Origin of the sequence: Oceanobacillus sp. HCA-5259 (genome assembly GCF_037892815.1) — a bacterium.
GTDB lineage: Bacteria > Bacillota > Bacilli > Bacillales > Amphibacillaceae > Oceanobacillus > Oceanobacillus indicireducens.
Map to the genome: position 1 here is coordinate 1 of NZ_JBBKBV010000022.1, position 57,671 is coordinate 57,671.

52 protein-coding genes and 3 pseudogenes (1 of these 55 running past the window's edge) are annotated in these 57,671 nt (G+C 39.5%); 12 read left to right on the top strand and 43 right to left on the bottom strand.

All coding sequences use genetic code 11. The features are described from left to right. Positions 1-50: 50 nt before the first annotated feature. The 10 genes from WKU33_RS12330 to WKU33_RS12375 form a co-directional block, all read right to left on the bottom strand. Positions 51-854 (bottom strand): formate/nitrite transporter family protein, encoded by an 804-nt coding sequence (locus WKU33_RS12330; protein ID WP_340454867.1) that lies wholly within the window; start codon positions 852-854, stop codon positions 51-53. A 395-nt stretch (positions 855-1,249) separates the two neighbouring features. After that, positions 1,250-2,497, bottom strand: a complete 1,248-nt coding sequence (fdhA, locus tag WKU33_RS12335; RefSeq protein ID WP_156857544.1) for a formaldehyde dehydrogenase, glutathione-independent — start codon at positions 2,495-2,497, stop codon at positions 1,250-1,252. Positions 2,498-2,760: 263 nt separating this feature from the next. Next, positions 2,761-3,243 carry a ribonuclease E activity regulator RraA gene (gene rraA / locus WKU33_RS12340; protein WP_340454869.1) on the bottom strand — a complete coding sequence of 161 codons (483 nt, stop codon included), beginning with the start codon at positions 3,241-3,243 and terminating at the stop codon, positions 2,761-2,763. 32 nt (positions 3,244-3,275) lie between these two features. Then, positions 3,276-3,509, bottom strand: a complete 234-nt coding sequence (locus WKU33_RS12345) for a TM2 domain-containing protein (RefSeq protein WP_340454871.1) — start codon at positions 3,507-3,509, stop codon at positions 3,276-3,278. 290 nt (positions 3,510-3,799) lie between these two features. After that, positions 3,800-4,345, bottom strand: a complete 546-nt coding sequence (ssuE, locus tag WKU33_RS12350; protein ID WP_340454872.1) for an NADPH-dependent FMN reductase — start codon at positions 4,343-4,345, stop codon at positions 3,800-3,802. A 142-nt stretch (positions 4,346-4,487) separates the two neighbouring features. Continuing rightward, positions 4,488-5,819, bottom strand: coding sequence for an LLM class flavin-dependent oxidoreductase (locus tag WKU33_RS12355; protein WP_340454874.1), 1,332 nt, complete (start codon positions 5,817-5,819; stop codon positions 4,488-4,490). An 18-nt stretch (positions 5,820-5,837) separates the two neighbouring features. Beyond that, positions 5,838-6,632, bottom strand: coding sequence for a transporter substrate-binding domain-containing protein (locus WKU33_RS12360; protein ID WP_156856425.1), 795 nt, complete (start codon positions 6,630-6,632; stop codon positions 5,838-5,840). Between the two features lie 29 nt (positions 6,633-6,661). Beyond that, the gene (locus tag WKU33_RS12365; protein ID WP_156856424.1) at positions 6,662-7,333 is read right to left on the bottom strand and encodes an amino acid ABC transporter permease; all 672 of its coding nucleotides are present in this window, start codon (positions 7,331-7,333) and stop codon (positions 6,662-6,664) included. A 31-nt stretch (positions 7,334-7,364) separates the two neighbouring features. Further along, complete coding sequence (locus WKU33_RS12370; protein WP_340454877.1) at positions 7,365-8,369, bottom strand: LLM class flavin-dependent oxidoreductase; 1,005 nt, start codon at positions 8,367-8,369, stop codon at positions 7,365-7,367. A gap of 28 nt (positions 8,370-8,397) precedes the next feature. Next, a complete protein-coding gene (locus WKU33_RS12375; RefSeq protein ID WP_156856422.1) occupies positions 8,398-9,192 on the bottom strand; it encodes an amino acid ABC transporter ATP-binding protein in 795 nt (264 codons plus the stop codon). A gap of 246 nt (positions 9,193-9,438) precedes the next feature. On the opposite strand from WKU33_RS12375, the gene WKU33_RS12380 reads away from it, so the two are divergent. After that, positions 9,439-10,236 carry an arginase family protein gene (locus WKU33_RS12380; protein WP_340454881.1) on the top strand — a complete coding sequence of 266 codons (798 nt, stop codon included), beginning with the start codon at positions 9,439-9,441 and terminating at the stop codon, positions 10,234-10,236. Positions 10,237-10,380: 144 nt separating this feature from the next. Here WKU33_RS12380 and WKU33_RS12385 read toward each other — a convergent pair whose 3' ends face one another. The 5 genes from WKU33_RS12385 to mmgD all read right to left on the bottom strand — a co-directional run bounded on the left by WKU33_RS12385 (position 10,381) and on the right by mmgD (position 16,762). Then, positions 10,381-11,040, bottom strand: coding sequence for a 4Fe-4S cluster-binding domain-containing protein (locus WKU33_RS12385; protein ID WP_340454883.1), 660 nt, complete (start codon positions 11,038-11,040; stop codon positions 10,381-10,383). A 20-nt stretch (positions 11,041-11,060) separates the two neighbouring features. Continuing rightward, the gene (gene nrdD, locus WKU33_RS12390) at positions 11,061-12,989 is read right to left on the bottom strand and encodes an anaerobic ribonucleoside-triphosphate reductase (RefSeq protein WP_340454885.1); all 1,929 of its coding nucleotides are present in this window, start codon (positions 12,987-12,989) and stop codon (positions 11,061-11,063) included. A 248-nt stretch (positions 12,990-13,237) separates the two neighbouring features. Continuing rightward, complete coding sequence (gene prpB, locus WKU33_RS12395; protein ID WP_336252798.1) at positions 13,238-14,140, bottom strand: methylisocitrate lyase; 903 nt, start codon at positions 14,138-14,140, stop codon at positions 13,238-13,240. A 33-nt stretch (positions 14,141-14,173) separates the two neighbouring features. Beyond that, positions 14,174-15,613: a bifunctional 2-methylcitrate dehydratase/aconitate hydratase gene (locus WKU33_RS12400; protein ID WP_156856433.1), complete on the bottom strand. Its 1,440-nt coding sequence runs from the start codon at positions 15,611-15,613 to the stop codon at positions 14,174-14,176. Positions 15,614-15,652: 39 nt separating this feature from the next. Further along, a complete protein-coding gene (gene mmgD, locus WKU33_RS12405) occupies positions 15,653-16,762 on the bottom strand; it encodes a citrate synthase (protein ID WP_336252799.1) in 1,110 nt (369 codons plus the stop codon). 166 nt (positions 16,763-16,928) lie between these two features. Between mmgD and WKU33_RS12410 the strand changes: the two genes are divergently transcribed. The 4 genes from WKU33_RS12410 (at position 16,929) to WKU33_RS12425 (ending at position 20,313) form a co-directional block, all read left to right on the top strand. Next, the gene (locus WKU33_RS12410; RefSeq protein ID WP_336252800.1) at positions 16,929-17,807 is read left to right on the top strand and encodes a LysR family transcriptional regulator; all 879 of its coding nucleotides are present in this window, start codon (positions 16,929-16,931) and stop codon (positions 17,805-17,807) included. Between the two features lie 601 nt (positions 17,808-18,408). Further along, positions 18,409-18,714 (top strand): MGMT family protein, encoded by a 306-nt coding sequence (locus WKU33_RS12415; RefSeq protein WP_156856415.1) that lies wholly within the window; start codon positions 18,409-18,411, stop codon positions 18,712-18,714. A 93-nt stretch (positions 18,715-18,807) separates the two neighbouring features. Continuing rightward, positions 18,808-19,761 carry a bile acid:sodium symporter family protein gene (locus tag WKU33_RS12420; RefSeq protein ID WP_156856414.1) on the top strand — a complete coding sequence of 318 codons (954 nt, stop codon included), beginning with the start codon at positions 18,808-18,810 and terminating at the stop codon, positions 19,759-19,761. A 201-nt stretch (positions 19,762-19,962) separates the two neighbouring features. Beyond that, positions 19,963-20,313 carry a hypothetical protein gene (locus WKU33_RS12425; RefSeq protein WP_156856413.1) on the top strand — a complete coding sequence of 117 codons (351 nt, stop codon included), beginning with the start codon at positions 19,963-19,965 and terminating at the stop codon, positions 20,311-20,313. 353 nt (positions 20,314-20,666) lie between these two features. Here the strand turns inward: WKU33_RS12425 and WKU33_RS12430 are convergent, their stop codons facing one another. From WKU33_RS12430 to WKU33_RS12540, 23 genes and pseudogenes are all read right to left on the bottom strand, one after another. Continuing rightward, entirely contained in the window at positions 20,667-21,473 is an 807-nt protein-coding gene (locus WKU33_RS12430) for an enoyl-CoA hydratase/isomerase family protein (RefSeq protein ID WP_188856207.1), read from the bottom strand. A gap of 55 nt (positions 21,474-21,528) precedes the next feature. Next, on the bottom strand, positions 21,529-21,951 hold the full coding sequence (locus WKU33_RS12435; protein WP_188856097.1) for an acyl-CoA thioesterase: 423 nt from the start codon (positions 21,949-21,951) through the stop codon (positions 21,529-21,531). Positions 21,952-22,005: 54 nt separating this feature from the next. Continuing rightward, entirely contained in the window at positions 22,006-23,175 is a 1,170-nt protein-coding gene (locus WKU33_RS12440) for a thiolase family protein (protein WP_340454892.1), read from the bottom strand. Between the two features lie 88 nt (positions 23,176-23,263). Next, the gene (locus tag WKU33_RS12445; RefSeq protein ID WP_188856099.1) at positions 23,264-23,668 is read right to left on the bottom strand and encodes a MaoC/PaaZ C-terminal domain-containing protein; all 405 of its coding nucleotides are present in this window, start codon (positions 23,666-23,668) and stop codon (positions 23,264-23,266) included. After that, positions 23,665-24,114 carry a MaoC family dehydratase N-terminal domain-containing protein gene (locus WKU33_RS12450; RefSeq protein WP_336252802.1) on the bottom strand — a complete coding sequence of 150 codons (450 nt, stop codon included), beginning with the start codon at positions 24,112-24,114 and terminating at the stop codon, positions 23,665-23,667. The genes WKU33_RS12445 and WKU33_RS12450 overlap by 4 nt, the downstream gene beginning before the upstream one ends. A 32-nt stretch (positions 24,115-24,146) precedes the next feature. Further along, a complete protein-coding gene (gene fabG, locus WKU33_RS12455; RefSeq protein WP_188856101.1) occupies positions 24,147-24,911 on the bottom strand; it encodes a 3-oxoacyl-ACP reductase FabG in 765 nt (254 codons plus the stop codon). Between the two features lie 20 nt (positions 24,912-24,931). Continuing rightward, the gene (locus WKU33_RS12460; RefSeq protein WP_188856102.1) at positions 24,932-26,107 is read right to left on the bottom strand and encodes an acyl-CoA dehydrogenase family protein; all 1,176 of its coding nucleotides are present in this window, start codon (positions 26,105-26,107) and stop codon (positions 24,932-24,934) included. Between the two features lie 149 nt (positions 26,108-26,256). After that, positions 26,257-27,213 carry an ABC transporter substrate-binding protein gene (locus WKU33_RS12465; RefSeq protein WP_229782549.1) on the bottom strand — a complete coding sequence of 319 codons (957 nt, stop codon included), beginning with the start codon at positions 27,211-27,213 and terminating at the stop codon, positions 26,257-26,259. Beyond that, a complete protein-coding gene (locus tag WKU33_RS12470; RefSeq protein WP_340454895.1) occupies positions 27,141-27,491 on the bottom strand; it encodes a hypothetical protein in 351 nt (116 codons plus the stop codon). Before WKU33_RS12470 ends, WKU33_RS12465 begins: the two co-directional genes overlap by 73 nt. Before the next feature lie 33 nt (positions 27,492-27,524). After that, positions 27,525-27,647: pseudogene (locus WKU33_RS12475) on the bottom strand (ABC transporter permease subunit); the annotation flags it as partial. Between the two features lie 113 nt (positions 27,648-27,760). Continuing rightward, positions 27,761-28,504, bottom strand: coding sequence for an SDR family NAD(P)-dependent oxidoreductase (locus WKU33_RS12480; RefSeq protein ID WP_336252804.1), 744 nt, complete (start codon positions 28,502-28,504; stop codon positions 27,761-27,763). Positions 28,505-28,558: 54 nt separating this feature from the next. After that, complete coding sequence (locus WKU33_RS12485; RefSeq protein WP_188856104.1) at positions 28,559-29,539, bottom strand: NADPH:quinone oxidoreductase family protein; 981 nt, start codon at positions 29,537-29,539, stop codon at positions 28,559-28,561. 151 nt (positions 29,540-29,690) lie between these two features. Next, a complete protein-coding gene (locus tag WKU33_RS12490; protein WP_336252805.1) occupies positions 29,691-31,229 on the bottom strand; it encodes an acyl-CoA carboxylase subunit beta in 1,539 nt (512 codons plus the stop codon). 33 nt (positions 31,230-31,262) lie between these two features. Further along, a complete protein-coding gene (locus tag WKU33_RS12495; RefSeq protein WP_340454898.1) occupies positions 31,263-32,921 on the bottom strand; it encodes an AMP-binding protein in 1,659 nt (552 codons plus the stop codon). Between the two features lie 196 nt (positions 32,922-33,117). Then, positions 33,118-34,719: a long-chain-fatty-acid--CoA ligase gene (locus WKU33_RS12500; RefSeq protein ID WP_308425574.1), complete on the bottom strand. Its 1,602-nt coding sequence runs from the start codon at positions 34,717-34,719 to the stop codon at positions 33,118-33,120. A 78-nt stretch (positions 34,720-34,797) separates the two neighbouring features. Then, a pseudogene (locus WKU33_RS12505) lies at positions 34,798-35,760 on the bottom strand (phosphotriesterase family protein). A 40-nt stretch (positions 35,761-35,800) separates the two neighbouring features. Next, positions 35,801-37,450, bottom strand: a complete 1,650-nt coding sequence (locus tag WKU33_RS12510; RefSeq protein WP_340454901.1) for a long-chain-fatty-acid--CoA ligase — start codon at positions 37,448-37,450, stop codon at positions 35,801-35,803. A 43-nt stretch (positions 37,451-37,493) separates the two neighbouring features. Then, a complete protein-coding gene (locus WKU33_RS12515) occupies positions 37,494-38,468 on the bottom strand; it encodes a quinone oxidoreductase family protein (protein ID WP_188856208.1) in 975 nt (324 codons plus the stop codon). Positions 38,469-38,494: 26 nt separating this feature from the next. Then, complete coding sequence (locus tag WKU33_RS12520) at positions 38,495-39,253, bottom strand: 2-phosphosulfolactate phosphatase (protein ID WP_340454903.1); 759 nt, start codon at positions 39,251-39,253, stop codon at positions 38,495-38,497. A gap of 4 nt (positions 39,254-39,257) precedes the next feature. Continuing rightward, on the bottom strand, positions 39,258-40,301 hold the full coding sequence (locus WKU33_RS12525) for a phosphotransferase family protein (RefSeq protein ID WP_340454925.1): 1,044 nt from the start codon (positions 40,299-40,301) through the stop codon (positions 39,258-39,260). A gap of 171 nt (positions 40,302-40,472) precedes the next feature. Then, entirely contained in the window at positions 40,473-41,036 is a 564-nt protein-coding gene (locus WKU33_RS12530) for a TetR/AcrR family transcriptional regulator (RefSeq protein WP_188856111.1), read from the bottom strand. Positions 41,037-41,101: 65 nt separating this feature from the next. Further along, positions 41,102-41,878: an SDR family oxidoreductase gene (locus tag WKU33_RS12535; protein ID WP_188856112.1), complete on the bottom strand. Its 777-nt coding sequence runs from the start codon at positions 41,876-41,878 to the stop codon at positions 41,102-41,104. Position 41,879: 1 nt separating this feature from the next. Next, on the bottom strand, positions 41,880-43,106 hold the full coding sequence (locus WKU33_RS12540; RefSeq protein WP_188856113.1) for an acyl-CoA dehydrogenase: 1,227 nt from the start codon (positions 43,104-43,106) through the stop codon (positions 41,880-41,882). A 355-nt stretch (positions 43,107-43,461) separates the two neighbouring features. Here WKU33_RS12540 and WKU33_RS12545 point away from each other — a divergent pair, with 355 nt between their 5' ends. The 7 genes and pseudogenes from WKU33_RS12545 to WKU33_RS12575 form a co-directional block, all read left to right on the top strand. Beyond that, a complete protein-coding gene (locus WKU33_RS12545; protein WP_340454908.1) occupies positions 43,462-44,814 on the top strand; it encodes an aminotransferase family protein in 1,353 nt (450 codons plus the stop codon). A 38-nt stretch (positions 44,815-44,852) separates the two neighbouring features. Then, complete coding sequence (locus WKU33_RS12550) at positions 44,853-46,895, top strand: hydantoinase/oxoprolinase family protein (RefSeq protein ID WP_340454910.1); 2,043 nt, start codon at positions 44,853-44,855, stop codon at positions 46,893-46,895. Beyond that, positions 46,896-48,857 carry a hydantoinase B/oxoprolinase family protein gene (locus WKU33_RS12555; protein ID WP_340454912.1) on the top strand — a complete coding sequence of 654 codons (1,962 nt, stop codon included), beginning with the start codon at positions 46,896-46,898 and terminating at the stop codon, positions 48,855-48,857. It begins immediately after the preceding gene. Positions 48,858-48,943: 86 nt separating this feature from the next. Then, positions 48,944-50,350, top strand: a complete 1,407-nt coding sequence (locus WKU33_RS12560; protein WP_340454913.1) for an APC family permease — start codon at positions 48,944-48,946, stop codon at positions 50,348-50,350. A gap of 235 nt (positions 50,351-50,585) precedes the next feature. Next, positions 50,586-51,728: a CaiB/BaiF CoA transferase family protein gene (locus tag WKU33_RS12565; RefSeq protein WP_340454915.1), complete on the top strand. Its 1,143-nt coding sequence runs from the start codon at positions 50,586-50,588 to the stop codon at positions 51,726-51,728. A 17-nt stretch (positions 51,729-51,745) separates the two neighbouring features. Next, complete coding sequence (locus WKU33_RS12570; protein ID WP_156856407.1) at positions 51,746-52,957, top strand: acyl-CoA dehydrogenase family protein; 1,212 nt, start codon at positions 51,746-51,748, stop codon at positions 52,955-52,957. A gap of 107 nt (positions 52,958-53,064) precedes the next feature. Beyond that, positions 53,065-54,039: pseudogene (locus WKU33_RS12575) on the top strand (NAD-dependent succinate-semialdehyde dehydrogenase); the annotation flags it as partial. A gap of 58 nt (positions 54,040-54,097) precedes the next feature. On the opposite strand, the gene WKU33_RS12580 reads toward WKU33_RS12575, so the two are convergent. The 5 genes from WKU33_RS12580 to WKU33_RS12600 form a co-directional block, all read right to left on the bottom strand. Further along, positions 54,098-54,415 (bottom strand): DUF3870 domain-containing protein, encoded by a 318-nt coding sequence (locus tag WKU33_RS12580; RefSeq protein ID WP_156856405.1) that lies wholly within the window; start codon positions 54,413-54,415, stop codon positions 54,098-54,100. A gap of 261 nt (positions 54,416-54,676) precedes the next feature. Then, entirely contained in the window at positions 54,677-55,408 is a 732-nt protein-coding gene (gene nagB, locus WKU33_RS12585; RefSeq protein WP_340454919.1) for a glucosamine-6-phosphate deaminase, read from the bottom strand. 87 nt (positions 55,409-55,495) lie between these two features. Then, the gene (gene nagA / locus WKU33_RS12590) at positions 55,496-56,677 is read right to left on the bottom strand and encodes an N-acetylglucosamine-6-phosphate deacetylase (RefSeq protein ID WP_340454921.1); all 1,182 of its coding nucleotides are present in this window, start codon (positions 56,675-56,677) and stop codon (positions 55,496-55,498) included. Positions 56,678-56,710: 33 nt separating this feature from the next. Further along, on the bottom strand, positions 56,711-57,232 hold the full coding sequence (locus WKU33_RS12595) for a PTS sugar transporter subunit IIA (RefSeq protein ID WP_340454922.1): 522 nt from the start codon (positions 57,230-57,232) through the stop codon (positions 56,711-56,713). Positions 57,233-57,244: 12 nt separating this feature from the next. Then, positions 57,245-57,671, bottom strand: the 3' portion of a protein-coding gene (locus WKU33_RS12600) for an N-acetylmannosamine-6-phosphate 2-epimerase (protein WP_340454924.1). Its footprint extends 251 nt past the window's final position; the window shows 427 of its 678 coding nt (coding positions 252-678); the start codon falls outside the window, past its right edge; it ends in the stop codon at positions 57,245-57,247.

Genomic DNA, 57,671 nt, shown 5'->3' on the forward strand with positions numbered 1-57,671 from the left:
AAAAAAGAGGTGCCATGCACCCCCAAACTACACCACTTCTTCCTAGCATTCTACAATTTTTCCCTTTGCTCTTTCGTCACAATATGAAAAGCTAGACCAACAAATAAAAATCCACTAACAAAGTTCCCAATCGTCACAGGTATTTGATTCCATATCCACCAGTCCGCCATACTGATATCCGCTCCGACCATCATGGCTGCAGGTATTACAAACATATTCACGACAGCGTGCTCAAACCCTTGAGCGAAGAAAATGAAAATTGGTATCCACATGGCAGTAATCTTTCCGATTGTGGAGGTGGATGTAGCATTCATCAGGACTCCTAACGTAACCATAAAGTTGCATAGCATCGCCTTTACAAATACAACAACCATTCCATCCCAGCCGTATGCTTTATAATCTAATGTTTTACTTTCTGCTACAGCAATTAATTTTTGTATCATGATTGAGTCCTCAATATTTCCAAAATGTGTAATATAGATTGTGTATAATACCGCATAGATAACACTACCAGCCAAGTTTCCAATAAAAGCCCATGTGAAGTTACGAGCAATATTGGGCACGGTTATTTTATTGCGAAATCGTGCGATCGGCATCGCAACAAAAGATCCCGTTACAAGTTCAAGATTCAATAATAGAGTTATAACAAATCCAGTTGGAAAAATAAGCGCCCCAACAATATCTAGCCCTGTTTGAGTTGCACCAGTAAATGCCAATGTTGTCGCATATCCTAATAATACACCAGCTAGCATCGCTTTAATCAAAATGTGACTAATTGGCAATTGTGCTTTATTCTTTCCAGCCACTGCAACAGACTCAATTACTTGAGGTGGTTTCACATAGTCCATATCCATCTACCCTTTTCATTATAATAATCATTTGTTCACTTTTTCACATTATTTAAGTGTTACGTCCATTATAATCTATTTTCGGGAGATTGAGTCTGACAGTTTTGTGTACATATAGTTATCGACTCGGATGATAGGCTCCAATCTAAATTATGGCAACATAAAAGCCAGAACCGATTGCAGCTCAGCTATCAGTTCCGGCTAAAATAGATTTATGAATAACAGTTCACCTAGCTCTTTTTCTTCACTTTGGCTTTCTCCATTTACATGGATTTCGGACAAAAACACCCTCACTCTAAAATAACACTCGGAATGTACGTTAGAATGTGGGTTCTCTATCCATCTAGTGACTTTTAATCATACATGAAATCATCCAATAAAATTCATATCGTAGCCGAAGCCTAATTAATTACTTCAGCAGTATCAAGACTCAAGTGTTTTCGAACCGTTCCATGTGGGTCAATGACATATTTTCTTGCTGCCCCGCCGTCAAACTTTTTATATCCATCTGGTGAGTCACCAATAGATATAACCGTAGCGTTCACCACTTTTGCAATTTGTGCACGATCACTTAAAATCGCCTGCATTAAATTACGGTTATATTTCATTACAGGCGTTTGTCCCGTAACAAAATGGTGTGCTTTTGCAAAGCCTAATCCAAACCGGATTTTAAGGGTTCCCTCTTTTGCCTCCGCGTCAACTGCACCCGGGTCCCCCGTAACATATAATCCAGGAATACCGAGACGTCCTCCCGCTCGCGTTATATCCATAATCGAGTTCAGTACCGTCGCTGGTGCTTCCCCGGCATCTCTTCCATGTCCGCTCGCCTCAAAACCTACCGCATCTACTGCACAATCCACTTCCGGTACACCTAAGATTTGCTCGATTTGCTCACCAAGATCATCATGCTCTCTCAAGTTTACCGTTTCACAGCCAAAGCTTCTCGCCTGAGCCAACCGTTCTTCATTTAAGTCCCCTACAATGACAACCGATGCACCAAGCAATTGTGCAGAGTGAGCAGCCGCAAGTCCAACCGGGCCGGCTCCTGCTACATATACCGTCGATCCCATCTTAACTCCTGCACTATAAGCACCGTGATATCCAGTCGGGAAAATATCCGAAAGCATCGTTAAATCAAGAATCTTATCCAGCGCCTGGTCTCTATCAGGGAATTTTAACAACTGGAAATCAGCATACGGAACCATCACATATTCGGACTGACCACCGACCCAGCCTCCCATATCTACATAACCATATGCAGAACCTGGACGATCTGGATTTACATTTAGACAAATATGTGTGTCTTGCTGGCGACAATTGACACAACGCCCACAAGCGATGTTGAACGGGACAGAAACAATGTCACCTTTTTCAATGAACTCTACGTCACTGCCGACTTCTATTACTTCTCCCGTAATCTCGTGCCCCAATACCAAACCACTTGGAGCAGTTGTTCTTCCGCGAACCATATGCTGGTCACTTCCGCAAATATTTGTTGCAATCACTTTTAATATTACCCCGTGATTACATTTCCTTCCGACGTTCAGCGGGTTAACTCCTGGTCCATCGCGAAGAACAAGATCTGGATAGCCAATATCCTTCACTTCAACCTCTCCTGGTTTGGAATACACTACTGCTTTGTTTGACAAACGAATCACTCCTTAAAAATAATTTAAAAAGGGTGTCCATCATGTAGGCGTTGCTCTCTAAATCCGATTATATCATGGTTTAACAATAATTCAAATAATTTTGATTTACACGAATTTACAAACCACGACACAATAATGTCTGTTACGATTTGAATTTTGAGAATTACACCAAGTATAAGTCGATTTCTAGTTAAAAATGTCAAACAAAAACTAGAACTGCAATTTATTCCTACAGTTCTAGCTTGATGAAAAGTCTTCATTACTTATTCGATTTCTTTCTCAGAAACAATCACACCATCTTCATCTGCATAGACGAAACTCCCCGGTTTCCAGTTCACACCACCAAATGTGAAACTTACGTCCCGCTTACCAATTCCATTCTTTTTACTCTTTAGTGGATTCGTTCCGAGCGCTAAAATCCCAACATCCATTGTAGCAAGATCCGCTGAATCACGAACACAACCATTTATGATTATCCCCGCAAGGCCACGAGAGACAGCAATCCCTGCCAATCGGTCACCCATGAGTGCACAGTTTCTTGACCCACCGCCATTTACGACAATGACAGAACCTATAGGCACCGATTCAAGAGCCTCCTCAACCAAAACATTATCCTCGTAAACGTGAACCGTCTCAATTTTTCCCGCAAAACGCCGCCGCTTCCCGAAAGAACGTAAATCCAATCTACATACTTGTACCTCGCTTGCATGGTCATCACATATGTCTGCTGTTTTAATATTATCCATTATCGTTTCCCCCTTTACTGATCTCTTCTTAACTAGCGCGGATTTCTGCACATTCCTGGAATTAGAAAGATGTCGACCAACATCCATAACCAAAGAATGCCGAGCGGAATGTAACCGATTAAGATCCATTTCGTTGCCCAACCAGTTACCCCTAGCAGTAATTGCATAATTCCAGTTCCAATTCTTCCCGTATAAAAACGGTGGATACCAAACTGACCAAAGATGAGCCAGAGGATATATGCTAGTGCAATACTTTTTTGATACATGATGCGCCCTCCTGTTTGACTACCTAATCATGAAATAATAACACAACTATATTATCTATTATCCCACTCGCACATTTCCTCAAACACCCAGTTGAATCGATTCACCTTTTTTCGTTTAACATTAAGCATTTTAATTGAAGCTCTTGAGCTCTTGATAATTTCTTGTTCCCTAAAAAAGGTAGCAATATTCTTAAACTTCATTATAAGCGACGGATAGCGTCCTGTCACGCCTTGAAAGACTAGATAAAATTAAAAAGAGATACCCCTAAAAAAGAGTATCCCTTCTTTAATTAATAGGCTTTCACGCCTACATCACCTTTAATTTTTTCAATAAAATAGTGAAGTTGTTTCTTTGTCCGGTTCAACATGTCCTCATCTACAATAACGTTATCACTTGTTTTATCAATGTCGCTGTCCTGGAAATAAAGCCCTTTTAAATTCTGCGCTTTCATCGTTGCCAGTAGCGGTTTCAATGCATATTCCAGCGCTAATAAATGGGAGGAACTGCCACCTGTCATGACAGGGAGCACATATTTATTTTGTAAAATATCTTGTGGCAAAATATCGAATAATGCCTTGAGTACGCCAGAATAGGAAGCCTTATATACAGGGGAACCGACAATTACCCCATTCGCTGTTTCTAATGTCTTGGTGATTTCCTTCAGTTTAGGGCTAGTGAAATTTGCAAAAAGCAAATCATCTGCATCCATATCTTTTACTGAAATATGCTTAACAGTATATCCTTCCGTCTCCGCAAGGTCACCTAAATAGTAAAGGATGCGTTCTAACCGTGATAAAGCGGACGGACTGCCCGAAACAATTACAATTTGCCCCATCATTATCCCCCTTTCCCGATTTTAAACATGACCTATTATCAAACTAATTTTGTTCATCCACTCCGCTAACGCTTTTTTCTAAATGTTCAATTCCTACTTTCGTAACCTGTGCGTCGAAACTTCCACTGAATGATGTTTCATTTTATGATGATACTTTATTTTTGTTGTTATAACGATTTTCGATAAAAGGCAATCCTAAATTTCCTCGTAATGTATCACTTTCATAGTTGCGGCTGAAATACCCTTTTTCTTCTAAAATCGGAACGACGAACTGGAGAAAGTCATCATATTGTTTCCCCATGACATACATGCTGATAACGAATCCGTCAGCAGCTTCGTTATCTACCCATTCGATCATTTTACCTGCCACTTGTTCATACGTACCGAAAAATTCACTTTTCGGGGTCGCTACACGTAATGCCACTTCTCTTAATGTTAAATTTTCGTCCTGCGCCATCGCTTTAATTTCATCTGTCGTTGACTGGAAACTATTTTTCCCCACATCGCCAATGTCTGGGAAAGCTTCATCCAGCGGAAACTGACTGAAATCAAAATGATCGAAGTAACGTCCAAGGTAATTTAATGCTTCCTCAATGCTGATTAAGTTTTTTATTTCCTCATATTTCGCATTTGCTTCTTCCTCGGTTGCACCAATGATTGGAGAAAGTGACGGTAAAATAGCAACCTCATCGCGTTTCCTGCCATTTTGGGCTGCTTGATCCTTTAAATCGCGATAATATTCTTGGGCGCTTTCCAATGTCGCCTTATTCGTGAAAATAGCCTCTCCATGTTTCGCTGCAAAAGCGATTCCTGTTTTCGATGCTCCTGCCTGGAATATAACCGGCTGCCCTTGTTTCGAACGTTCAATATTTAACGGACCATGTGCTTTAAAAAATTCACCTTCATGGTTTAAGCGATGCATCTTATCCGCATCGAAAAATTGTCCTGTTTCACGGTTTCTGACAAAGGCATTATCTTCCCAAGAATCCCATAATCCTTTCGCAACTTCCAAATATTCATCTGCCATCTTATAACGTAAAGAGTGGTCTGGATGATTTCCTTTATTGAAATTCGACGCTGTACCTTCAAGGGGGGTCGTTACAACGTTCCAGCCGGCCCGGCCACCGGAAATCTTATCCAATGATGCAAATTGCCGCGCAATATTAAATGGTTCACTGTACGTTGTTGATACCGTTCCAACTAAGCCAATTTGTTTTGTTACAGCAGCAAGTGTAGCTAATAAAGTGATCGGCTCAAAGCGATTCAAAAAATGAGGAATCGATTTTTCATGAATGTGTAATCCATCTGCAATAAATATAAAGTCCATCCCCGATTTTTCAGCCTTCTGTGTCACATTAATGTAATGTTCTAAATTGATACTTCCATCTGCAGGAACATCTTCTGATTTCCAGGAGTTCATATGACCGCCCGGCCCCTGGATAATAACACCAAGTTTCATATTTTTCTTAGACATTTCAGCCACTTCCTTTTCTTATTGCTCATCTTCCAGTAAATCCACACCAAAGTATTCCAAAGATATTTCCGTGAACTTCCCGTCTTCTTTCAATGTTTCTATTGCTTTATTTAAATCTGCGATAATTGCATCATTTTCTTCCGTTTTTTTAAATGGCAATGCTACTGGCTGGTTTCCAAACGGGTCTCCTACAATTCGTAACGGCAGATCCCTTTTACTGATTTGTGCCATTAAATGTTCTCTGCCATGTATGATACCTTCCACCTTGCCTGCTCCCACATCCGTGTAGATAACATCCGTAGATTCATACGTTACAGGTTCATAATCTAAATCTGGGTATTGCTCCTTTAATACATTTTCAAAATTCGTGCCCATGATATTGCCGATCTGCTTACCGGTCAGATCTTCTACTTTCTGTAGTGTATCGTCATCTGCCGCTGTCGCAATCGCTGCTTTGGAACTATAATAAGGATCTGTAAAATTATAATCTTGCCCTCTTTCTTCTGTTGCGGCAAAGTTAGATGCTGTATCCACCTTCCCTGATTGTAAATTGGCAAGGACCCCATTCCAATCTGTAAGGACAAATTCGATTTCATAACCCGCTTCTTCCACAATTGCTTTAATAATATCGACACTGAAACCTTTCAATTCATCATTTTCTTTAAAAGATGTCGGAAAGCCATCCGGTACTGCGCCTACCGTAATGACGTTATCCCCCTTAGTACCTTCTGAAGCTTCACTCTCTCCGCTTCCCCCACAGCCCGCAACAACTAACAATAAACCTGCTGCGAGAAACAATATGAATCTATTCATCTATTTTTCTCCCCTTTTTGTTTTGACGATTAAGCGATATATGGTTTACTTATCCGCTGTTCATACCAGCCTTGTAATTGGCTATATAAGAAAGTAATCGCCCAATAAATCAGGCCAACCGCTAGATAAGCTTCAAAAAATCGTAAATTTGCCGATGCCAGTAATTTCCCTTGCGCTAATAACTCCGTAACCCCAATTGTGAATGCAAGAGATGAGTTTTTGATTAACCCGATGAACATATTCCCTGTCGCCGGCAGCGCATTCCTTACTGCTTGCGGTAAAACAATCCCCCGCATCGCTTGAGCATAACTCATGCCAACCGATGTAGCTGCTTCCGCCTGCCCCCTATCTACAGACTCTAAGCCTGCACGGAAAATCTCTGCTAGATAGGATGACGTATTTAAGCTGAAAGCGACGATTGCTGCCGCTCCTGCTCCCAGGTCATTGAAAACCGGGAACAATTGCGGGAGCCCGAAATAGATCATTAATAGTTGAACAAGCACAGGCGTCCCTCGGAAAAAAGAAATATATACTTTGGCCACTTGTAATAGAACTGGCACTTTATTGACGAGAATGATTGCAAGAACGACACCAATAGTAATCGCAATCACCATCGATACGATCGTTAAATATAATGTAATCGGCAAATAGGTGAGTAATTCCGGAATAATTTGCACAACATATCCGAAATCAATATTCAAAAAAACCACCTCCTCTTTTTAACTGCCCCTCTTATTTACCTAAAACAGGTACTGCTAACTGACTCAATAGCTCATATGATTTCAACCGCTTTTCTTCATCTAATATTGGAGTGTGGATAATGAATTCCTCGACCCCAAAGGCAGATGCAAGCTTATCAAATTCATTTTTCACAAAATCCGGACTGCCCGCAATCATCTCCACTTCCTGTTCCTTAATTTCTGTGATGGTTTCATCCGTCTGTTCGCGGAAGGCTTCAACTTGATCAAGAGTCCTTACAGACATCGACCGGCCACTTTCGGTGAAGATTTTATAAATTTTATAATCACTTGCTTCTTGCTCTGCCGCTGTTTGCGTTTCTGCAGCAAAGGAAGCAACCGCAACGATAAATTTCCCTTCTGGGTAGATCTCTCGATATTGCTGAATAGCTTCTTTGAGAAAATCATTATTACTGTTTAAAAAGTGAGCATATACGAAGTTCGCGCCCTGCTCTGCCGCAAGCTTCGCACTGTTTGCACTTGCTCCAAGCAGAAATACAGGTACTTTTTCGTCTGGTTTCGGAAGAGCCTCCGCGCCATACAATTCATGGTCTTCCGGCATTGTGTCATGAATAAAATGATGAAGCGTCCTAAATCGTTCATCAAACTTAACATCACTGCCAGCGCCACCGTAACGCAAGGCTTGCGTAGCCAATGAAAAACCGCCTGGCGCCTTCCCTATCCCGAGCTCAACTCTCCCAGGGAAGAGCAAGGATAATAGCTGGAAATCTTCTACTACCTTGAACGGACTATAATGCTGGAGCATCACTCCGCCTGAACCAACTTTAATCGAAGTTGTTTTTGCTAATAAATGAGAGACGAGCACTTCTGGTGAAGTCCCTGCAAGGTCAAGCGTCTGATGGTGTTCTGAAACCCAAAAGCGTTCGTAACCCCATTCTTCTGCTTTTTGCACCAATTCGACCGTCCGTCTCAACGCATCTCCCGCTGTTTTCCCCGGTGAAATCGGGCTTTGATCAAGTATTCCTAATTTATATGTCAAAATATTCTCCCCCTCCTATACTTTACGATTACAAGGCTAGCTCCTTTACATGTTCAGTTGGAGTAACCGAGTCGTCAGCAGAGCCATGATTTCGATGGAAGTCCTTTAAAAACTTTTTCGTCCGCTCCTTCTTGGGATGATCGAATATCTCCTCTGGTGTCCCTTGCTCAACAATTGCTCCATCGGCCATGAAAATTACTTTATCCGCGATATCACGGGCAAAGTTCATTTCATGCGTGACGATAATCATCGTTTTATTGTGATTCGCAATTTTAGAAATGACACGAAGCACTTCTCCCACCCACTCGGGATCAAGTGAAGAAGTCGGTTCATCGAAGAGAATCGCATATGGATTTACTGCAAGCGCCCGGGCTATTCCAACCCGCTGTTGTTGCCCGCCAGACAGTGCAATCGGATATTGATTCGCTTTATCCAAGATTCCTACTTGACTCAGTAAATCTCTTCCCATTTTTTTCGCAGCTTCTTTTTTCATCTTCTTCGCTACGACTAAAGCATGGGTGACATTTTCTAATGCTGTTTTATTTTTAAATAAATTATAATGCTGAAACACCATAGAGGTTTGCATTCTTAATTTATTTATCGTTGTCCGTTTCGTTTGATTCACATCTATCGCAACACCACCAATTTCTATTTGACCTGAATCCGGTCTTTCTAAAAAATTCATGCAACGCAGGAGTGTTGATTTCCCGGAACCAGACGGTCCAATAATTACGACAACTTCTCCCTCATCGACATCAAAACTAATGTCTTTCAAGACAACATGGTCTTTAAAGCTCTTCCGTATGTTCGATACTTTTATCATCAATATCCACCTTTCAAGTGCGCAAATTAATATACTAGTATTCACACCAATTTACTCAGGTTTAGAAATTGAATTGATTATAGCACCTAATCAGTCAACTGACAATAGGCAAAAGTCTAATATATTATTTTTCAAGATGAAAAAGGGGAATTAATGCTGAAAATAATCTTAATGTTATAATAGTACATATACGATTCAATATTTAATTGTGACTTTTTTCACTAAAAAGGAGAAGATAAATAATAGATGCTAAATAATATCACCGTACTTGATTTCGACCAGACATACGAAAAACAATCTTTTCTTAAAGATCAGCATGTTCACCGGATTAACTTGCAATCCGTCCCTAGCACGAACTTATTTTGTGAACGGGACACGTTGAGGAACATCGCTAGAAAAATAGGCGACACAAACAAAGTAACCTTCATCGGAAATGGAAATTATCATTATATCTCCTACATCCTGCTTTCGAAAATCCAACAACCCTTCACATTAGTATTGTTCGATCACCATACAGATACACTGAAAAGTCCTAGTGAAGACTTGATTTCTTGCGGTTCCTGGGTTCTGGAATCGTTGGAACGCCTCCCTAATTTAATGAAAGTATTAATAATCGGGATAAGTGAGGAAGGGGAAAAATATATCCCGCCTTCAATGTACGGAAAAGTGATGCTTTATACAAAACACTTTCTTCGCTTAAACTTTAAAAAGGCGCTTCATTCGATTTTAAAAGAAATTTCCACTGATCTCGTCTACATCAGCATAGATAAAGATGTATTAGACAGAAAAGAAGCAATTACTGCTTGGGACCACGGAAATATGCGATTACGGCAACTTCTAATTATCGTTAAAGAAATTATGAAATACCGAAAGATAAGCGGAATTGATATTTGCGGAGAATATCCGGTAAGTCCGATGACGGAATTTGAACGGGAGACCGTAACAGCAATAAAGAAAAACAGTTACGCAAACGAATATTTAGTAAAACATATACTGCATTGGTTAAGAAAGACGGATCACGACCAAGAAGTTTTACACGCTTAATACAATGGGTAATAGACAATAACCTCTCCCCAATAGAATGAAGCAAATTTAGTAAATAATGAACCCCTCATGAGCCTAATCCAACTCAGAAGGGGTTCTGCCTTATTCCTTATCCAAATAGCTAAAGAAGCTACATCTGTTCTACTAATTTTCCGGATAAATAAATTCATTCAGGTAATAAGGTACAATACTATCATAATAAGCTTTTCTCTCTTCAACAAAATGTCTTATCTCTGTAAAAAATGCATCATCCAGCAAAGGATAACGAACCGTCCGAACTTGATCCAGCACCGAATTATGTTCAATAACCGCGTCAACACTAGCGATTAATTGTTCCACAAGTTTTTCACTCGGCGCGATTCCCATAATGTCTTTATAAATTTGTGCATCTTTTTCAGTGTCCAATGCGTGATACGGCAACTTCATATCGATATGGATACCATCAACAAGCTGCTTGTCATATAAAGTCCGTAACTTATTATAATAAATACCGCTTGTCGTTACGATGATTTTCCCATCAAAAAGATTCCTTACTTGCCTCAATAAATCGCAAACCTTGTCCAATGGGTTAATGAGGAATTCCCCACCGCTGAACATAATTGCATCAAACAGAAAACCACTTTTCTTTAAATAGTCATAAAGATCATCCAGCGTTTTATATTCTTTCGGTGTGTTTGCAATGATTTCATCATAATTATGACACCCGAAACAATGGAGTGGACAACCAGATAAGGAGTGAATCAATAAAGTCGTATGATTAGGCAAATCGGTAAATGTGCGAATAAAGGTATTATATAGTTTCATTATCATATGTTCACCGTGGATTAACGATGAACAACCTCCTTTAGCGCATCTTCTTTCAATCTTTTTCTAATGGTCCAATCATGCCTTCTTGCTTTAGACCAGAAATTATATTTTCCTTCATAATAGCCCTGCTCATCGACGTGGATCCTGTTTCTTGAGATCATTTTCAAATACCCGATCACTCTGCTGAATGTCGCAATATCTTCTGAATCGCAGACCGGACACTGATCTATATTTTTTGCATCTTCCGCAACGATTCTTTGGCCACACTCCATACAAGAAGTAATCGTCGGTGTTAATGTAATATAATTGATCGGCTTCTCAAAAATCTTATCCAAATATTTCGCCAGACTTTCCGGTTTTACCTTCGCTTCCAAGAAATGATGTAAAACACTTCCAGAGGTTGCATATCCTTGAAATTCAGCGCTATTCTCCAACTGTTCCAGAAAATCCTCTTCCGAAAATGGCGTCATACAACCGCTCGTCAAATATGGATTCTCTCCTTCACCTTGTACAAACACTTCCCGCTCGTTTGCTTTTCCCCATTTCAGGTCATGGCGAGCTAATTTAATCGCTGCATTTTCAGCAGGTGCATATTCAATCCCACAGGCAACTTTATCGCGTACAATGAATTCATTCACAATCTCGGTCATATATTGCATAATATCATGAGCAACCATTTTGCCAGCTTTATCTTTCATCCCGTCTTGATATCCTAAGTTAATTAATCCTTCATTCATACCGGTAAGGGCAAACACGTTAAAATAGTTTTTCAAATCTTTATTATAAGCAAAGAAAGTAGGATATAATTCTTTGTTCGCTTCTATCCATTTTCTTTTTGCCATATGCGCTTCTTGCATAACTTCCATATATTCACGTATCTTCACTTTCACAAGTTCCATATCATGTCCGAATTCCAGAAGAACTCGGTTCATATTTAAATTTAGTACTTGGACAGCGCCTGTTGAACCTGTTGATGATCCGAACACGCCTCCTCCCGCTTTCGAGAGCGTTTCTAAATTAATTTGCAGTCTGCAGCAAAGACTTCTGCTCACTTCAGGATCTTTCGCCTGGATTAGCGGATTCAGAGCTTTATAATACGGATCTTCAAATGGCTTTGTTTTAAAGTTTTCGAAATAGACGCCACCCCATTGATACATTTTATCCAATAGTTCGATAAACACGGGATTTTCATAATTGAAGTAATCATCAATTTGCACCGTTAATAATGGGAAGGTAAATGGGATACCATTGCTTCCTGTTCCGTTCCTCATTACCTCAATAATTGCCCGGTTCATTCGGTCAAAGTAAACCTCTGGAATATCTTTATATTGTATATTCCTTCCTTCTCCGCCAATTACAACGTATTCATCCTTGATTTCCTCAGACGGCTTCCCAAACTCTAACGTAATATTTGAAAAGCTGCTCTGAGCTCCGGACCGAAGCGGCATATTAAGCTCCCAAATCAGACTTTGAAACAGTTCTGTTAATTCCTCATCAGTATATGTAGTGCCCCTGCTTTCTTCATCGAATAAATAAGAAGCTGTAATGGTAGAAAGCTGTGCCAACATCACCGCACCGGAAACCTGTTGGGATACTAATGTAACAACATTACTGAAATGCCTGAGTAAAGTAGGTATCCGCTTCGCTGGTTTAGACGTAATCATGTTTTTAGCAAGCGTTGGAATTCCTTTTGTCGCGATATCCATACAACTGATGGATACACAATACGGGGCAAGCTGTTTGTCATGGACATAAACGACACCGTCATCATAAAGCTCTTTCATTCTTGGTGGTAGAATTTGTGTAAATAAAAATTCTTCCTCTGCATGATTCGTTAGATTGTGCCTTAAAAGTGGTAAGGAATAGACATAATTACTATTTTCATGTCTTAAATAATCTGTTTGCTTATTCTCTTGCTGTGATGTGAATTTCTGAACAATATCCATTGTACTTTGGAACATATTAATCCCTCTCCTTTAGACATTTTAATCCATAACTTGATGAACCACCTTCACCTCAACACAATATATTGTACCACTAAGTGACTTCCATCACTATATATAGATTGCGTCGAAAAGAGTACGACTATTTGACAGTTTTGTGAGGTTACTCACGGTCCCCTGCATTTTTAACTAATTTGAAAAAGATAGGTGCGGAGGCAAATTCCTCTTTGGCACCTATCTTTTTCAATAGACTAGTCTTCTAATACTGTCTTCGCAATCGTCTGATCTAATTCTTCAAAGTCATCATAAGAAATCGTTTCGTATAGTTCTTTTCTCGTCTGCATATTAAATACACCATCTGCTTGCGAGCCTTGCTCTTTGATTAGGGTAAAGATCCGTTCATATGCCTTTGCTGCTACTCTCAAAGAAGTTACCGGATAAATGACCATACGGAAGCCCATATTCTGAAATTCTTCTGCAGTAATAAATGGTGTCTTCCCAAACTCCGTCATATTCGCCAGCAACGGGGCATCCACTTTTTCAGCAAACAGACGGAATTCTTCATCCGTTTGTAAAGCTTCAGGGAAGATTGCATCGGCACCAGCTTCAACATAACTTGCTGCGCGCCGGATTGCTGCATCTAGTCCTTCCACCGCCCGTGCATCCGTTCTGGCGACGACAACTAAGGAAGGAGCAACTTCTTTAATTGCTTTAATCTTTTGTACCATTTCCTCTGTCGTAACGAGCTGTTTTCCATTTAAATGTCCACATTTCTTGGGAAGCTGCTGGTCTTCAATCTGAACGGCAGCTACATTTGCTTCCACCATTTCCCGCGCTGTGCGTGCCACGTTTAATACACCGCCAAACCCTGTATCAATATCAACGAGTACTGGTAAATTCGTTGCTCTGACAAGATCCCTTGCCCGTTCTGCTATCTCTGTTGCTGTAACGATACCAAGATCCGGCAGTCCTCTGCTCGCCGTATAAGCTCCGCCAGATAAATATAAAACGGAGAAACCTGCGTCCCTTGCAACTAAGGCAGCCATCGCATCATGTGCCCCCGGTATTTGTAAAATATCCTCCGCTTCCATTTCTTCTTTTAATTTTTCAGCTAATTCCTTCTGTGTTGACAGTTGATCCACAATCCACGCCATACCTGCGTCCTCCTTCTCCATCATTGACACGTATTAATTTATAAGAAATAACTCAACAAATTCATTCACATTCATGTTTGCTAACTTTTCATAATCATAGCTTATCGCTTCAATCTTCTTGCGTTGTTTATCTGTATAATGGGTTGCTAAGTTTTCCGTATACTTCTCCATTATTTTCGGAATGGCTTCCTCACGTCTGAAGCGGTGCCCTAATGGATACTCGCGTTCTACTTCTTCTGTCGATGACCCGTCTTTAAAATGAACTTGAACAGCATTCGCGATTGAACGTTTAGCAGGATCTAGATAGTCCTTTGTATATTCTTTATTTTCTACGACGATCATCTTATCACGCAGAATATCAATGATTGGATTTGCTGCAAAATCATCCTCATAATGTTCTGCCCGTATATCTCCTTCAAGCAGGGCGATAGCCGTTATATATTGTAAACAGTGATCCCGGTCTGCCGGATTATTCAAAGGTCCTTTTTTATCAATAATGCGAATAGCAGATTCATGAGTTGTAATCGTAATTTTATCTATTTCCTCTAAGCGACTAGCGACTTCTGGATGTAACTGTACGCCTGCTTCTGCTGCTGTTTGTGCATGAAATTCAGCTGGGAAGGAAACTTTGAACAACACATTTTCCATTACATAACTATCCAGCGGCTGACTAAGCAATAGTTCTTTCTTATTAAATAAAACATCTTGGAATCCCCAACCCGGAGCACTAAGTGCAGTTGGATAACCCATTTCACCTTGCATGGCCATCAACGCTAGGCGTACTGCTCTACTCGTTGCGTCACCAGCGGCCCAGGATTTTCGTGATCCAGTATTCGGGGCATGACGATACGTTCGTAAGCTTCCATTATCAATCCAAGCATTCGTAAGTGCATTCGTTATTTCTTCCCGTCCACCACCAAGCATTTTCGTGACAACAGCTGTTGATGCTATCTTAACAAAAAGGACATGATCAAGTCCTACCCGATTCAAACTATTCTCGAGCGCAAGCACCCCTTGGATTTCATGTGCTTTGATCATCATTTCCAGTACTTCTTCAACTTTAAGCGGTTCTTTCCCCTTCTGAATTCTTACTTGGCTAAGGTAATCAGCAACCGCGAGAATTCCGCCTAAGTTATCGGATGGATGGCCCCATTCCGCAGCAAGCCATGTATCATTATAGTCGAGCCAGCGAATCATCGCTCCAATATTGAACGCTGCTTGAATAGGGTCAAGTACATGAGAAGTTCCGGGAACTCGCGCCCCATTCGGAACAATTGTCCCTGGCACGACTGGTCCAAGCAATTTCGTACATTCAGGATAATCAAGCGCTAAAATACCACAGCCCAACGTATCGAGTAATACATATTGCGCTGTTTGAAAAGCTTCTTCACTCGTAATATCCTTATTTAATACATAATCCGTGATTTCTTCTATTAACATGTCTGTTTTTTGATAATCATCTGTTTGTAGCATCATTTGTCCTCTCCATTTCCATTTTTTATCCATGATTGACTAAGCGTAACGTGCACCGATATAGTTCACACGAGGTCTATAAAGCCGGTTATTACTGTGCTGCTCAATGACATGAGCAGCTAATCCAGCTGTCCGTGCACTGAAGAAAATAGGTGTATAAAGCGGAATCGGGATTCCCAGTTTCCAGTACACGGGCGCTGCGTAATAGTCTAAATTCGGATAAAGCCCTTTTTCCCTTTCCATTATTCTCTCGCCAGCTTCACACATCTCTAGCAGGGAATAATCGCCATCTCGCATGCAGAGCTGCCGGAGAGCTTCTTTCGTAATAAGGGCTCTCGGATCAATTTTCTTCATATAAACCCTGTGACCAAATCCCATCACTTTTTCCTTTTGTTGCAGCTTATTTAGAAGTAATTCCTCAAATTCTTCTACGGTTTGCACTTCATTTAGCATATACATCACCGCTTCATTCGCTCCGCCATGCAAATTCCCTTTTAACGAGGCAATTGCCCCGGTTAATGCGCCGTAGATATCCGAGTTCGTAGAGGCAATTACTCTTGCAGTAAAGGTGGAATTCGGCATTTCATGCTCGCTATATAAAAGGAGCAAACGATCAAAAATCGCTGCTTCTAAATCACTTGGTTTCTTTCCGGTAATCATGTTTAAAAAGTTTGCACTGTAGGATAAATCGGCTTGCGGATAAATTGGCTCCTCCCCGTGGAAAATTCGATAACTATTAACCGTAATCGTCGGTAGTTGCCCTAATAATTGATAGGCCCGTTTTTTATTTGCCGTAAGCGTTCGGTCTTCTATATCCTCATCGAAACCAGCAAGAATGGATAACCCAGTACGCATTCCATCCATTGGATGTGTCTGCTTTGGTAATAAACGAAGCACTTCGATTACAACTTCCGGAACATCATAATGCTGTTTCAGTGTTCCTTCTATGGAGACTTTTTCCGTCGCTGTGGGTAAGGTACCCTCCAATAATAAATGTACAATTTCCGCATACTCCTTACTCTTAGATAGCTCAATCAGATCATGGCCTTGAATGATGATTTTCTCTTCATCTACATCTAGAAATGAGATTGATGTCTCTGCCGCAATGACTCCTTCTAACCCCGGAACAAACTTTTCCTTTGTTTCCATGAATACCATCCCTCGCTTTTTATTTTCTTACCCGCCTGAAAGCGTTGACAAAGAAGTGATCTAGTGACTTTTTCTCATCTGCCATCATTATAATATTGATTGTAAGATTGGAAAAATATATAATATTGATAATTAGCCATAGATTTTTCCTATATCATAGAGGAGGATGTACTTCGTGAATTATCAGGATTGGGAAATGTTAGCCGCTCTCTATACCACCGAGAATATTACTAAAGCCGCAGAACAGTTATTTGTCTCACAGCCTACCCTAACCTCGCGTATTCAGAAATTGGAAGAACATTATGATGTACAACTCATTATCCGGAAACGAAGAGGAGTTACCTTCACACCAGAAGGAGAACAATTGGCGCAGCATGCACAGAATATGATTCGCGAACAACGCATGATTGAAGAAAAAATTAACAATATGAAAAATCAAGTCACCGGTACACTACGAGTCGGCGTATCCAATTTCTTTGCACTTAATAAAATGCCGAAGTTATTGCGATTATTTAAACAGGAATATCCTCATGTAGAATTCCAAATGGTTACCGGATGGAGCAGTGCCATGCACCGCCTCGTTTTAAACAACGAAGTGCATCTAAGTTTTATTAAAGGGGACTATCCATGGAAAGGAAAAAGGGAGCTTTTATATGAGGAAGAAATCTGTGTTGCCTCACCGTGGGATTTCACATGGGACGATCTCCCCAATATGCCCCGGATTGATTATCATACCGACGAAAATATGAAGAGTTTGGTGGATGAATGGTGGTACCATCAATATTCCAAGCGTCCAAATACGACAATCCAAGTCAATCAAGTGGAAACATGCAAAGAGATGATTGTAAATGGCCTTGGTTTTTCCATTCTTGCAAATTTAGTTGTCCGTCCCTATCCAGAGCTATTTGTAAAACCACTCTATAAACCATCAGGAGAGCCAATGATAAGGAAAACGTGGATGTATTATCATGAAGACTCATTACAATTAAACATTGTCCATGCCTTTATTCGTTTTATTAGAGGGGTGGATGTTAAAGCAATATAGTCATTTACTGTATCCTTTCATTCAGCGTAAGTGCAACCTTCTCCTGGAGGTCCACAGTCCAGACACCTCTCGCTTTCCGCAGGCGGCTGGTGAGCCTCCTCGGGCTAAGCACTAAGGGGTCTCACCTATGCCTTTCGACGAACAGGAAGTTCTAATGCCGGCGTTGGTCACAGGACGTGACCGTTCTTAGACGGCCTCCTGCAGGAGTCTCGAGGTGTCTGGACTGCTCCGAGGGAAAGCCCAACTTGGTACACTATTTTTCATTTAGAAATAAATAACTTATTACAATGCGATAGTTTCCATTAATAATAACGTTCTCTACCAGTTCAGTTGCCCGGCGGACGGTGACTCCTGCGGGAAAAGCACGTGTCCAGACCTGAGCAGGAAGCGATTTTCTTCCGAGAGCAGACTAAGAACGCTCTTATGTGGCAACGTCTGACATTAACGTCCTGTGAGTCAACGCTGAGGCCGTGCCTTAGGATGCGCATCCGTCCGCCGGGCAACTGAACGGTAATTAGAACGCCAATAGAATGAATGCACAAAATACTTACGCTGAATGAAAGTAATTGTCAGTTGATTTTGAGTGAGAGAGGAGATTTTGATGCTACCATTTACGGAAAAGGTCATTCAAATTATCAAAGATATCCCCGAGGGAAAAGTTATGACTTATGGACAAGTAGCAAAGCTCGCGGGGAATCCACGCGCAGCTCGGCAAGTTGCTCGGATTCTTCATACGATGAGCAGAAAACATCACCTGCCATGGCATCGGGTCATTAATGCTAAAGGACAGATCGCGATGAAAGACGAAGGAAAGTTCAATGAACAGCGCTTGTCTTTGGAAGCAGAGGGTATTGAAGTCAACAATGCTGGAAAAGTTGATTTAATGAAATATAGAGAAGAACCCTAGATTAATTGAGTTATTTATGCTATTATTTTCAATTATACACACAATTAGTATTCGCAATATTTATAGTTTTTATTTAGGGGGAGGTAATTCATTTTGGAAACATTAGGTAAAATAAGTAGATTTGCCACAAGTACATTTGCTTTATGGGTTATTATATTTGCAGCACTTAGTTTCTTTATCCCGCAAGGTTTTGCGTGGATTGCGCCTCACGTATCGCTATTATTAGGTATTATTATGTTCGGGATGGGACTTACCCTTACCGTTGATGATTTTAAAGGTGTGTTTCTTGCTCCAAAAAGTGTATTAATTGGTGTCGTTGCCCAATATACAATCATGCCTCTCACGGCTTTTGCACTGGCGTATGCTTTTAACTTACCTCCTGAAATTGCAGCGGGAGTAATCTTAGTAGGTTGTTGTCCTGGAGGCACATCCTCTAACGTCATGACGTTTATGGCAAAGGGAAATACCGCATTATCTGTAACAATCACTGCGGTTTCCACATTACTTGCACCAATCATGACACCAACACTCACTTATTTACTCGCAAGCCAATGGCTATCGGTTTCCTTCATGGACATGTTCTTATCGATCGTCCAAGTTGTGTTACTGCCAATTATTCTAGGTGTCGTTATTCGAATGCTGTTTAGTAAGCAAGTCAACAAAAGCATGGATGTCTTACCTCTCATTTCCGTCGTCGGGATAGTTGCGGTTGCTTCAGCTGTTGTAGCGGTCAATAAAGAATCGATCATGACGTCTGGACTATTAATTTTTGCAGTCGTCGTCCTCCATAATTGTATTGGATATTTACTCGGATACATCGCTGCAAAAGCACTTAAGCTGGATTTCAAAGATCAAAAAGCAATTTCCATTGAAGTTGGAATGCAGAACTCAGGGCTCGCAGCCTCTCTTGGTCTCGCTCACTTTACACCAATTGCTGCCGTACCTGGTGCTATCTTTAGTGTCTGGCATAATATTTCAGGTCCGCTCCTTGCAAACTGGTGGGCAAAAAGAAGCCAGGATGATTCAGACGATAAGAAAGCAGCATAATATCTTTTACCATTCCAAGACCTGTATGATAGGATTAACCTCCCTATTATGCAGGTTTTTTCCATGAATGAATCGATTCCTATGTATGATTTCACATCTTTTTGCGAATGGATAATAACATACACTCAAAGATGAGGAGGATGTTCTCTGAAATTTTCTATTCGTGGAGACGCTCATAAACTCTATCTTCGTTTAAAAGAAATGCCAACTGAAGAGATAAAAAAGAGTCGTTATTTACAAGAAACGAAAGCAATAAAAGAATTTTACCAAACGCTCGACAAGGAAACATTACAATTAATTTATTACCAAATAGCAAAAGAAAAGAACGGTACCGGGATCATCCCAATCTTTGCAACAGCGATTCCCTGGCTCCTCTTTCTCTTTGCTAATCCGTTGGAAAGTTTTCTTTTTCAAGATGGAAGTTCCTACTGGATAATTTTCGCATTCCTTTATTTAGTTCTTCTCAGCATCAGTTTAATCTTACATTTTAAAGAAAAAGCATGGGCTGTCGTGCATGTGAAAATTATTCAAGACATTTTGGCGGAGCGGTGATAGGTATATCTCAACTTTATCAAATAAAGCCGAAATGATTTACTTTGAAATTCCCCTTTACAAGCGGCTAAATTCATTAATCTAATAAAATACCCTGAGTTCTTCAGTTAATAAAATAAGAAACAGCCTTGAACCCATATGAATAATGAATTCTCGGCTGTTTCATTTGTTCACTAAAGTTTTTGTGTTTCTTATCCTTTTTTACTCTATTTTTAATTTCTCCCAAAGTTATTTACTGATCTGCACGAAACAGCCGAGAAGATAAATTAATGCATGATTAACATTTTCGCTCATTATGGCGTTACTAGCATAATCCTCTCTAAAAGGGGGGCAAAGACTTTTTTCTTAACGATTCAAGTTTGTGCTTTCTCTATTGTTTTACCAAAGTTAGGTTGGCGTTTTTCCTTGAATGCTTGAACACCTTCTTCATGATCTTCCGTAGTAATAAGAGATGCTTGGGCAATACGTTCTAGTTCAAGTATTTCATCTAGTGTAGAATTATAAGATTGATTAGTAATCTTTTTTATAAAGCCATATGCAATAGTAGGACCTAAAGCTAACTTGCCAGCAAATTCATTCACCTTATTTTGAAAGTCATCTAGTGGATAAATGTGATTAACAATACCCAATGCATGTGCTTTCTCAGCAGTAATCGGTTCTGCACTGAATAATAGTTCTTTAGCAAGATAGGGACCTAATAATCTTGGCAAGAAATATAATCCACCACCATCAGATATTAAGCCAACTCTTGAAAAACTTAAAGCAAATTTACTGTTATCTGCAGCTAGTATAAGATCACTTGCCAATGCTAAATTAAACCCAGCTCCAGCTGCAAAGCCATGTACTGCCGCAATAATTGGCTTTTCTAAGTCCCTCATCAATAGAATTAATTCATTCAATGTTCCAATATGATCATAGGCTTCTAACGGCGCTTTCTTTCCCATAGTCTTTACATCTCCACCAGAGCTAAATGATCGTCCTGAACCTGATAGGACAACAACTCGTATTGTTTTGTCGTTTTTAGCAAGCTTAAAAGCATTTATTAAGGCCTCCATCATTTCTGGGCTAAAGGCATTTAAACTTTCCGGTCGATTTAGTGTAAGATGCATTATCCCTGCGTTAATTGTTATAATTAAATCTTCACTTTGAGTGTTTTTCATTATTTTCATTCTCCTTTTAGTTCATTTATTAAAAGCAGACTTTTTAATGAGTGAATCACTTACTTACCCCACTAAAAACTTCTTCAAGTTTATTCCTAATTGAATCTGGAATGGGTTCAGTTTTTTGCTCTGCATAATTAAAACAAACTAATGTAGCTGTGGCACGAGCAACCACTTCTTCTTTACTATTTGTAATTTCATGATGTACCGTAAAGCTCTTTGTTCCAATATCTGTAACAATAGTAGAAACCTTTAATATTTTGCCTCCAAAAGCTTGTGATATATAATCACATTTAGTGGAAGCTAAAATAAAATTAATCATCAATGGATTTTTATTAGTCTTTCCAATTCCAATTTCATAGAAAAACTTTGTCCGTGCTTCTTCAAAATATAAAAAATAACTTGTGTTATTTATATGACCAGCTGCATCTGTTTCCGCAAATCGAACAAATACCTCTATATCAAATGATTTTGTCATGGTAACCTCCCTAAAATTAAATTAATGTTGAAAACCCAAAATCTATCAACCTAGCTATTCCGCCTCAATAATTGTTGCAATACCCTGGCCTCCACCGATACAGGCGGTGATAAGTGCGTATCTCCCATTTGCACGTCTTAATTCATAGACAGCTTTTGTTGCAAGAATTGCTCCTGTGGCTCCTAGTGGATGCCCATGAGAAATAGCACCGCCATTAACATTTAATTTTTCCGGATCTAAATGAAGTTCCCTATCACAGGCAATTACTTGTGCTGCGAAAGCTTCATTTAATTCAATAATATCCATCTCATTTAAATGAAGGCCCGACTTCTCCATAACCTTTCTAGTAGCTGGAACGGGACCTATCCCCATAATATTCGGATCGACGCCAGCAACTGCTGAAGCGCGGATCGTTGCCAATGGCTGAACACCTAATTCTTCTGCCTTTTCTCTTGACATAATCACAAGAGCCGATGCAGCATCGTTTAATCCTGAACTGCTCCCTGCTGTCACTGTTCCTCCTTTTAGAAAAGTCGGTTGTAATTTAGATAACCCTTCGATTGTCGTCTCCGGCCGAGGATGTTCATCCGTTTTAAAAACAATGGGTTCCCCTTTTCGAACTGGAACGCTAATTGGTACAATTTGTTCCTCAAAGCGTCCTTCTTCCATTGCTTTAGCCATTCTTTGTTGACTCCGTAATGAAAATTCATCCTGCTCTTCTCTACTAATTTCATATTTTCTCACCAAATTTTCTGCCGTTATGCCCATTGGTGGATCGCCTATTTCCTTTGGTGAAAGTTGAGAGCCGCGAAACTGTGGTGGTGCTGAACTATATGCCCCTTCAGCTCTGTCCATCAAATATGGTGCACGACTCATACTCTCTGTACCACCAGCAACATAAATATCACCATCTCCTGCTCGAATTGCTTGTGCAGCTAAATGAATAGCATTAATTCCTGAACCGCACTGGCGATCAATTGTAAGACCCGGTAATTCCATTGACAATTCCGTTTGCAAGGCTGTTAACCTAGCAATATTTCCTCCACCACTTAATACATTTCCAAGAATCACATCATCGATAGATTGCGGATCAATACCTGTACGCTTAATTGCTTCTTTAATAACTTCTGCTCCAAAGACATGCGCCGGAACAGTTGCCAAAGCACCACCCTGTCTTGCTATTGCTGTTCGAACAGCTGATACGATAACTGCATCTCTCTCCATTGGATACTCTCCTTATGATTTTACTTTTAATCCATATTTTATTGATATATCCAGACATTTAATAGAAGGAATTCGGTAGTATACGGGTTTAGACATATTTCTTGAATGTGATTGCTCCATTAATTACCTCTTTTCCATCTTGATTCACAGCCGCTACAGTAAAATCAAGTAATCCTTCACGTTCTTTTTGTAGTTTCCCTTTAAGTGTTATAACATCCTCTAGAAAAACCATCCCTGCAAAGCGAATTTTATAATCTTGAATAAATCCTTCTTCTAAATAAGGTGTAAATAATTTTGCTAGGTTCCCCATTGTCCACATGCCATGAGCAATGATGCCAGGTAATCCTGCCTTTGAAGCTTCGGCATCGATTGTATGAATTGGATTAAAATCACCAGATGCACCTGCATATTTTATTAAATCAATTCTTGAAACTGGATGAAGTGTAATCTCTTCCAATGAATCACCAATTTGTAAATCAAAGATGCTAGTCATCTTACCAACTCCTTTCTTACTGTTTTTGTTATAATTACAGATTGCCTTTCCGTATATATAATTTTTCCGTCTTTATCCTCACCACTGCCTTGTAATATTACAAAACTAAGAAGACCCATCTTTCCTGTTTTTTCATAGTAATCAAGAACTTCGGTATAACAATAAACCTCTTCCCCTACCAATAATGGCCTTTTATAATGATATATCTGCTCTCCATGAATAAGACCGACGTTTGGTAAGTTAAAATCCTCTATTTCTCCATAGTCGAAAACTCGAGGAAAAGTTGGGGGTGCTATATTTTGCTCGTATCTTGATTGTTTGCCATATTCTTCATCCACATAAATCGGATGTACATCGCCAATAGCTTCTGCAAACTTCTTAACCGCTCCCCTTTCAACAGTGTTTTTTACCTTTTCAGATCTTTTTCCAATTATATCTTTAAACATTTACACAACTCCCCTTTCTCATGTTTATTGATTTAATCTTTTGGTCCACCAGCAACATAAATGACTTGACCATTAACAAATGAAGACTGTTCGTCTGCAAAAAATGCTACTGTATTCGCAATATCAGCAGGCTTTCCACTTCTAGCAACAGGAATAGAAGCTACACTGAATTTCACCATTTCTTCAAATGAAATACCGATTCGTTCAGCTGTTTCTCTTGTCATTTCCGTTTCAATGAATCCTGGAGCTACTGCATTTACTGTAATTCCATATTTTCCAAGTTCAATTGCAAGCGTTTTTGTGAATCCTTGTAATCCTGCTTTTGCTGTTGCATAATTTGCCTGTCCACGATTCCCTAATGCCGAGGTAGATGAAACGTTTATGATTCGGCCATATTTTTTATCCACCATATATTTTTGAGCTGCACGTGAAGCATAAAATGTTCCTTTTAGATGGACATCCATTACTTGTTCCCAGTCACTATCAGTCATCTTAAATAATAAATTATCACGAATAATTCCAGCATTATTTACCAGAATATCAAGTGAGCCGAATGATGTAACAAACTCCTTCATTGCAGCTTCTACTTCATCAGCATTAACGACATCCACGACTTTTGAAAAAACTTCATAACCTTGTTCTTCTAATTCTCTCATTGTTTCACTTAGAGCTGCTTCATTTATATCTATGATTCCTACCTTAGCTCCTTCCTCAGCAAACCTTTGTGCGATACCTTTACCTATTCCTCTACTTCCACCTGTTATAAAAGCAGTTCTTCCATCAAATCTACCCGTCATAAAAAATTCCTCCCTTATTTTTATATAAATTGGCCTACTTTAACATGGCCTTTTAAAAGATTTCTAGAAATAATTAATCGTTGTATTTCATCCGTGCCATCATAAATTCTCCATAATCTAGCTTCACGATACCAGCGTTCAATTGGCAGCTCGCGTGTATACCCCATGCCACCATGAATTTGCAGAACACGATCCACCACATTATTACCTATATTCGCTCCATAAAGCTTTGCTATTGAGGCTAAATGGCGGTTATCTTCTCCCTGATCAAGCGTAAAAGCAGCATTTAATACGAGCCATTTTGCGGCTTCAATTTCTACTGCCGAATCAGCGATTTGCCACTGGATTGCTTGCCTGTCAGCAATCGGCTTTCCAAATGTCTTCCTTTCTTTAGAATAATCAATCGCCATTTGAAGTAGCCTTTCGCTAGCTCCTACAGCAGTCGCACCAACAATCCATCTAGCAAAACCAATCCATTCTAAGCCGAGCTGATAACCACCATCGACTTCTCCTAGAATGTTCTCTTCTGGAACACGTACATTATCAAACACTAATCCTGCCGGTCCCCATTCTCCCATTGTATGAATATATTCTGATTTCCAACCCATTTCCCGATCAACAATAAAGCATGTAACCCCATCTGTGCCTGTACGTTGATGCTTTTCTTTATCTGTCACAGCCATAACCATTACAAAATCTGCTTCATTTCCTCCCGTAATAAATGTCTTTTCTCCATTTATTACCCATTCATTTCCATCCTTTACGGCGGTTGTTTTTAATCCTCTTGTATCCGATCCCGCTCCAGGCTCCGTCATAGCAAAGCATGACTTCTTCTCACCATTTATTGTTGGTATCAAATACTGTTCTTTTTGATCCTCATTTCCATAATAGAGAATGTTATCTGCAGTACCACCGAATTGAAACGGGACAAAAGACTTTGAAACTTCCATTTGTACAATTGCTAGCATCATTTGACCAATATCTGCTCCCCCATATTCAGCGGGTGTATTGATCCCCCAAAATCCAGCTTCCTTTGCTTTCAATTGCAATTCATTTTGTTTTTCTTTAGATAAACTGGGCTTACCTTCCATTTCATTACGAAGGACCTCATTTTCTAAAGGTATCAATTCCTTTTCGACAAACTTTCGGATTGTTTCTTGCACCATTTTTTGTTCATCTGTCAGGCGTAAATACATTTCATGCACTCCTCTTATTTATTAATCACTTCATACCAACTAGTTGGTATGTTTAGTGTAAAATATAAGGAAAAATTCCCCCTACCTTTATTATATATATTCAAGACTGGTTTAATTTTTCCTTTAATGATTGAAAATATTTTCATCCGTTATTCAAATGGAAATATTTCTACCTCTCCATCTTCAACAATGCCTGCATCAAATTTCCATTGAAGACTTCCTACTTCGTCAATTTCATGAAGTGGAAGAACCAAATTATCCTCTGGTATATTTTTTATCCCTTCATTTACAGCTTCCATAATTGCCTTTCTGTCTTCAACTGTACCAGCAACTTTCATTGCTTCTACCAGAACATACACACTCTGATAATTTAGTGCAGATTCAGAAGTTGCGTATGGTTCACCAAAATCCTTTTTATATGTCTCTACAAATCTGTCACTTTGATAAGTATCACTACTCTCAATAGGAAGAGGACCAATTGAACCGTTAAGCAGATCATAGCTTCCTAAGAAACCAGACATTTCCTCTAATTTTGCTTGGTCCATAATCATAAATCCACCCTCGAATCCCAATTCCTTGGCTTGTTTTATAACAAGCGCAGTAGGTTCTGAAGGTCCCCCAACAAAAAGCACATCCGGATCTTCATTTAATGCGTTGGTCATTATGGTAAAATAGTCGGTTTCCTTTGCAAAATCAATCTCAGTTTCATAGACGATTTCTCCCCCCATTTCTTCCCATACAGGAACAATTGATTCAGTCCAGTCCTTACCATATTGGGAGTTTGTAGGAAGGAGTGCCATTTTACTTCCAAATTTTTCGATTTGATATCGACTAAATGGTTCTGTCCAAACATTATATTGGGGTGGGATTCCTATCATTAACTCATTCCCTTGTTCATATTGTCTTGGTTCACTTGTATATGCCATAAGAATGAAATTATCCTCTTCATTAAATTTTTGAGTGGCAAAAACTCCTCCACTGTGAGGTACCCAAACTGCTACAGGATCATTTTCCGAAACCATTCGCTTCACATTTACGCCTGTCTCATTTGGTAAATATTGATCATCAAATGCAACAATTTCAAGTTTATACGTCGTTCCATCCACTTCAAAGCCATTTCATTAATTTCCTCAGCAGCCATCTCTAGTCCATTCATAACGTTAATTCCATATTGAGCAGCCGGGCCACTTAATGGTCCGCTGTAACCTATCTCAACAATCTCCTCTCCTTCACTTAATGTTGGATTTTCTAGAGTTTCTGGCGCTTCTTCCGTTTCACTACTATTTTTATCCCCAGAGTCACTTGATGACATATCTAGACAGGCTGCTAATCCGAATACAAATAGCAATAGGATTCCAAAACAAGAAATGCTTTTAAACCTCATTAATCTGCTTAATAATTTCAAACATCTTTTTTACGCACCATGAGCAAAGTTAGGAACGTGAAGAATTCCGAATACCATTGTCAAACCTAGCGCCACCAAACTGTAAACACTGCCATTAGAAAGCCCGTTTAATAATTGCTGGAGAAATAAATCCATCATTTTCCCTCCTCTTTTTTTCTATTTACTGTTGGGGTAATAATTTTTGAATGTAATTTTCTAATTTATAACAAGTGCTTACTCACGAATAACATCTCTAATGTTTGTAGTCGCTAAATATTAAGCGTACCACCATCAATTACAAGTGTTTCTCCTGTAATAAAGGAAGCTTCATCTGAAGCAAGGAATAATACAGCATTCGCTATTTCTTCCGGTTGTCCGATTCTTTTTAAAGCGTTAGCTGTAGATAAAACTGGCCATTTATCCGTCTTTCTCCAGTCATCAACCATACTTGTTTCAATTATTCCTGGTGCAATGGCATTGATTCGTATATTCTTCCTCCCAAATTCAGTTGCTGTCGATTTAGTAAGTGCAATAACACTGCTTTTTGATGCCGAATATGCCGCAACTAACTTTTGCCCTTTTATGCCTGCAATACTTGCTGTATTTATAATTGAACCTCCCGACTTCATATGCGGAATGGCATATTTCATACCAAGAAATACACCTGTTATATTTATATCCATAACTTTCTTCCATTCCTCAAATGAAACATCGGGCAATTTTTTCTCTACACTATTTACTCCAGCATTATTAAACATAATATCGAGCCGTTCATACTTAGCAATCGTTTCTTGAACCATATTTTGTACTGCATGATCATTAGTTACGTCAGTCTTTATACAATTAGCTTCTCCATTTTCCTTTCTTATTAGATTTACGGTTTCACATGCAGTCTTTTCATTTAAATCAACGACGACCACCCTTGCTCCTTCCCTTGCAAATCGAATCGCTGTTGCCTTACCGATATCTCCACCGCCACCGGTAATGATTGCAACTTTGTTTTTTAAGCGCATAGACTTCCCCCCTTAATATCTGGATTGTTAAACCTATTTATTAAATAAGTGGCCTCATGGCTTAACAATCAATTTCCCATACGTCTTCCTATCGGCTAAAATTTCTAATGCGTCTGGAACTTCTCTAAAATCATACGCTTGATATATTAATGGGCGAATTGATTTTTCATCGTAAAGTCGCATTAAGTCTGCATGGATTTCCCTTACTTTACTAGGGTGTAACCGTGCAAATAATCCCCAATGCACACCAACAATTGAATAGTTTTTAATGAGTGCATGGTTTACAGGTGCTTCAGGTATGCGTCCACCAGCAAAACCGATTACTAACAAACGTCCATCAAATGCAATACATTTACGTGATCTATCAAACACGTCTGCTCCTACTGGGTCATAGATAACATCTGCTCCACGCCCGTTAGTCTCGCTTTTCACAATCTCTACAAAATCATCCATTATATAATCAATAGCTATGTCCGCTCCAAGATTTTTACATATCTGGACTTTATCAGGACCACCGGCAGTTGCTATTACTTTTGCCCCCCTTGCCTTACCAAGTTGGATAGCTGCTGATCCTACTCCACCCGCACCGGCATGCACCAAAAGTACCTCCCCTTTTTGGAGATTACCTCGGTAATATAACCCATAATAAGAAGTTTGATAGGTTATGAACATTGCAGCAGCATCCGTTGCAGCCATTGAATCTACAATAGGATAAACAGATTCCTCTGGAACACTCACCCATTCAGATAACCCTCCATCCGGTAATGGAGGAGTTGCGATCACACGTTGCCCCACTTTTAACTGAGTGTTTTTTCCAATTTCACGAATTACTCCTGAAATCTCCGCTCCTGGCGTAAATGGGATTGGGGGCTTTTCCTGATACTTTCCCTGACAAAGTAATATATCAAAAAAATTAAGTGAAGAGGCTTCTACTTCAATCAGTATTTCACCTTCCTGAATAGACGGTCGTGAATGGTCTTGCAATTCTAATACTTCTCGTGGATTACCTAATTTCGTTACCTTCCAACTACGCATTAAAATTCCTCCTTCTTCGCTCTTCATCCTATATTTCGAATTTAAAAAAGTCGTTTTCCAAAATAAATATACTAAACGTATAGTATGCTTATAAAATGCATTTATAGACGGTATATTCAGCCTATTCACTTTGGATTTTATCTCTCAATACTTAAAACCCTGTCTGCCAATTAGCAAGTCTACGTTCACTCATGGATCCATTTTTCATGCAGGCATATTCTAATGTTTGAGAAAGAAACTTTCTTGTGTCTCTTGGATCGATGATATCGTCAATAAGATGTTTCCCTGCTGCTTTATATGGGGAACTGTCGAAACTCCATGATTCTAATAATTTTAATCGTTCCTCTTTCGCATTTTGCGATTGTTGAAGGTCACGGCCATAAACAACATTTATACCAACTTCAGGGCCAGTAAAATTTATCTCGGCTGTTGGCCAAGCAACTACAAAATCAGCCCCCATTGTTGGGCCGCACATATTCCCATAAGCGGCACCAATACTCTTTCGAATAACAATTGAAATTTTAGGTACTGTTGACTGCGCAAGAGCTTGATTCCACATCATAATCTTTGTAGGCATCTTTAATTTTTCAGCTTCACCGGATACTCTAAACCCCGGAATATCATGTAAGAAAACAAGTGGAATATGGTAAGAATCACAAAGACAAATAAATTCAGTCGCCTTTTCACATTCCTTAGGGCCTGCTGCGCCCGCGTATTTCAATGGTTGATTTGCGATAATACCTACTACTTTTCCATTAATACGAGCCAAAACAGTTATAAGCGCAGTTCCATATAAAGATTTTAATTCGAAGTAATTCCCATCATCAACAATTTGACGAATAACCTTTTTCATATCATAGGCACGTTGTCGTCTAGTCGGTACGAGATTAACAATCTCATCAAGTCTTCTATATGGATCATCTTTTGTCTCTTTAACCGGCGGCTCTTCACTTGAATGTAGTGGCATATAACTTAAATATTCCTTCATTTCCTGTATAGAGTCTTCCTCACTCGTAACAAAGCGATCTACTTGCCCAGTATAATTTGCATGAATTTCCCAACCACCGAGGGCTTCATTTGAAATCTTTTCACCTGTAGCGACTTCCAACATACGTGGTCCCGCTACTGCCATCGCGCTTCCTTTTACTTGTGTTACAAAATCTGATGTTACAGCTGTCCATGTTGGGCCGCCAAAGCTATCTCCTAAAATTGCAGTTATTAATGGAACTTTACGATTGTGGAGCAAAAGTTCTTGCGGAAACAACATCTGGCTTATCCCGTCAGACCCCATACCATCAGGCATCCTTAAGCCTCCACCTTCCATTAAATTCAATAACGGAAATCCGCGCTTAACGGCAAATTGATGTGCTGCCTTTGATTTACGAAAATAAACCATTCCTTCCGTTCCAGCAAGAACTGTTTTATCAGCTGCCTGCAATACAACTGGCCTTCCTTCTACTTTACCTAAACCCGTAATTATTCCATCACCAGCACTTTTCTCTTCAAAACCTAATTGGTCCGAATGGGCAAGTAATCCTAATTCTAAAAATGTATCCGGATCGACAAGCTTTTCTATTCGCTCTCTAGCAGTTAAATGACCATGTTTATGCAATCTTTCAAGCTTTTCTTTTCCACCTCCATACTTTGCTTGCTCTTTTCGCTCCCATAATTCCTCTATCATCCCGTCCATATAATTTCTCCTTCTTCGTTATAGTCCATTTATTTATCTATCCTCTTTTAAAAGTCTGCGTAGAACTTTACCAGAACTTGTTGCTGGTAAGCTATCAAGGAATTCTACATCACGCGGGTACTTATATGCTGCCATTTTTTCCTTTGACCATTTAATGATATCCCTTTCACTAACTTTTCCTTTATAAGCAGGATTCAATACAATATAAGCTTTTACACTCTCTCCTCTACTTTTATCAGGCACACCGATAGCCGCTACTTGTAAAATTGCCTCATGATCATTCAATAAAGCTTCAACATCTTCAGGAAAGACACTATACCCTGATGATTTAATCATTTCTTTTACCCGACCATTAAAATATAGAAATCCTTCCTCATCAAGCATCCCAATATCACCTGTAAACACCCAACCACCTTTTAGTGTTTCCTTTGTTGCGTCTGGTCGATTTAAATAACCTTTAAATACTCCAGGATTTTTTATAACAATTTCTCCTTGAACTCCTGGTGGTAAGTCTTCACCTGTTTCTATATCTACAATACGTATTTCTGTATCATACGTAGCAATACCACAAGTTCCAAATTTAATATTTTCAATCGGCATAAATGTATCACATGTATGTGTTTCACTTAATCCGTAAGAAGCTTCTAAAAGTACACAGCCTCCAGTGACTTTCTCCCAAGCTTCGGCTAGGTTTTGATCCACTTTCGTTCCAAAACTTGTTGCGAAGTTTAGTTCAAGTGATGTTAAATTCCTCTGTTCAATCTCTGGGAAATTAAGAATAGCAGCATTCATTGTAGCGACCGTATATAATTTATTTACTTTATAATCTTCAATTGCCTTTACAGCTGTTTCTACATCGAAACGCGTCAGCAAAATACATGATAAAGAATTATAAACAGGAAGATTAACTCCCATCACCATGCCAGCAATATGACAAAGGGGTGCAACTGCCAATGTAATATCTGATTGTTTCATTTGATATCCTTGAGCTGTTGCGGCTGTTTTAAACAGAGCATTCCCATATGTGAGCATCGCTGCTTTTGGCCTTCCCGTTGTTCCAGAGGTAAAAACCATCAAGCCAACATCTTCCCATATATCAATCTGTTCAGTCTCTGAAATTGGATTATTTGATTGTATTTCTTCTAGTAAATCGAAATTACTATTAAGTTTCTTTTTTTCAATTTTTAATTCGTCTGGTAATGGTAATGTTTTCGCCTCAGGAAGGAAATCTGTATAATGAGTAGTTATGATAAATTGGAGCGAGGTCGTCTGCTGTTTTACTGCTTCTACTTGTTCATACAATTCCTGAGCCGAAATGATAGCCTTAATTTCAGCTTCATTAATAAAATAGAGGAGCTCTGCTTCCTTGTACATTGGGCTCAATGGCACGACTATTGCACCAAGCATTTGAATTGCATAATGACAGATCAGATATTGGGGACAGTTCTGCATATATAATGCAATTCGATCGCCCTTTGAAACACCCTCCCCTTTAAGAAACTGTGCAAATCGGCGGGAATTATCACTTAGTTGTTGCCAAGTAATATTGTTTCCGTAATAAGTATAGGCAGTTTGTTGTGGATGGTTAATCGCGTTTTGTAGCAAATATTCATGTAATGGTTTCTCACCTAGACGATAGTGCAATGTTTCCTGCATATCACTTGGCCAGCTTTTCTTTAAAATGGATTTCATTTGCTCTACCTCCTGGTATAAGAGTCCTGTCTGAAAGTAACCCCTTCTTCAATCCCACGGTAGCATCCCAGTAAGCTATAACGATTCATTGTTCATTACATCCTATTTTTTCTAATACTGATTTGTAGATAATAAAATTTCATTCACAAAATTATTGATATTAAATCCCTCCACATTTGCATTTCATATCATCGTTTCAAACCGTCTCTTCTCTAATTTGCCGTCTTAAAATCTTGCCAACAGCTGTTTTAGGTAATTCCTTTCTAAACTCAATAATCCGCGGTACTTTATAAGCTGACAAATTCTTTTTACAGAAAGCAATTAATTCTTCCTCATCACATTTCATCCCATCTTTCAAGACGATTACAGCTTTCACTGTTTCTCCTCGGTAAGAATCAGGGACCCCTATAGCGACAGCTTCTTGGACTGCGGGATGTTGATAAATAACTTCTTCCACATCGCGAGGGTACACATTATACCCGCTTGCGATAATTAAGTCCTTTTTACGATCAACAATAAACAGATAGCCTTCTTCATCCATATAAGCAATATCTCCTGTGTAGAGCCAACCATCGCGAAGTGCATTCTCTGTCTCTTCAGGCATATTCCAGTACCCTTTCATGACTTGTGGTCCTTTAATAATAACCTCGCCAATTTCACCGGGTGGAAGCTCTTTCGAACCCTCTTCTAAATCAACAATTTTATAATCCGTAGAAGGTACTCCAATACCAACACTCCCAGGTTTTCTATTACCGAAAGACGGATTACAATGTGTTGTTGGTGAGGTTTCTGTGAGACCATATCCTTCTAATATTTTCGCACCGGTTTTTTCTTGGAATTTCTTTAATAACTCTACCGGCATTGGTGCACTACCACTATTACAAGTACGAATACTATCCAGACCATATGCTTCTACATCTGGATGGTTGATTAATGCAATATACATAGTAGGTACTCCAGGAAATGATGTTGGTTTGGTCTCCTTTATTGTTTGTAGGACTTCCTGAATTTCAAATTTAGGCAATAATATGCTTTTTGCACCTATAAAGATTGAAAGATTCATCGCTGAAGTCATTCCATACACATGGAAAAGTGGTATTGCAGTTAGAGTCCGCTCTTTACCTAGTTCCATAGTATCTCGAAAGTACTCGTATGTTTGTAATACATTTGCAAATAAATTTCGATGGGTCAACATTGCCCCTTTTGAACGTCCCGTAGTTCCGCCTGTATATTGTAAAACTGCTATATCCTCAGATGGATTGAAGGCAACTTCGACTGGTAATTGCTTTGCTCTTTTCAAAAAGCTGTTAAATTCAATTGCTACACTGTCCCTCGTATCTTTACCTTCAAAATTAACTGTAATTATTCGTTTAACAGATGTATTTTCAATAATAGACCTCAAAACCGGTAGTAAATGTTCATAAATTATAATCGTTTCAGCATCTGAATCATTTAAAATGTATTCCAACTCTTTTTCTACAAGCATTGGGTTCAGCTGTGTTACGATACCACCAGCTTGTAATATTCCATAATAACTAATGACATATTGTGGACAATTCGGGAGCATAATTGCTACCCTTTCTCCTTGCTCAAACGCTTCTTGTTGAAGTGCGGCAGTAAAAGAATCTACCAACTCCCCTAACCTTTTATAGGTCATCTCATTTCCATAGAAATATAGGGCCGGGTTGTCACCATAATGGGTGATGGACTTCTTTAGGATTTCGGTTATTGGTTCGTCAGGTATACTAATTTCCTTTCTTATATAATCCGGATAATGTTTTAGCCATACTTTATCCATGAACAAATACCCCCTAAAAATTATTAAGTAAGCGCTTACTATAGAACATCTAGTACTAGTCATTCCGCCTCTATCATCCTATGTTTCTAAATAAAACATTTGCTTAATAATTTCTTCTGAGATACCCCGTGATTTTAAATCTGGTATAATATTTTCAAAAATGTGAGTCGGATACCAATCTTTTACTAATGTTGCAGTGTCGTCGTTCATTTCCAATGGACGCCCTAGCCAGTAATTAATGGAATCATGGGAGAGCATGATTTGTTTTTCATACCCCTCTTCAAGTAACTTTATAAGCGTATTTATACGCTCTTCATCCATTGGAGCTCCAACCAGTTTTTGAATTCCAAATCGATCAAAACCAATTTTTACTCCAGTTTTTAAAGTATCTCTTTGATAATCAATATTTGTATTGCCACACATATGACCGATAATAATTTTAGATGGTTCTACTCCTAATTCAATAAGCAATCTAGCCTGCTCAGGTCCCATTGTCCCCATCTGCGTATGCGTAATAATTCGAATACCTGTTTCTTTATGCACCTCTGCTGCTATATCGAAAAACATTTTTTCATACGGGGTGATTTCATCCTTACTTGAAGCAAGCTTAATTATTCCTGGTTTAATATCAGTCCCTGCTATACCTTCGTTGATCTCCGTCATGAACATTTCATAAATATCCTTTTCCGCCGTTCCTAACGAATCGCGAAACTTAAAATAGGTTGTAGCCCCTTCTCCTTCATAATAATAGCCAGTAGAACAAACTATCTGAATCCCTGTAGCCTCAGATATTTGTTTTAATAGTTCAGGATTTCTACCACATTCATTGGGGGTTGGATCTACAACTGTTTTAATTCCCTACTTCTTAACAGCATTTGCAGCCTTTGTTCCCGCACTTAACGCTTCGTCTGCATTAAAGGGACCATTCGTTACATCACCACTGTATCCTGGATAGCCAAATATAAAATGTTCATGGATTAATGTCTTTCCCATATCTTCGACAGGAATCTTACCTGTGACCGTTTCAATCCATTCGCCCAAACCTATCAACTCCTTAAAGGATTTAAAATAATAGATTCTGTTAGCTTTTCTCTTGTAATTCTCTCCATAATATTTTTCCACTTGAAGTTGTTGGATAGCTTTCGACAAACTCAATAATACGTGGATATTTATACGCTGCCATTTGACTTTTCGACCATTCTATAATTTCATCTTCCTTTATTTTACCGATAAAATCAGTCTTCAATATGATAAAGGCTTTTACAGTTTCTCCACGCTTTTTATCTGGAGCACTTACTACACATGCCTGTTCAACGGCTGGATGCTTATATAAGATAGCTTCCACTTCTGTCGGCCATACTTTAAATCCTGAAGCATTTATCATTCGCTTTAATCGATCCACAATAAAAAAGTACCCTTCTTCATCCATTTTCACAATATCACCTGTTCGAAAAAACTGTTTTCCATCTATCTCTATATGTGATACCTTATTCTCATCCTCTCGATTGTAATAGCCGGAAAAGACTTGGGGCCCATTGACCACAAGCTCTCCTAGTTCATGAGGTCCAACCTCACTTCCCGTAGCTAGGTCTATTACTCTAGCATCCACATCAAATGAAGGGATTCCCAAGCATTGTAATTTAGGACGATTTGGTGGATTGAAGTGCGTATGTGATATGGTCTCTGTCAGACCGTATCCCTCATAATAACGAAGACCTGTTCTCTCATACAATTGTTCTCCTACTGCTTCCGGAAGCGGTGCTCCTCCACCTCCTATTACTTGTAAGGAAGATAAGCTATAACTATTCATATTTGGATTTGATAAAAAGTCTATTAACATCGTGCTTATATTAATCCAATGTGTACAACCATGTCTCTCCATTTCCTTCGCTGCATAATCACGATCCCAACGGGTCATCATCACGATCGTACTACCTGATTGAATAGGGGCAAGTGCACTGTGAATTAACCCTGTTACATGAAATAATGGTAGAGTTAACAATGGAATCGCATCAGCTGTCATATTCATCCATAGGCTTGCTCCTACAGTATTTGCCTGAATTGTTCTATTGGGGTGAATACATCCTTTCGGCATCCCTGTTGTTCCAGACGTATAGGGAATCATTGCTACATCATCTTCTAAGCCATCATATTCATCTATTTGATAGGTTTCACTTAAAGCATCTTTCCAAAAAATAACATTAGATAGCTTTTGATTATTATTCGCAAGATTAGGTTTGAAATCATTATTCTCGTTATACTCACCTGAGTATTCGGAATACGAAGTTACTATGATATTATTCAAGGAAGTTTCTTTTATTAATGGGACTATATTGTCATACAATTCCTCCCCAATAATTGCATATTTAATATCGCAATCCTTCACATAAAACGCTAAGTCCTGCGTCGTGCTCATCGGATTAATTGGAACAACTACAGCCCGTAGGCGCAAAATAGCAAAGAAGCTTATGAGGTATTGTGGAGAATTCTGCATGAACAACAATACTTTCTCTTGCTTTTCTACCCCTAATTTCTTTTTTAAATACCCAGCAAGTATCTCGACTTCCTCAAGTAGCTCTGTATACGTAATACTTCTTCCATAATAATGTATGGCAATTTTATCAGGATATTTTTTTGTTGAAATGACTAGGTTATCATATATGGTTGTCTTTGGTATTGTTAAACTTTTAGATAAACGAGGCGGCCAAAACTTAAAATGATTTTTATTCATGTATAGACTCCTCCTCTTTAGCTATTGCATGAAATTATCTTTACTACGGAAGTAACACAAGCTTTCCTTTTGTTTCTCTTCCCTGCAACTTCCTATGAACTTTGGCAGCGTCGCTTAATGGATAAGTTCCGCCAATTGTGAGTACTAATTCACCGTTATTCATATACTCTAGTAGTTCCTGTAAGCTCTTTTGATACAAAGCAGGCTTATTCATTATCTGTGGTAGGAAAAATCCAATAATTGATTGATTACGTCGCATTAAAATTCTTGGATCAAATTCTGACTGTTCACCGCTCGCTGCGCCATAAATGACGAGCCTACCAAAAGCGGCCAAGCATTTCACTGTTTTATTAAAAACCTCTCCCCCTACCATTTCTAGAGCTAAATCAACACCTTTACCATCTGTTAATTCACGGATTTCCTTCTCCCATCCTTCCTCTGAATAATTAACAGTGTAGTTCGCTCCCATCTCCTTTGCAAAAGCTAATTTCTCCTTCGTACTTGCCGTTGCGATCACTTTTTTTGCTCCTATTTTTTTGGCAAGCTGTACTGCAATAGAGCCGACTCCTCCCGCAGCTGCGTGAACAAGCACTGTTTCTCCTTCTTCCAATCTCCCCATTGTTTTCAAAATATGATAAGCACTTAACCCTTGTAGTGGTAATGCAACAGCTCTTTCGAAAGACACATCTTTAGGAATCGGAATTAGCTGACTCGCATGCACAACAGCATATTCCGCATACCCTCCTGAACCGATTAACGTTACAACTCGCATTCCTTCCTTTATATCTTGGACATTTTTTCCAACCTTCTTTACTACCCCTGCGATTTCTGCGCCTGGAACAAATGGTAACGGTGTCGGTACAACATAATTACCTTCCCTCCTGGCGGTATCAGCATAATTCACACCAATAGCTTTTACTTCAATTAATACTTCATCTTGACTAAATGCTGGTATTTCCATCTCGATGAGTTCCAACACATCGGGACCACCAAATTCTTTAAATTGAATTCCTTTCATCATTCCACTTCCCTCCCGATTCTCACTCATTCTTTTCCCTTACAAGTTTCCATTTTTTCCAAACAAATTATTTTCTTTTCCAATAGTATGGGTATAATCGATAATTCACCTTGTTTGCTAACAAATGCTAGATCTTGTTGGAGGTCGTGGGAGTGTAGCATTTGGCCAACTCTTGATTCACTTAGAACATTATAGGCTTCATGGGATAAATTTTGATAGAATATTTTAGATGCTAATGCGCTATCCGTTAATTCAATATTATTTAAACCATACTCTTTTACCAATTGCTCAATAAAATAACCAGCCCCATAAAAATCTTCAAGACAAAATTGATTCGATGATCCAGAGCAAACGACAATTATTGTCTCATTATCATAGGTCTTTATAATCTGTTTACTTACAGCCTCTCCATTTAACAAGGAAGCAATATAAACCTCTTTCGCTGGAGCTGATTGCCGTATCGCAACGGTTCCATTCGTAGTAGATAGTAAGACTGTTTTATTCTTTACATGTTCTTCTAATCTTGATGGGGCTGGGCTTAAAAACCCATCAATTGTAATACCGTCATATTCCCCAACGAGGGCAACATCCTCTGTTTTATAACCCTTAGCCATAAGAATTGCTTCTTCCCCATTCATTACAGGGATTACTTCTTTTGCACCAAATTGCAAACATGAAATGATTGTGGAGGTTGCCAGTAATACATCAAACACAACTGCAATTTTATCGTCACTCATTTGTACCGTATCTATTTCTTCCTTTTTGAGAAGCAAATGAACTTTCAACGAATCACAGCCCCCTCGCAGAATCCAATGCATATTGAATTAAAGTTTCTGTATATTGATCTAGCTGAGCAAATCTTGGATCACTCGTCTGTCCCTTAAAGTACCGATAATAAATTTGTTGACATATTACCGCTAGTTTAAAGTAAGCAAAAGTAAGGTAAAAATTAATCATTGATACGTCACGACCGCTCCTATTTTCGTAATGTTCCAAAAATTCTTCTCGAGTAAAAAATCCCCCCCATGTTGTTACAGATGCTTTTCCTAACCCTGTTTTCAATTGTTCAGGATCATCTGGCTGTGTCCAATACGATAAAGCAACACCTAAATCTGCAAGGGGATCACCGACAGTTGTCATCTCCCAATCAAACAAACCAATCATTTCACTAAAGTCCTCAGAAAACATTGCATTATTTATTTTATAATCATAATGAATAATTGTCGGTTTAGGTGAAGATGGAATACTATTCCGCATCCAATTTGTTAATTCTTTGAGTCCAGAAATCTCACTTGTCTTTGCGTTATCATAACGCTTAATCCAACCAGCTACTTGACGCTCCATGAATCCATCTGGTTTTGTGATATGCTCTAATTCTGTTTTTTTATAATCAATACGATGTAATTCAACTAATCTTTCAACCATTAATTTTGAAATTTTCTTTCCTAATTGCTCGTCATAAGTTACCCCTTCAGGAAAAGTTGAATCAAGAACTATGCCTTTTCTGCGTTCCATGATAAAAAAAGGGCTTCCCACAACTTCCTCATTTTTCGAAAAGTGATAAGGTTTTGGTGCTGTTGGGTATAATGGATATAAACTAGATAATATCTTGTATTCCCTTTCCATATCATGAGCTTTTGGAGCAACCGGTCCAAGGGGAGGTCGTCGTAATACTGCCTCCCACGCTCCTATTCGCAATAGATAGGTAAGGTTAGATGCTCCTGCACCGAATTGTTCAATTTCTAATTCTCCACTTGGAACTTCAGGCATCTTTTCCCGAATATAATGATAAAGTGTTTTCCTATCCAGCTCTTCACCTTTTCTAACAGGCATTGTGTCTCTATATAAAGATTTCACCTATCTATCTCCTCTCACGACACTGCTCATTATGCAGCTTATTAGCAATATATCGGGACTTTCGTTTGCATACTATCCGGTCAGCATGCAAAGCATATTCTATTAGTAAATAGTAAAAATGAAATTTGTAGAGCCAAAGTTACAATACTACTTTTCTATACCAGTTAGTATCATTTTAGAATAAATGGATACCAATTGTTCTGGCGTTACTTCACCTTCTGTTTTATACCAATTATAACTCCAGTTTGTTATCCCAACTATTCCAAATGAAATCATATCTGGACGTAAATCATCTCTAATTTCCCCATGTTTAATTCCTTCCTCAACAATACTTTCAATATTTAAGCGGAATTGTTTACGCTTCTCTTTGATTATTTTAATGTGCTTTTCGGATAAATGTCGCATCTCACGGAAAAAGACACGAGCACTTGAACCATTTTCAACAATGTCTGTAATTATTAAACGAATAATTTCAATTAATTGGTCTTTATATGATGTGTAACTTCTGTTTATAATTTCATACTGAGCTTCTAATAATTTTGTTATATATTCCTCATGAATATCCATTAATAATTGCTCTTTACTAGAATAGTAGTAATAAAATGTACCTTTTGTAACATCTAGTTCATCCACTATATCTTGAATGGAAGTGGTACTAAAGCCCTTTTTTTCAAATAATAAAATACTTTGTTTTACAATTTCACTTTTCATTTGTCTGACCTCGCAAGTTTATAATTTTGTTACTCTTAACTTACCACAAGGTCTGTAATATTTCACTAAGCAAAAGCGTGAGATCCGCCATCAACAGTTAAAATATCACCTGTTACAAAGTCCGATGCTTTTGACGCGAGAAATAATGCAGCTCCTTTCAAATCTTGGTCATTCCCAAATCGATTCAAGGGTGTTCCTTGTAAAATTTCGTCTCCGCCTTTTTCTAATAATCCCCGTGCCATTTTTGTTGGAAAAAAACCTGGGGCGATCGCATTTACATTTATATTATGTTTTCCCCATTTTACTGCCAAATCTTTTGTAAACGTTATAACAGCACCTTTGCTCGTATTATATCCTATCGTATCCATCACTTCAGGGTTTGTACCGCCAAAACCAGCGATCGAAGCGATATTGATAATTTTCCCTTTATTTTGGTCTATCATTACCTTTCCAACTTCTAAACTCATGAGATAAGTTCCAGTAATATTCACATCTATCACCTTATGCCATGCCTCTATTGGCATATCAACAACTGATGCACCCCATGTAGCTCCGCTGTTATTCACTAAAATATCAATGGACCCGAAATGTTCTACCGTTTCTTTAACAACCCTCTTTATATCGTCATGGTTCGTTACATCACAACTAAATGCTAACGAATCGACTCCTAGCTTCTTTAGTTCCTCACTTGTTTCTTTACAGGACTCCAATTTCCGGGAACAAACAACAACATTTGCTCCTGCTTCTGCAAAAGCCTGTGCCATTTGTGCCCCCAATCCACGTCCACCACCAGTAATAATTGCTGTTTTTCCTTCTAATCGAAACAAATCGAATACAGTCACTTTAATATACCTCCTGAGCTAGCTTATGCTTTTTAAGTTCTAATCTAGCAAGTTGGCGGCGGTGCACCTCATCTGGTCCATCCGCAAGTCTAAGTGTTCGCGAATTTGCCCAATGGTTTGCTAAGGTAAAATCTTCACTAACCCCTGCACCACCATGTGCTTGAATGGCTCGATCAATGACTCTAAGTGCCATACTTGGCGCAACAACTTTAATCATCGCAATTTCAGCTTTTGCTTCTTTATTTCCTACCGTATCCATCATGTATGCGGCTTTTAGAGTTAGTAAACGTGCTTGCTCAATTTCAATACGGGAATCTGCAATCCATTCCTGAACAACACCTTGCTCAGCAATTTTCTTACCAAAAGCTTCCCGGTGTTGAGCGCGCTTACATAGATCTTCAAGTGCACGTTCCGCAGCTCCAATTAAACGCATGCAATGATGAATTCTTCCAGGGCCTAAACGTCCTTGAGCGATAGCAAACCCTTTGCCTTCGTCCCAAAGCATATTCTCTGCTGGAACTCTTACGTTATCATAAACAATTTCTGCATGACCATGGGGCGCATCATCATAACCAAAAACTGGAAGCATGCGCTCAATCTTAACGCCTTTTGTATCTAACGGAACAAGAATCATAGATTGTTGTTCATACTTCTCTGCCTTTGGATCATTTTTTCCCATGACGATTGAAATTTTACAACGAGGATCTCCAGCACCGGACGTCCACCATTTACGTCCATTAATAACATATTCGTCACCATCCCTTATAATACTCGTTTCGATATTCGTTGCATCACTCGAAGCAACATCGGGCTCTGTCATCGAGAAGCATGAACGAATTTCACCTTCAAGAAGGGGCTCAAGCCATTGCTTTTTTTGTTGTTCTGAACCATAACGTACTAATACTTCCATATTACCGGTATCGGGTGCACTGCAATTAAATACTTCAGGACCTATCATGGATCTTCCCATTATTTCACAAAGCGGAGCATACTCGAGATTTGTTAATCCTGCACCATACTCACTTTCCGGTAAAAACAAATTCCATAATCCTTCTGCCTTCGCTTTCTCTTTCAATTCTTCCATAATTGGAGGTACAGTGGACCATCTAGTTTCCTGTTGATTTAACTGCTCCTTGTAAACCTTCTCGTTGGGATAGACATACTTCTCCATGAAGTCATTAAGCTTTTTCTGCAATTTAACTACTTTTTCTGTGTAGGTAAATTCCATTTTTTATTCCTCCTCATATTTTATTCTAACAACTAACCTACCGGATAGTATTTTTTGAATCTTTGGTATTATTATAACAAACAATTATTAGAAAGCAATGTTTTTTTAGATTATCATCCAAAAATGAAGCACTTATATTAAAATAACTTTTTCTTGACAAGCAATTCAATATTCGTTAAATTGAAAATAATAGAATATTATAAGCTGCTTAGTCTAATTGACTCTATTGCAGAAATAGAGCAATCCATTAGATAAAACCAGTTATATTGTGCAGATCTATGGAAATATTCTTCCCTATGCCTCTGCCAGTATTGCTGGTTTTTTATATTTTCCATCATTTTAAGGAGGCGTGAATATGGATCAAGAAAAATTAATTGAGTTAGACAAGAGGCATTTCATCCATCCAACTTCATCGATTCAGCAACAGCAGAAAGACGGAGCGAAAATGATTGTTGAGAAAGGAGATGGTATTTATCTGACGGATAAAAATGATAACGTTTACATCGATGCGATGTCATCTCTTTGGAATGTGAATGTGGGACACGGAAGAGATGAACTCGCTGCCGCGGCCGCAGAACAAATGAAAAAGTTAGCTTTTAGTTCAACTTTTTCTACTTTCAGCCATGAGCCAGCGATAGTACTTGCTGAAAAAATCAGCTCTCTTGCTCCCGAAGGATTAAACGCAGTCTTCTTTACATCCGGTGGCTCTGAATCGAATGATACAGCAATAAAACTCGCAAGACATTATTGGCGTGTTCAGGATAAGCCGGAGAGACGGAAAATTATTGGAATCAACCGAGCCTATCATGGCGTTGCTGCTGCCTCGACAAGCGCTACAGGGATTCCTGAATTTTGGAATATGGCAGGGAAAATGATGACAGATATTTATCATGCAGATAATCCATATGGCAATGGCAAAGATAAAGCCCTTTCCTCACTCCGGTCCGTTATTGAAAGTGAAGGTCCTGAAACAGTCGCCGCCTTTATTGCAGAACCGATTCAAGGAGCCGGCGGTGTGCTCGTGCCACCAGAAGGCTACTTGCAAGAAGTCCGGAACCTTTGTGACGAATATGGAATTTTGTATATTGCAGATGAAGTAATCACTGGATTTGGACGAACTGGAAAGTGGTTTGGTGTTGAACATTATTGCGTTACTCCTGACATTATTTCCTTTGCAAAAGGGGTTACAAGCGGGTATATCCAGCTTGGTGGCGTTATTGTCTCTGATCAAATCCATAATGTATTAAAAGAAAAGTCTGCTGGTACTCTTTTCCATGGTTACACGTATAGTGGCCACCCTACTGCGACTGCTGTTGGTCTAAAAAATATTGAAATCATGGAAAATGAAGGACTGCTAGAGAACGCACGGAAAAAGGGAGAAGTAATGCTTAATGGTTTTAAAAAGCTAAAAGAAGAACTCGACATTGTTGGAGATGTTCGTGCTGTTGGCTTACTTGGTGCCGTGGAGCTTGTGGAAGATCCTGCCACAAATAAGCGGTTTGCAAGTGATTTGCAAGTAGCTCCGAAAGTAATCGAAGCACTGCATCAGCGCGGTGTGATCTGCCGAGCGGTAACATATGAAGGAACCGATATTATCTGTTTCTGTCCGCCTCTCATTATAAATGAACAACAAATTGAGACAATGATCGGGAAACTGCATGATGCGATACAAGAAGTGAGAAAGGGATTATCTGCTGTTTTAAAATAATAGACATATTGAAATTTGATAAAAACGGGAGGAATATCATGGGTAAATATAGAGTTGCAGTAGATGTTGGAGGCACATTTACAGATGTATTTGTGTTTGATGAGAAATCCAAAGATATCTTTATCGCAAAGACTGCGTCAACTCCAACAAATCCTGAAATTGGAGTCATTAATGGAATTGAAGCTGCAAATATTTCTGGTGACGACATATCAGTCTTTTCTCACGGTACAACGGCTGGAACAAATGCTTTAATCGAAAGAAAACTCCCAAAGACTGCTCTAGTGACTACAAAAGGATTTCGGGATGTAACGGAAATCCGAAGAGGAACGAAATTAGACTTATGGGACGCTTATAAAGACGTCGCACCTCCTTATATAAGAAGACGAGACCGTTTTGAAATAAATGAACGTGTGGACTACTCGGGGAATATCCTTGTTTCAGTTGATGAACAAGAAGTAATCGAACTTGCAAGAATTCTAAAAAGGAGAAATGTGGAGTCCATCGCAATCAGCTTTATGAATGCCTATGTTAATGGTGATAATGAACGGAGCGTAAAAGAAATTTTACAGAGAGAACTACCTGACGTGTATATTTCGTCCTCAAGTGAAGTTTTACCCGAGATTTTTGAGCATGAACGGACAAGTACTACTATTATTAATTCAGTCTTAGGGCCAAAAGTAACTAAATATATTGACGTGCTCCAAAATCAGATTAAAGCAAAAGGCTATGATGGAGAAATTTTGGTTCTTCATTCTGGCGGCGGAGTTATGACTTCCGAAAACGTCCAGAAGTATGCAGGGCGCCTCGCCAGCTCTGGGATAGCTGCAGGAGCAATCGCCAGTAAATATATCGCGGAACTATGTGGATTTAAAAATGCGATTGGACTGGATATGGGCGGTACAAGTACAGACATTTCTTTAGTTTATGATGGCGAATTAAAAACAACAAAAGAATGGTATATCGAATATGGTTATCCAATTGGTTTTCCGAGTATCGAAATTATGACTATAGGAGCAGGCGGCGGAAGTATTGCCCGAATAGATAAAGGTGGATCATTACGAAACGGACCTGAAAGTGCCGGTTCCGAACCTGGTCCTGCTTGTTATGATTTTGGCGGAACAGAACCGACAAATACAGATGCCAATTTAATATTAGGACGACTAAATGAATCTTTATTAGGCGGGGATATGACTCTAAATAAAGATGCTTCAAAAAAAGCACTGGAACCCATTTGCGAAATGTATGGCTATAACGAATTTGAAGCAGCTAATGCAATATTAAAAGTTGCAAATGCAAATATGTCTGATGCTCTGCGGCTCATTTCTGTTCGTAAAGGATACGACCCTCGTGACTTTGCATTAGTTGCTTTTGGAGGAGCAGGTGCTCTTCATAGTGCCTATCTAGCAAAAGAGTTAAGTATACCTAAGGTTATCGTTCCAGCACATCCTGGTGTTGCAGCCGCTTTGGGTTGTTTGCTTGTTGATTTTCGCCACGACTTAACCAAAACATATGTAGCGAATACGGAAGATATAGAAACAGACACCATTGAACAGGAATTTTTAAAAATGGAACAAGAAGCTATAAAACTATTGAAAAATGAGGGCATAGACAAGAAATCTATGAATTTAATCCGTCATCTGGAAATGCGTTATGTTGGCCAGTGGCGCTCTTTAGAAGTCACTGTAGGTAGGCATTTAACATCTCTGGATGCTGCATTGGAAAACTTTCACAAGGAACATGAGCGAGCTTATGCTTTTTCCAATCCTGACCAAAGTGTGGAAGTCTACGGCTTCCGTATAGAGGCTGTAGGCATTGTACCAAAGCCCGAACTACCGAAAGAAGAACCTGTAGGAACCTTGATTGAAGCCTTAAGGGAATACCGAAATGTATATTTTGAAGAAACTGGTGGCTTCATAAATACCCCAATTTATCATCGTCCATCTGTACCAGTAGGCTCTATTATAAGTGGGCCAGCAGTGGTCGAGCAATTGGATTCTACTGTCATTATACCTCCAGACTTTGTTGCTGAGGTGGATAACTATAAAAATATAATTATTTCATTAAAAGGTGTGGTGGAATAAATGGAGAATATATTTAAGACAAAACTAGATCCTGTTACCTTTGAAGTTTTGAAAAATGGTTTTGTTAATTTGGTAGACCAAATGTCCGAACAAATTCTTCGTACCTGCTATTCCTTTGTAATTTATAACCGTGACTTCAGTTCATCATTATGTGATGCGGATGGAAATACAGTCATGCAAGGAACCCAGGATATTGCTGTTCACGTTGGTACTCTTCACTTAACAGCTAAGGCAGTTATTGAAGATTTTGGGAACGACATTCATCCAGGGGACGTTTTCTTAGTAAATGATCCCTACCGCGGAGGTACACATTTTAATGATGTACGAGTCATTCGTCCCGTTTTTCATAAAGGTAAACTAATTGCTTTTATGCAATCAAATGGACACTGGGCAGATATGGGTGGATCGGTTCCAGGATCATTTGATGTGGGTTCAAGAGATCATTACGGTGAAGGGGTTCGGATACCACCTGTGCGCGTATGGAGTAAAGGTAAGTATTTGGAAGATGTCGCAAACTTACTCATTTCTAATATGAGGGTTCCAGAAGAAAGACTTGGTGATTTACGATCGCAAGCCGAAGCGACAAAGGTCGGAGAAAAAGAGCTCCTTCGATTGGTTGATAAATATGGTGTGGATACAGTATTAACAGCTTTTGATGAAGTCCAGGATTATGTCGAGCGCCTGACTAGAGAAAACATCAAGGAGCTTCCAAACGGGACTTGGGAAACTGTTGACTATATAGACATGGATCCAGAACTCGGTGATGGATTAATCCCTATTAAAGTAAAAATGACAATCAATGATGACGAGATTTTCTATGATTTGGGTGGAACCCATGCTTCTATCAGCTGTTTCCTTAACTCATCTTTTGGGGCCTCCTTATCAGGCTTGTATGCAGGGACAAAAACATTTTTTCCCGATATTCCTTTAAACTCAGGATTCTATCGTGTTGTACATGCTAACCTTCCCGAGAATTCTGTTGTTAATGCACCCTGGCCAGTTGCTGTTACCGGTTTCTGTTCAGGTCCCTATGAAAAGATTATGAACGCATGCTTTGAGTTATGGTCTTATGTGATACCCGAACGAGCACTTGCCTGTTCTTTTAACCTTGAATATCTATTAATCGGTGGATGGGATCAACGTGACCGCTACGATAACTTCTTCATGTGGTACGACTGGATGGCTGGTGGGCATGGTGGTAGAAGCAACAGAGATGGTGCAAATGCAATGTCACCTGTATTTGGAGCCGGATTGAGTGTGCAGCCGTGTGAAGGTCAAGAACGCTTAACCCCAGTTGTTACTTCTTATCATCAAATCATTACGGATTCAGGTGGACCTGGTGAATTCAGAGGTGGGTGTGGTGTAGAAAAAGGCGGGACATTAACTAACATTACCGATACGGTTATGTCCGTTTGTTGTGACCGTTCACGTTCTGTAACTTGGGGTATTTATGGTGGACTCCCTTCTAACCCGCATGGAAACTGGTTAAATCCCGGAACAGAGAAGGAACAATTTCTTGGCGCTTTCTTTTCTAATATAAAAGTAGAAGAAGGCGACAGCTTCTCTAGACCCTCAGCAGGTGGTGGTGGTCTTGGTGATCCATTGAATCGACTTCCAGAAGCCATCTTAGAAGATGTTATTGATGGATATGTATCAATTGAGCGAGCAAAAAAGGATTATGGGGTCATCATCAAAGAAATCGATGTTGAACTAGATTTATACGAAGTGCTAGAGAATGAAACAGCTAAGGAAAGAGAATATATCCGAAGAAACCGAAAAGATTGGTTACGTGAAGATGTAAATGTAGTTCATGATTTATATAAAAAGGGAGGGGTAGATGAATTAGATTTAATTCGTCAATACGGAGTGCTAATTGATTTTGCAACTGGTGAATTATTGCATAAATCAACTGAACAATTCAGAGAAATGCTACAAAAACGTTCAGCATCGTACTGGGACTAGATTCCCTATTAAACTATCTTTAGGTGGGATTCCATTCTTACAATGAATCCCACTCTCCATTCCAAATTCCAGCAAGGAGGGCTTAAATGGATTCAGATCAAAAGCTACTAAAACTGTTAGGCAATAAAGACGTATTGGCACTTGCTTTTGGCGCTATGATTGGCTGGGGCTGGGTTGTCACGACAGGGATTTGGATTAATGAAGCTGGGTCATTAGGAGCAATTTTAGCTTTTGTTATCGGTGGGATCATGGTAATCTTCGTAGGTCTTACTTACGCGGAGCTCGCTGCTGCGATGCCGCTCGTTGGTGGAGAATTTGTCTATACGTATAAAGCCATGGGACGGGTTATGTCCTTTGTTACAACATGGGCTATCATTTTTGGCTATGTATCTGTTGTCGCATTCGAAGCCGTCGCCTTACCGACCGTATTCGAATATTTAATTCCGAACTTTAGTCAAGGCTATTTATACACTATCCAAGGTTGGGATGTAACAATCACTTGGGCTGGTACAGGGATGATCGGTTCAATTTTCATCGCTTGGGTAAACTATCGTGGAATTAAATTAACTTCTTTCATCAATATTATCCTGACATTATTAATTATTATCGCTGGTATATTACTCATTACAGGTAGTAGCGTTACTGGTACCACTGCAACAATGGAGCCATTCTTTCAAAAAGGATTTGCCGGATTGCTGACTGTCGTCGTGATGACGCCATTTATGTTTGTAGGGTTTGACGTTATCCCGCAGGCTGCAGAAGAAATAAATCTACCTAAAAAGCGAATCGGACAACTGCTCATTTTTTCTGTTATTTTAGCCGTCATCTGGTATGTTGCCATTATATTCGGCGTATCTCGCGTGATGACACCCTCAGAACTCGCAGCAACAAATTTAGCAACCGCAGATGCAATGGGGAATGCTTTTGGCGGAAGTCAATTAATGGCTAATATTCTTGTCCTTGGCGGAATCGGCGGGATTTTGACAAGCTGGTTAGGTTTTTACGTTGGTGGTAGTAGAGCAATTTATGCCCTCGCAAAAGCTGGCATGTTACCAAAGTTCCTAGGCGAGTTACACCCTAAATACCGAACCCCGCATAAAGCAATTATTTTGATCGCACTTCTGTCCACGATGGCGCCACTGCTCGGTCGCCCTGCCCTTGTCTGGTTTGTCGATGCTGGGGGAATCGGACTTGTGATCGGTTGGTCCATGGTCGCCCTTTCCTTTGTCATCCTACGAAAAAAGGCACCGGAAATGGAGCGCCCATTTAAACTTCGCGGCGGATCGGTAATTGGCTGGATTGCAACCATTCTTGCTTTTGGAATCGCCACTTTATATTTACCGGGCATGCCATCTGCTTTAGGCATTCCGGAATGGATTATTATCGGATTTTGGTTTTTAATTGGAACTGTTTTTTATAACTATTCGATGCGGAAATACGGGAAAGAAAACGCGGAGGAACATATGAAAAAAGAAATTGACCGTATTGCTTAATCATTGTTTACAAAAATTTTAGAATATATTATAATAAGAATAATGAATCGTGTTAAGGCGCATCCACGCTCGTGCCACATGATCAATCTAACAATTAAAATAGTAAAACTGCCTAATCTGTTTACAGTCCCTCCAAGGATTGTTCCAACAGTCAAAAGCCAGTTCAAATTGATTTACAGGATGCTGTATATCATTTGAGCTGGCTTTTTTAATACATTTGAAAGGAGGTTCATCCATGGCTCTTTCCAATTTTAAAGTTCTAGATCTGTCCCGGGTACTCGCCGGTCCTTATTGCACGATGATTCTAGGTGACCTCGGTGCAGAAGTGATTAAAGTCGAAGCACCCGGCGGGAGTGATGATACCCGTAAATGGGGTCCTCCCTTCCAAGAAGGTGTGAGCGCTTATTACCTAAGTGCGAATCGGAACAAGAAAAGTATTACGGTCGATTTAAAGACGGAGGAAGGAATCAGCTTCATTAAGAAATTAGTAAAAGAAAGTGATGTCATTATCAACAACTTCAAAACTGGCACAATGGAAAGACTTGGACTTGGGTTTGAAACCGTTGCGGACATCAATCCAGGAATTGTCTTCTGCTCCATCACCGGTTTTGGCGAAACCGGACCAAATAAAGCGATGCCCGGCTATGATTTTATCGTGCAGGCAATGAGCGGATTGATGAGTATCACAGGAGATAAAAATTCTGGACCACAAAAACTTGGTGTCGCTATTACAGATGTTTTAACCGGGCTATATGCGTGTGTTGGCATCCAAGCTGCACTGCTTGAAAGAAACTTCTCTGGCAAGGGACAGAAACTTGATATTTCACTCTATGACAGCGCGGTCAGCTCGCTCGTTAATATTGGGAGTAATTATTTACTGTCAGGGAAAATCCCTGAAGCACTCGGTAATCATCACGCCAATATCGTGCCATACCAGACATTTAAAACAATAGATGGCGAAATTGTTATTGCGGTTGGCAATGATAACCAATATAAAGCATTATGTACCGTTCTCGGAAAACCAGAATTAAGTACAGATGTTAGATTTTTAACGAACCCAGATCGCGTACAGCACCGAGAACAATTAGTTCCATTGTTAGAAGAAGTATTTGCAACGAAACCCACCAACTATTGGCAAAAGCGTTGTAATGAAAATAATATTCCATGCGGACCGATACAAAATTTAGAAGAGGTAACGAAAGACCCGCAGCTCCTTGCTCGAGAAATGTTTATCAGTACCGAACATCCGACTGCCGGACATATTAAAATGATTGGCAGTCCACTCAAATTATCGAGAACTCCCGTAACATACCGTCACCACCCGCCTAACGTTGGGGAGCATAATGAGGAATTCATGAATCAAAAAACAAAAAACTAAATTTGGGAGATGATCAGATGAACTTTGAATTCACGGAAGAACAAAATATGCTACGTAAAACAGTTAGAGATTTTACCGATAAAGAAATCATGCCGTATATTGCCGATTGGGACCGCACAGGACAATTTGATCCACGTATAATTGACAAAATTTCCGAACTCGGTCTCATGGGGGTATGTATCCCAGAGGAATATGGCGGTAGCGGCATGGATTACAATTCCCTTGCGATTGTCTGTGAAGAGCTTGAACGCGGCGATACGGCATTCCGTACTGCCGTTTCCGTCCATACCGGATTAAATAGCATGACGTTGCTGCAATGGGGGACAGAAGAACAAAAGCAGAAATATCTCGTTCCACAAGCAAAGGGGGAAAAAATCGGCGCATTCGGTCTTACGGAACCAGCTGCCGGATCGGATGTTGCAGCTTTAGAAACGAGCGCTGTTAAAGATGGAGACCATTATATTTTAAACGGTCAAAAGACATGGATTTCCCTTTGTGATCTCGCAGACAACTTTTTAGTGTTTGCCTATACTGGTGATAGGTCAGAAAAACATAAAGGAATTTCCGCTTTTATCGTGGAGCGGGAGTGGGATGGTTTTTCCTCTAAAGCAATTAAAGGGAAACATGGTATCCGTTCTGGGAATACTGGGGAAATCTTTTTCGATAACGTGAAGGTACCGAAAGAAAACCTGCTTGGTGAAGAAGGAGAAGGCTTTAAGATTGCCATGTCAGCCCTTGACAATGGACGCTTTACCGTTGCAGCCGGTGCCGTTGGGCAAATTATGGCTTGTCTCGAGGCTAGTGTGAAATACTGTCAGGAACGGGAAACTTTCGGGAAAGAAATTGGGAAGCATCAACTTGTACAACAGATGATTGCCAAAATGGAAGCTGGTTTTCAAATGAGCAGACTGCTCGTTTATCGTGCGGGGGCGTTAAAAAATCAAGGCAAACGGAACACGAGAGAAACATCCCTTGCCAAATGGCAGGCTTGTGATTTTGCCAACCGGGCTGCGGATGACGCCGTCCAAATCCACGGGGCATACGGCTACTCTGATGAATACCCGGTAGAAAGATATTTACGTAACTCAAAAGCCCCTGTTATTTATGAAGGGACGAGAGAAATTCATACGATTATGCAAGCGGAATATGTTCTTGGCTACCGTCAGGATAAAACGCTTAATCGAATGCTGCCAGCTTGGGAAGAATCATCAACCGTTCCTGGTCTCTAATTATTAGTGAAGGAGGGTGTTTAAATGCAGATTGAGACGATGACAAAAAGCTTATTCATTAATGGTTCCTGGAGAGATGTTGACGGAAAAACAGAAACAGTCTATAATCTATGATCACTCGAAAAATTGCTCCTGCTTTAGCAGCAGGATGTACGGTCGTCTTGAAACCAGCACCAGAAACACCGCTTTCTGCTATCGAGATTATGAAAGTGTTTGAGAAAGCTGGTATGCCTAATGGAGTTGTCAACTTAATTACTGGTGATTCCAAAGCAATTGGCGAGGCTCTGCTTGAAAGTAAAGAAGTACGCCATATTACATTTACCGGATCAACCGCAGTTGGAAAATATTTAATGCAAGAAAGTGCCAACCATGTGAAAAAGCTGTCACTTGAACTTGGTGGCCATGCACCAAGTATTGTTTTTGAGGATGCTGATCTTGAGAAAGCAGCAACACTCGTGCTAGGAAGTAAATTCAGAAATAACGGTCAGACGTGTATCTGTACGAACCGTCTATATGTCCACAAATCCATTGCCGAACAATTTACTGCAAAATTAACAGCAAAAGTAGCACAATTAAAGATTGGTTCAGGCTTAGAGAAAGGTACGGAGATTGGACCTTTAATCAATAAGAAAGCTTTAGATAAAGTCCATTACCATTTGGAAGATGCTGTAAATAAAGGAGCAAAAGCTCTGAATGGAGGCGCTTCATGGGATGGTACTTTAAAAGGGCATTTCTATCAGCCTACGATTCTGTCTGAAGTGACAAACGATATGGTTATTATGAATGAAGAAACCTTTGGACCGATCATTCCGATTCAAACATTTAACGATGAAAGCGACGTAATTCATAAGGCAAATGATACAGACTATGGATTAGCCTCTTTTATCTTCACAGAGAATACGAGTCGGGCAATCCGAGTTACGGAAAAGTTGGACTACGGTATTGTCGGTGTCAATGATGTCTTTCCTGCCAGTCCAGAAGCTCCTTTCGGTGGTATCAAACAATCTGGAAACGGTAAAGAAGGCGGACATCACGGGATGGATGAATTCCTTGAACAGCAACTTGTTTCGATTGGGATTTAGTAAATAATTATGGTGAGTCCTCTGGCATGCCAGAGAGGACTCACCATTTTTCATCCTGTTATTTAGGTGTTTTTACCACATTCTCGTACTGTTTATATAAATCCTTCATTGCTGAAGCAAGCGCATTACCTGCTTTTCCTAAATAATGCTCTTTAATTGCTTGCACAGGCTTATCAATTCCATCTTGCAAACTATGCCCCTTTAGTAAATATTGAACAAAATCTCTACCATGCTCTGTTGCGAGTGTACAACTTGCCGTCACGATTACCCCATACTTCTTATCGATTTCCGCAGTAATGGTCAGCGTTTCATAGATATTTTTTGCTGCCATCCCTGATGGTAGTCTCGAATGTCCTGCGATAAAGACTGTGTTCATCTCTCCATCTCCTCTAATTTTGAATTCTCTATATTATTAATATACCATGATTTGTATATCTTTTTATAATTTCTTTAGTATTACAAAAGATACTAAGATTATGGGAAGAGTCAAGGCAAAAAAACTACTATGATAAATTACGTGCAGCGGACAAATCGAGCAGCAACCTTTCTAAGTACCCCAAAGATCGCAATCAAGAGAGTGTGGGAGCTAGCAAATAATAAAAGCGCCCAGACTTCGGACGCTTGTCAAAATAATTATTTACCCTCTACACCACTCAAGCGCGGCTTGATCAACAATAACAGTAACATTTTCATGCTTTTTCAAAATTGATGCTGGGAAGTCCTCTGATATATCGCCATGTAGCAATTTTGCTGTTGCATCTGCTTTGGCTTCCCCGGAAACGAGTAAAAGAATTTCTTTACTGTTCATGATTGTCTCAATGCCCATCGAAATTGCTTGTGTTGGCACTTCCTCAATGGAATGGAAGAATCGTGCATTTGCTTGAATGGTGGACTCATCTAAATCAACAATATGAGTCTTACTATCGAAAGACGTTCCCGGTTCATTGAAACCAATATGTCCATTTCCGCCAATCCCTAGTACTTGAACATCAATTCCGCCTGCCTGTTCAATTGCACGTTCATGTTCCATGCATTCCTTTTCCAAATCCGCAGCAACCCCGTTTGGGATGTGAACACGGTCTGCGGCAATATCTACATGGCTAAATAGTTTTTCATTCATAAAATTATAATAGCTATTTGAATCATTTTGTTCTAATCCGACATATTCATCCAAATTGAAAGTAGTTACATTTTTAAACGATACCTCGTCTTGCTGGTGCTTTTCAATAATTCGTTGATAGAGCCCTTCTGGTGTGGAACCAGTTGCTAAACCAAGAACCGGGTTTTTCAACGAATTGATACGATCAACCATAAATTCGGTTGCTTTTTCGCTCATCTCATCATAGTCTTTTACTTTGATAACGTTCACTATACAATTTCCTCCCCCGGGCTGGTACATGTCAAATTAACTACGTGCTTTATTTTACCCACGTTTAATTTCCCATGTCGTTATTTTTTAATCCTGATGTTGGTATGCTAATGCGCCGCAGCATATCGTATATTTAATGTTCAGATCATCATCGACCAATAGAATATCGGCATCTTTCCCTAGAGTAATACTGCCTTTTTGATCGTAAATGCCAATTTGTTTTGCCGGGTTAACGGAAGCCATCTCAACAATATTACGCAGCTTAACACCTTCCAGTTGAAGCATTTGCTTAGCACCATCATGCATCTTCAAAATACTGCCTGCTAATGTTCCATCTTCTAAAACAGCTCTATCATTTTTTACTTTAACTGGCTGACCACCAAGCTCATAGTCTCCATCTGGCAGCCCTTTAGCCCGCATCGCATCCGTAATTAAAATAATCCGCTCACTGCCCATCTTATTATAAATTAATTGCAGCATTTCTGGGACAACATGAATTCCATCCGCAATCAGCTCTGCTCGTAAGTCTTCCAATTGAAATGCAGCGCCAACTGCACCAATATCACGGTGATGGATTCCGTTCATTGCATTGCAAAGGTGGGTAAGTTGGCTAACTCCTTGTGATACTGCCGTTTTTATTCCAGTAAACCCAACATCTGTATGTCCTGCTGATACATTTACACCAGACTGTGCGAGATGTTTTATAAAAAGACCTTCTTCATCATGCTCTGGAGCCATCGTAATTGTTTTTATATTGCTGCCTGATTGTGCCTGCCATTTCTTAAATTGTTCTAAATCCGGTTTAACAATATACTCCTTTGGCTGTGCCCCTGCTCTTGACTTTTCTACAAAGGGACCTTCTAAATGGACACCAACCATTTCCGCCTGACCCGGTTTATTTAGATAACGCGCAGCATTTTCTAAGGCTTTCGAAATGTTATCGGGTGACTGCGTAATCGTTGTTGCGAGAAAGCTTGTCGTGCCTTCCATTGGTAAAATCGATGCAATTTTGTCTAGCGCTTCTTCCGTTGCATCCATCGTATCCGCCCCATTTGCACCGTGGATGTGACCATCGATAAATCCCGGGATGGCGTTTAACCCGGTCGCATCAATAATGTGAGCGTCCTCAGGAAGAGTCTGTGTGAAGGAATCTCCCTCCAAAAGGCTTTGAATCTGTTCATTTTCAATGTAAATCCCACCATTTGGAATAACCTTATCCTCCAGATAAATCTTAGCATTTTTAATAAGAATGGACTTATTGGTTTCCATTGTTCGCGCCCTCTCCCCTAATTTCTGCTAACACTATTTATCTTCCGCTGTTATAATAACCGTTTCGCCTGCTTTAGCTATCTTTTCAGATGTAAAGTGATAATTTTGATTTCCTTCTGCACTATTGGTAATGACAATTGGCGTGATTGTGTTTGATGCATGTTCACTAATGTATTTCAAATCTGCTTCCATCAAAAGCTGACCAGCTTTTACTTCATCATCAACATTTATCTTTGCTATAAATCCTTTACCTTTAAGTCCAACTGTCTCCAGTCCAATATGGATTAGAATTTCTACGCCACCTTCTGTAACAAGTCCGATCGCATGCTTCGTTTCAGCAACTTGAATAACCTTTCCGTCTACAGGCGAATAGATCTTCCCATCTTCCGGAATAATAGCAATCCCTTCACCCATCATTTTTTCGCTAAATACTGGATCCGGAACTTCTTCTAAAGGTACAATCTTTCCATTTACTGGTGCAACTATATTTTCTTCCTTTTTTTGCTTGAATAATTTTTTAAACACGGCTGATTTCCTTTCTTGTTTTAGGATCATCACTATCTACTATTAAATCATATCTTTAATTTCATGAGCAAATCGAGTGGTGATATCTTTTGGTCTTGTAATTGCACCACCAACGACTGCCGCATATACCCCTAATTCAAAAACGCGCTTCAGCATTTGCGGTGTCATAATATTTCCCTCAGCAATTACTGGCTTATCGACGGCACGTAGTATCTCTTTTAAAAAGGCAAAATCATCATCATATAATTTCTTACCTTTTGTATGCTTGGTATAACCATGTAAAGTCGTTCCGATGTAATCAAATCCTAATTTTTCAGCAATAACAGCTTCTTCCATTGTTGATATATCTGCCATCAATTCAACATTTGGTGCTTTCTCTCTTGCATAGAAAACTAATTCCTCCAAAGTTTTTTCAGGTCTTTGGCTGATTGTGGCGTCCATTGCAATAACTTCACAGCCACTTTCAATT

Bases quoted from the DNA above. Each gene is read 5' to 3' on its own strand.
- WKU33_RS12470 (WP_340454895.1), bottom strand. From the start codon at position 27,491: ATGAGGTTTAAAAGCATTTCTTGTTTTGGAATCCTATTGCTATTTGTA.
- WKU33_RS12490 (WP_336252805.1), bottom strand. From the start codon at position 31,229: ATGGACGGGATGATAGAGGAATTATGGGAGCGAAAAGAGCAAGCAAAG.
- WKU33_RS12580 (WP_156856405.1), bottom strand. From the start codon at position 54,415: ATGAACACAGTCTTTATCGCAGGACATTCGAGACTACCATCAGGGATG.
- WKU33_RS12480 (WP_336252804.1), bottom strand. From the start codon at position 28,504: ATGCGCTTAAAAAACAAAGTTGCAATCATTACCGGTGGCGGTGGAGAT.
- WKU33_RS12360 (WP_156856425.1), bottom strand. From the start codon at position 6,632: ATGAATAGATTCATATTGTTTCTCGCAGCAGGTTTATTGTTAGTTGTT.
- WKU33_RS12445 (WP_188856099.1), bottom strand. From the start codon at position 23,668: ATGACTAGCATCTTTGATTTACAAATTGGTGATTCATTGGAAGAGATT.
- fabG (WP_188856101.1), bottom strand. From the start codon at position 24,911: ATGACGGGTAGATTTGATGGAAGAACTGCTTTTATAACAGGTGGAAGT.
- prpB (WP_336252798.1), bottom strand. From the start codon at position 14,140: ATGGCGTGGATTGTGGATCAACTGTCAACACAGAAGGAATTAGCTGAA.
- WKU33_RS12375 (WP_156856422.1), bottom strand. From the start codon at position 9,192: ATGATAAAAGTATCGAACATACGGAAGAGCTTTAAAGACCATGTTGTC.
- WKU33_RS12545 (WP_340454908.1), top strand. From the start codon at position 43,462: ATGGATCAAGAAAAATTAATTGAGTTAGACAAGAGGCATTTCATCCAT.
- WKU33_RS12430 (WP_188856207.1), bottom strand. From the start codon at position 21,473: ATGAAAAACACTCAAAGTGAAGATTTAATTATAACAATTAACGCAGGG.
- nagA (WP_340454921.1), bottom strand. From the start codon at position 56,677: ATGGAAACCAATAAGTCCATTCTTATTAAAAATGCTAAGATTTATCTG.
- WKU33_RS12560 (WP_340454913.1), top strand. From the start codon at position 48,944: ATGGATTCAGATCAAAAGCTACTAAAACTGTTAGGCAATAAAGACGTA.
- WKU33_RS12435 (WP_188856097.1), bottom strand. From the start codon at position 21,951: ATGACAAAATCATTTGATATAGAGGTATTTGTTCGATTTGCGGAAACA.
- WKU33_RS12550 (WP_340454910.1), top strand. From the start codon at position 44,853: ATGGGTAAATATAGAGTTGCAGTAGATGTTGGAGGCACATTTACAGAT.
- WKU33_RS12345 (WP_340454871.1), bottom strand. From the start codon at position 3,509: ATGTATCAAAAAAGTATTGCACTAGCATATATCCTCTGGCTCATCTTT.
- ssuE (WP_340454872.1), bottom strand. From the start codon at position 4,345: ATGGGGCAAATTGTAATTGTTTCGGGCAGTCCGTCCGCTTTATCACGG.
- nrdD (WP_340454885.1), bottom strand. From the start codon at position 12,989: ATGGATATTGTTCAGAAATTCACATCACAGCAAGAGAATAAGCAAACA.
- WKU33_RS12450 (WP_336252802.1), bottom strand. From the start codon at position 24,114: ATGTTTAAAGATATAATTGGAAAAAGATCTGAAAAGGTAAAAAACACT.
- WKU33_RS12380 (WP_340454881.1), top strand. From the start codon at position 9,439: ATGCTAAATAATATCACCGTACTTGATTTCGACCAGACATACGAAAAA.
- WKU33_RS12400 (WP_156856433.1), bottom strand. From the start codon at position 15,613: ATGCTACAAACAGATGATTATCAAAAAACAGACATGTTAATAGAAGAA.
- WKU33_RS12460 (WP_188856102.1), bottom strand. From the start codon at position 26,107: ATGTATTTACGCCTGACAGATGAACAAAAAATGGTGCAAGAAACAATC.
- WKU33_RS12510 (WP_340454901.1), bottom strand. From the start codon at position 37,450: ATGAATAAAAATCATTTTAAGTTTTGGCCGCCTCGTTTATCTAAAAGT.
- mmgD (WP_336252799.1), bottom strand. From the start codon at position 16,762: ATGGAAACAAAGGAAAAGTTTGTTCCGGGGTTAGAAGGAGTCATTGCG.
- WKU33_RS12500 (WP_308425574.1), bottom strand. From the start codon at position 34,719: ATGGATAAAGTATGGCTAAAACATTATCCGGATTATATAAGAAAGGAA.
- WKU33_RS12555 (WP_340454912.1), top strand. From the start codon at position 46,896: ATGGAGAATATATTTAAGACAAAACTAGATCCTGTTACCTTTGAAGTT.
- WKU33_RS12525 (WP_340454925.1), bottom strand. From the start codon at position 40,301: ATGCCTGTTAGAAAAGGTGAAGAGCTGGATAGGAAAACACTTTATCAT.
- WKU33_RS12595 (WP_340454922.1), bottom strand. From the start codon at position 57,232: ATGATCCTAAAACAAGAAAGGAAATCAGCCGTGTTTAAAAAATTATTC.
- WKU33_RS12385 (WP_340454883.1), bottom strand. From the start codon at position 11,040: ATGAAACTATATAATACCTTTATTCGCACATTTACCGATTTGCCTAAT.
- WKU33_RS12410 (WP_336252800.1), top strand. From the start codon at position 16,929: ATGTACTTCGTGAATTATCAGGATTGGGAAATGTTAGCCGCTCTCTAT.
- WKU33_RS12355 (WP_340454874.1), bottom strand. From the start codon at position 5,819: ATGTCTAAGAAAAATATGAAACTTGGTGTTATTATCCAGGGGCCGGGC.
- WKU33_RS12440 (WP_340454892.1), bottom strand. From the start codon at position 23,175: ATGGAGAGAGATGCAGTTATCGTATCAGCTGTTCGAACAGCAATAGCA.
- WKU33_RS12495 (WP_340454898.1), bottom strand. From the start codon at position 32,921: ATGAAATCCATTTTAAAGAAAAGCTGGCCAAGTGATATGCAGGAAACA.
- rraA (WP_340454869.1), bottom strand. From the start codon at position 3,243: ATGGATAATATTAAAACAGCAGACATATGTGATGACCATGCAAGCGAG.
- WKU33_RS12515 (WP_188856208.1), bottom strand. From the start codon at position 38,468: ATGAAAGGAATTCAATTTAAAGAATTTGGTGGTCCCGATGTGTTGGAA.
- WKU33_RS12540 (WP_188856113.1), bottom strand. From the start codon at position 43,106: ATGGAATTTACCTACACAGAAAAAGTAGTTAAATTGCAGAAAAAGCTT.
- WKU33_RS12530 (WP_188856111.1), bottom strand. From the start codon at position 41,036: ATGAAAAGTGAAATTGTAAAACAAAGTATTTTATTATTTGAAAAAAAG.
- WKU33_RS12570 (WP_156856407.1), top strand. From the start codon at position 51,746: ATGAACTTTGAATTCACGGAAGAACAAAATATGCTACGTAAAACAGTT.
- WKU33_RS12415 (WP_156856415.1), top strand. From the start codon at position 18,409: ATGCTACCATTTACGGAAAAGGTCATTCAAATTATCAAAGATATCCCC.
- WKU33_RS12425 (WP_156856413.1), top strand. From the start codon at position 19,963: ATGCCAACTGAAGAGATAAAAAAGAGTCGTTATTTACAAGAAACGAAA.
- WKU33_RS12485 (WP_188856104.1), bottom strand. From the start codon at position 29,539: ATGCGTAGTTGGAAGGTAACGAAATTAGGTAATCCACGAGAAGTATTA.
- WKU33_RS12565 (WP_340454915.1), top strand. From the start codon at position 50,586: ATGGCTCTTTCCAATTTTAAAGTTCTAGATCTGTCCCGGGTACTCGCC.
- WKU33_RS12330 (WP_340454867.1), bottom strand. From the start codon at position 854: ATGGATATGGACTATGTGAAACCACCTCAAGTAATTGAGTCTGTTGCA.